The sequence below is a fragment of the Epilithonimonas sp. genome (assembly GCF_032055105.1).
Classification (GTDB): Bacteria; Bacteroidota; Bacteroidia; order Flavobacteriales; family Weeksellaceae; genus Epilithonimonas.
Genome location: NZ_DAMBRK010000003.1, coordinates 230,686 through 288,356, shown reverse-complemented (window position 1 = coordinate 288,356; position 57,671 = coordinate 230,686). Strand labels below are relative to the sequence as shown.

The 57,671-nt window shown below is 33.7% G+C and carries 48 protein-coding genes and 1 tRNA gene (1 of these 49 running past the window's edge); 31 read left to right on the top strand and 18 right to left on the bottom strand.

Annotation, left to right across the window (positions count from 1 at the left end):
• The first annotated feature begins 147 nt into the window (after positions 1–147).
• Positions 148–1,299 (top strand): MFS transporter, encoded by a 1,152-nt coding sequence (locus RTY06_RS04125; RefSeq protein ID WP_312823023.1) that lies wholly within the window; start codon positions 148–150, stop codon positions 1,297–1,299.
• Here RTY06_RS04125 and RTY06_RS04120 read toward each other — a convergent pair.
• Positions 1,292–1,906, bottom strand: a complete 615-nt coding sequence (locus RTY06_RS04120; protein WP_312823021.1) for an alpha-ketoglutarate-dependent dioxygenase AlkB — start codon at positions 1,904–1,906, stop codon at positions 1,292–1,294. The genes RTY06_RS04125 and RTY06_RS04120 overlap by 8 nt on opposite strands.
• Positions 1,907–2,017: 111 nt before the next feature.
• Between RTY06_RS04120 and hisS the strand changes: the two genes are divergently transcribed.
• Positions 2,018–3,367, top strand: coding sequence for a histidine--tRNA ligase (gene hisS, locus RTY06_RS04115; protein WP_312823020.1), 1,350 nt, complete (start codon positions 2,018–2,020; stop codon positions 3,365–3,367).
• Positions 3,368–3,372: 5 nt separating this feature from the next.
• Here hisS and RTY06_RS04110 read toward each other — a convergent pair whose 3' ends face one another.
• Positions 3,373–5,133: an AraC family transcriptional regulator gene (locus RTY06_RS04110; protein ID WP_312823018.1), complete on the bottom strand. Its 1,761-nt coding sequence runs from the start codon at positions 5,131–5,133 to the stop codon at positions 3,373–3,375.
• A 294-nt stretch (positions 5,134–5,427) separates the two neighbouring features.
• Here RTY06_RS04110 and RTY06_RS04105 point away from each other — a divergent pair, with 294 nt between their 5' ends.
• From RTY06_RS04105 to RTY06_RS04090, 4 genes are all read left to right on the top strand, one after another.
• Positions 5,428–5,655: a hypothetical protein gene (locus tag RTY06_RS04105; RefSeq protein WP_312823016.1), complete on the top strand. Its 228-nt coding sequence runs from the start codon at positions 5,428–5,430 to the stop codon at positions 5,653–5,655.
• Positions 5,656–5,851: 196 nt separating this feature from the next.
• On the top strand, positions 5,852–6,676 hold the full coding sequence (locus RTY06_RS04100; RefSeq protein ID WP_312823014.1) for a S1-like domain-containing RNA-binding protein: 825 nt from the start codon (positions 5,852–5,854) through the stop codon (positions 6,674–6,676).
• A 106-nt stretch (positions 6,677–6,782) separates the two neighbouring features.
• Positions 6,783–7,685, top strand: coding sequence for a TIGR01777 family oxidoreductase (locus tag RTY06_RS04095; RefSeq protein ID WP_312823012.1), 903 nt, complete (start codon positions 6,783–6,785; stop codon positions 7,683–7,685).
• A 50-nt stretch (positions 7,686–7,735) separates the two neighbouring features.
• Positions 7,736–8,281 (top strand): DUF1003 domain-containing protein, encoded by a 546-nt coding sequence (locus tag RTY06_RS04090; RefSeq protein ID WP_312823011.1) that lies wholly within the window; start codon positions 7,736–7,738, stop codon positions 8,279–8,281.
• 82 nt (positions 8,282–8,363) lie between these two features.
• On the opposite strand, the gene RTY06_RS04085 is transcribed toward RTY06_RS04090, so the two are convergent.
• The 3 genes from RTY06_RS04085 to RTY06_RS04075 form a co-directional block, all read right to left on the bottom strand.
• Positions 8,364–9,476, bottom strand: coding sequence for an FAD-dependent monooxygenase (locus tag RTY06_RS04085; protein WP_312823009.1), 1,113 nt, complete (start codon positions 9,474–9,476; stop codon positions 8,364–8,366).
• A gap of 210 nt (positions 9,477–9,686) precedes the next feature.
• Complete coding sequence (locus tag RTY06_RS04080) at positions 9,687–10,220, bottom strand: glutathione peroxidase (RefSeq protein ID WP_312823007.1); 534 nt, start codon at positions 10,218–10,220, stop codon at positions 9,687–9,689.
• A gap of 179 nt (positions 10,221–10,399) precedes the next feature.
• Positions 10,400–11,197 carry a LuxR C-terminal-related transcriptional regulator gene (locus RTY06_RS04075; protein WP_312823005.1) on the bottom strand — a complete coding sequence of 266 codons (798 nt, stop codon included), beginning with the start codon at positions 11,195–11,197 and terminating at the stop codon, positions 10,400–10,402.
• Between the two features lie 106 nt (positions 11,198–11,303).
• Between RTY06_RS04075 and RTY06_RS04070 the strand changes: the two genes are divergently transcribed.
• The 5 genes from RTY06_RS04070 (at position 11,304) to RTY06_RS04050 (ending at position 15,561) form a co-directional block, all read left to right on the top strand.
• A complete protein-coding gene (locus RTY06_RS04070; RefSeq protein ID WP_312823004.1) occupies positions 11,304–11,801 on the top strand; it encodes a hypothetical protein in 498 nt (165 codons plus the stop codon).
• 25 nt (positions 11,802–11,826) lie between these two features.
• A complete protein-coding gene (locus RTY06_RS04065) occupies positions 11,827–12,150 on the top strand; it encodes a hypothetical protein (protein WP_312823002.1) in 324 nt (107 codons plus the stop codon).
• Between the two features lie 124 nt (positions 12,151–12,274).
• The gene (locus RTY06_RS04060; protein ID WP_312823001.1) at positions 12,275–13,006 is read left to right on the top strand and encodes a DUF3575 domain-containing protein; all 732 of its coding nucleotides are present in this window, start codon (positions 12,275–12,277) and stop codon (positions 13,004–13,006) included.
• A gap of 194 nt (positions 13,007–13,200) precedes the next feature.
• Positions 13,201–14,001, top strand: a complete 801-nt coding sequence (locus tag RTY06_RS04055; protein WP_312823000.1) for an FkbM family methyltransferase — start codon at positions 13,201–13,203, stop codon at positions 13,999–14,001.
• Positions 14,002–14,082: 81 nt separating this feature from the next.
• Positions 14,083–15,561 (top strand): lipopolysaccharide biosynthesis protein, encoded by a 1,479-nt coding sequence (locus tag RTY06_RS04050; RefSeq protein WP_312822999.1) that lies wholly within the window; start codon positions 14,083–14,085, stop codon positions 15,559–15,561.
• A gap of 488 nt (positions 15,562–16,049) precedes the next feature.
• On the opposite strand, the gene RTY06_RS04045 is transcribed toward RTY06_RS04050, so the two are convergent.
• The 7 genes from RTY06_RS04045 to RTY06_RS04015 form a co-directional block, all read right to left on the bottom strand.
• Positions 16,050–16,670: a hypothetical protein gene (locus RTY06_RS04045; protein WP_312822998.1), complete on the bottom strand. Its 621-nt coding sequence runs from the start codon at positions 16,668–16,670 to the stop codon at positions 16,050–16,052.
• Positions 16,671–16,852: 182 nt separating this feature from the next.
• Entirely contained in the window at positions 16,853–17,461 is a 609-nt protein-coding gene (locus RTY06_RS04040; protein WP_312822997.1) for a DUF417 family protein, read from the bottom strand.
• A 90-nt stretch (positions 17,462–17,551) separates the two neighbouring features.
• On the bottom strand, positions 17,552–18,379 hold the full coding sequence (locus RTY06_RS04035; protein ID WP_312822996.1) for an AraC family transcriptional regulator: 828 nt from the start codon (positions 18,377–18,379) through the stop codon (positions 17,552–17,554).
• Between the two features lie 573 nt (positions 18,380–18,952).
• A complete protein-coding gene (locus RTY06_RS04030) occupies positions 18,953–20,722 on the bottom strand; it encodes a DUF2075 domain-containing protein (protein WP_312822995.1) in 1,770 nt (589 codons plus the stop codon).
• Positions 20,723–20,778: 56 nt separating this feature from the next.
• The gene (locus RTY06_RS04025; protein ID WP_312822993.1) at positions 20,779–20,922 is read right to left on the bottom strand and encodes a hypothetical protein; all 144 of its coding nucleotides are present in this window, start codon (positions 20,920–20,922) and stop codon (positions 20,779–20,781) included.
• Positions 20,923–21,440: 518 nt separating this feature from the next.
• On the bottom strand, positions 21,441–22,178 hold the full coding sequence (locus tag RTY06_RS04020; protein ID WP_312822991.1) for a hypothetical protein: 738 nt from the start codon (positions 22,176–22,178) through the stop codon (positions 21,441–21,443).
• Between the two features lie 217 nt (positions 22,179–22,395).
• A complete protein-coding gene (locus RTY06_RS04015) occupies positions 22,396–23,004 on the bottom strand; it encodes a hypothetical protein (protein WP_312822990.1) in 609 nt (202 codons plus the stop codon).
• Between the two features lie 941 nt (positions 23,005–23,945).
• Here RTY06_RS04015 and RTY06_RS04010 point away from each other — a divergent pair.
• The 13 genes from RTY06_RS04010 (at position 23,946) to RTY06_RS03950 (ending at position 41,911) form a co-directional block, all read left to right on the top strand.
• Complete coding sequence (locus tag RTY06_RS04010; RefSeq protein WP_312822988.1) at positions 23,946–26,915, top strand: tetratricopeptide repeat protein; 2,970 nt, start codon at positions 23,946–23,948, stop codon at positions 26,913–26,915.
• Between the two features lie 148 nt (positions 26,916–27,063).
• Positions 27,064–28,836, top strand: a complete 1,773-nt coding sequence (locus tag RTY06_RS04005; RefSeq protein WP_312822987.1) for a TonB-dependent receptor — start codon at positions 27,064–27,066, stop codon at positions 28,834–28,836.
• 73 nt (positions 28,837–28,909) lie between these two features.
• Positions 28,910–28,983, top strand: a tRNA-Arg gene (locus RTY06_RS04000).
• A 193-nt stretch (positions 28,984–29,176) separates the two neighbouring features.
• Positions 29,177–29,632, top strand: a complete 456-nt coding sequence (locus RTY06_RS03995) for a hypothetical protein (protein WP_312822986.1) — start codon at positions 29,177–29,179, stop codon at positions 29,630–29,632.
• Positions 29,633–29,764: 132 nt separating this feature from the next.
• Positions 29,765–30,820: an efflux RND transporter periplasmic adaptor subunit gene (locus RTY06_RS03990; RefSeq protein WP_312822985.1), complete on the top strand. Its 1,056-nt coding sequence runs from the start codon at positions 29,765–29,767 to the stop codon at positions 30,818–30,820.
• Positions 30,821–30,836: 16 nt separating this feature from the next.
• Positions 30,837–33,998: an efflux RND transporter permease subunit gene (locus RTY06_RS03985; protein WP_312822984.1), complete on the top strand. Its 3,162-nt coding sequence runs from the start codon at positions 30,837–30,839 to the stop codon at positions 33,996–33,998.
• The gene (locus tag RTY06_RS03980) at positions 33,991–35,460 is read left to right on the top strand and encodes a TolC family protein (RefSeq protein ID WP_312822982.1); all 1,470 of its coding nucleotides are present in this window, start codon (positions 33,991–33,993) and stop codon (positions 35,458–35,460) included. Before RTY06_RS03985 ends, RTY06_RS03980 begins: the two co-directional genes overlap by 8 nt.
• Positions 35,461–35,843: 383 nt before the next feature.
• Positions 35,844–36,851 (top strand): LacI family DNA-binding transcriptional regulator, encoded by a 1,008-nt coding sequence (locus RTY06_RS03975; protein ID WP_312822980.1) that lies wholly within the window; start codon positions 35,844–35,846, stop codon positions 36,849–36,851.
• Between the two features lie 36 nt (positions 36,852–36,887).
• On the top strand, positions 36,888–37,799 hold the full coding sequence (locus RTY06_RS03970; protein WP_312822978.1) for a carbohydrate kinase: 912 nt from the start codon (positions 36,888–36,890) through the stop codon (positions 37,797–37,799).
• Between the two features lie 10 nt (positions 37,800–37,809).
• On the top strand, positions 37,810–39,045 hold the full coding sequence (fucP, locus tag RTY06_RS03965) for an L-fucose:H+ symporter permease (protein ID WP_312822977.1): 1,236 nt from the start codon (positions 37,810–37,812) through the stop codon (positions 39,043–39,045).
• A 3-nt stretch (positions 39,046–39,048) separates the two neighbouring features.
• Positions 39,049–40,458, top strand: coding sequence for a carbohydrate porin (locus tag RTY06_RS03960; protein ID WP_312822976.1), 1,410 nt, complete (start codon positions 39,049–39,051; stop codon positions 40,456–40,458).
• 21 nt (positions 40,459–40,479) lie between these two features.
• Complete coding sequence (locus RTY06_RS03955) at positions 40,480–41,331, top strand: sugar phosphate isomerase/epimerase family protein (RefSeq protein ID WP_312822975.1); 852 nt, start codon at positions 40,480–40,482, stop codon at positions 41,329–41,331.
• Between the two features lie 397 nt (positions 41,332–41,728).
• Entirely contained in the window at positions 41,729–41,911 is a 183-nt protein-coding gene (locus tag RTY06_RS03950; protein ID WP_312822974.1) for a DUF6584 family protein, read from the top strand.
• Between the two features lie 221 nt (positions 41,912–42,132).
• Here RTY06_RS03950 and RTY06_RS03945 read toward each other — a convergent pair whose 3' ends face one another.
• The 3 genes from RTY06_RS03945 to ccoN form a co-directional block, all read right to left on the bottom strand.
• The gene (locus tag RTY06_RS03945; protein WP_312822973.1) at positions 42,133–43,914 is read right to left on the bottom strand and encodes a hypothetical protein; all 1,782 of its coding nucleotides are present in this window, start codon (positions 43,912–43,914) and stop codon (positions 42,133–42,135) included.
• 166 nt (positions 43,915–44,080) lie between these two features.
• The gene (locus tag RTY06_RS03940) at positions 44,081–44,956 is read right to left on the bottom strand and encodes a cbb3-type cytochrome c oxidase N-terminal domain-containing protein (RefSeq protein ID WP_312822972.1); all 876 of its coding nucleotides are present in this window, start codon (positions 44,954–44,956) and stop codon (positions 44,081–44,083) included.
• Positions 44,957–44,974: 18 nt separating this feature from the next.
• The gene (gene ccoN, locus RTY06_RS03935; protein ID WP_312822971.1) at positions 44,975–47,254 is read right to left on the bottom strand and encodes a cytochrome-c oxidase, cbb3-type subunit I; all 2,280 of its coding nucleotides are present in this window, start codon (positions 47,252–47,254) and stop codon (positions 44,975–44,977) included.
• Positions 47,255–47,429: 175 nt separating this feature from the next.
• Between ccoN and RTY06_RS03930 the strand changes: the two genes are divergently transcribed.
• Positions 47,430–47,723, top strand: a complete 294-nt coding sequence (locus tag RTY06_RS03930) for a helix-turn-helix transcriptional regulator (RefSeq protein WP_312822970.1) — start codon at positions 47,430–47,432, stop codon at positions 47,721–47,723.
• A 3-nt stretch (positions 47,724–47,726) separates the two neighbouring features.
• Here the strand turns inward: RTY06_RS03930 and RTY06_RS03925 are convergent, their stop codons facing one another.
• Positions 47,727–48,422: a DUF1826 domain-containing protein gene (locus RTY06_RS03925; RefSeq protein ID WP_312822969.1), complete on the bottom strand. Its 696-nt coding sequence runs from the start codon at positions 48,420–48,422 to the stop codon at positions 47,727–47,729.
• 764 nt (positions 48,423–49,186) lie between these two features.
• Positions 49,187–50,014 carry a twin-arginine translocase subunit TatC gene (gene tatC, locus RTY06_RS03920; protein ID WP_312822968.1) on the bottom strand — a complete coding sequence of 276 codons (828 nt, stop codon included), beginning with the start codon at positions 50,012–50,014 and terminating at the stop codon, positions 49,187–49,189.
• Between the two features lie 395 nt (positions 50,015–50,409).
• On the opposite strand from tatC, the gene RTY06_RS03915 reads away from it, so the two are divergent.
• From RTY06_RS03915 to RTY06_RS03905, 3 genes are read left to right on the top strand one after another with little or no spacing between them, the layout of a single operon-like run.
• Positions 50,410–51,306, top strand: coding sequence for a hypothetical protein (locus tag RTY06_RS03915; RefSeq protein ID WP_312822967.1), 897 nt, complete (start codon positions 50,410–50,412; stop codon positions 51,304–51,306).
• 13 nt (positions 51,307–51,319) lie between these two features.
• Complete coding sequence (locus tag RTY06_RS03910; RefSeq protein WP_312822965.1) at positions 51,320–52,201, top strand: hypothetical protein; 882 nt, start codon at positions 51,320–51,322, stop codon at positions 52,199–52,201.
• Positions 52,202–52,222: 21 nt separating this feature from the next.
• On the top strand, positions 52,223–53,080 hold the full coding sequence (locus RTY06_RS03905) for a hypothetical protein (RefSeq protein WP_312822963.1): 858 nt from the start codon (positions 52,223–52,225) through the stop codon (positions 53,078–53,080).
• Positions 53,081–53,095: 15 nt separating this feature from the next.
• Here the strand turns inward: RTY06_RS03905 and RTY06_RS03900 are convergent, their stop codons facing one another.
• Positions 53,096–54,055, bottom strand: a complete 960-nt coding sequence (locus RTY06_RS03900) for a KpsF/GutQ family sugar-phosphate isomerase (protein WP_312822961.1) — start codon at positions 54,053–54,055, stop codon at positions 53,096–53,098.
• Positions 54,056–54,235: 180 nt separating this feature from the next.
• Here RTY06_RS03900 and recQ point away from each other — a divergent pair, with 180 nt between their 5' ends.
• The 3 genes from recQ to RTY06_RS03885 all read left to right on the top strand — a co-directional run.
• The gene (recQ, locus tag RTY06_RS03895) at positions 54,236–56,446 is read left to right on the top strand and encodes a DNA helicase RecQ (protein WP_312822959.1); all 2,211 of its coding nucleotides are present in this window, start codon (positions 54,236–54,238) and stop codon (positions 56,444–56,446) included.
• Between the two features lie 75 nt (positions 56,447–56,521).
• Complete coding sequence (locus RTY06_RS03890; protein WP_312822958.1) at positions 56,522–57,592, top strand: glycosyltransferase; 1,071 nt, start codon at positions 56,522–56,524, stop codon at positions 57,590–57,592.
• A 1-nt stretch (position 57,593) separates the two neighbouring features.
• A protein-coding gene (locus tag RTY06_RS03885) for a hypothetical protein (RefSeq protein ID WP_312822957.1) crosses the window boundary here: on the top strand, positions 57,594–57,671 show its start. It continues 198 nt past the right edge of the window; 78 of the gene's 276 nt are visible here — the first part of the coding sequence; it begins with the start codon at positions 57,594–57,596; its stop codon lies beyond the right edge, outside the window.

The following is a 57,671-nucleotide window of genomic DNA, read 5'->3' as shown; positions in this document are numbered from 1 at the left end:
AATTAACTAACAATAACAGTTGCATATTGAAATGTTTTTATTTTTAATGTTAACCAAATTTAAACAATAGTTTAAATCAATGATATGATTATAGATTTTGCAACATCTAAATTTGAATTTAATTGATAAAATCTTGATTTTTGCAAAATGGATAAGAGAATACTTCCGTTAGCATTAGGCGGATTGGCAATTGGGACTACAGAATTCGTAATAATGGCACTTTTGCCAGATGTTGCCAAATCATTGAATGTTTCTATTCCGCAAGCTGGGCATTTCATCTCTTCTTATGCTGCTGGAGTGGTTGTTGGTGCTCCAATTTTGGTCGCTTATGCTGCAAAATTTCCACCTAAAAGAATACTTATTTTCTTGATGATTGCTTTTACAATCTTCAACGGATTGTCGGCTTTGTCAAATGATTATTACACGATGATGATTCTTAGATTTTTATCTGGGCTTCCTCACGGTGCTTTTTTCGGGGTTGGAATTGTTGTTTCTTCACGATTGGCAAAACCAGGAAAGCAGGCACAAAGTATTGCAATGATGTTTGCTGGGCTTACTTTGGCAAACCTTGCGATGGTTCCTTTCGTGACTTGGCTTGGGCATCAACTGTCTTGGCGATATGCTTTTGGTGTTGTTGCGCTCATTGGATTAATTACGATTATTGCGTTGAAATTTCTCCTTCCTTATATGAATAGCCTACGAACCGTAACTTTGAAAGACGAATTGGAGTTTTTCAAAACGATTAAAGCTTGGCATATTGTTTCGATTTCGGCTATTGGATTTGGAGGTTTGTTCGCTTGGTTCAGCTACATTACACCTTTGATGACCAATGTTTCTCAATTTCCAACAGAATCTATAGCTTATATTATGGTTTTGGCGGGTTCTGGAATGGTTGTTGGGAATTTTCTTGGTGGAATAATGTCTGACAAAATGAGACCAGCTTTGGCTGCTGCTATTCTTTTTACGGCAATGATTTTAGCTTTGGTTTGTGTATTTTTCTTCTCAGAAAACAAAATTATTTCTTTGATTCTTACCTTTATTTGTGGCGTTTTATCGATGGCTGTTGGAACTCCGATTAACATTATAATGTTGCGCACTGCAAAAAATTCTGAAATGATGGCTGCTGCAATTATGCAAGCTGCTTTCAATATCGCAAATTCTATAGGTGCATTTTTCGGTGGATTACCTTTAGAATATGGATTGACTTACAATTATCCGTCTTTGGTTGGTGCAGGATTATCTATTATAGGTTTGATGCTTTGTCTTGGTTTTATCAAGAAGTACAAGGCTGTCATTTAGATTTATCAATTGTTCTAAAAGTCAGACTGATTCTCGGCTTAATGATTCTTGTAGTCGTAGGCAATCTATGCAACCAGAATTTCTGAGTCGTATCTTTCATCATTAATAAACTTCCGTGTTCAAGAATTAGAGAAACCAATTCTTTCGTGGTTTTATGTTTGAAATTGAATTTCCTTTCAGCTCCAAAACTCACCGAACTGATAGCGCCATTATCTTTCAAATCCTTTTCGCCGTCACTGTGATAAGCCATTCCTTCGGAACCGTCTTGGTACAGATTCAGCAAGCAGGAATTGAAAGTTTCTCCACTTACATTTTCAATTTTTTCTTTAATTTCAAGAAGTGTTTTGTTCCAAGGTAAAGCCGTTTTGGTTCTTCCGGAATAGGTGTAACTAAATTCCTCATTCCCATACCAAGCGACTTTTCTTTTGGTTTCAATGAGTTTTCCGAAGATAACAGCTTCATCACTTTTCCATTCAACTTCGGTCATTAATTTTTGAAAATATTTGTTTGCTTCTTCTTCAGAAAATATTTTTCCATAATAAGAAGTTGTTCCGTCGTAAGGCAGAATGTTTTCTATGATTTCGAATTGGTCTTCAAATAAACTCATATTTCAAATTTATTATTTTTTGAATTAATGAAAGTCAAAAATTTAGCCTTCCGCTTATAATTCATATTTTTGCACTCGATTATCATTTATCAATCATCATTTATCAATATAATGAAGCCAAGCTTAGCAAAAGGAACAAGAGATTTTACTGCGAAAGAAGTTTCCAGAAGAAAATATATTATCAATACATTACAAAAGAATTTTGAATTATTTGGATTCCAGCCATTGGAAACGCCAAGTTTCGAAAACCTTTCTACTTTGACAGGAAAATATGGAGAAGAAGGCGATCGATTGATTTTTAAAATCCTTAATTCCGGAGATTATGCTTCGAAAACAAATGAAGAAGATTGGAATAATAAGAATTCTCAAAAACTGATTTCTCAGATTTCGGAAAAAGCACTTCGTTATGACCTGACAGTTCCGTTTGCACGTTTTGTAGCCATGAATCACGGACAACTGGCTTTTCCTTTCAAGCGTTATCAGATTCAACCGGTTTGGAGAGCGGATCGACCTCAAAAAGGTAGATTCAGAGAGTTTTATCAATGTGATGCAGATGTTGTAGGAAGTACGAGTCTTTGGCAGGAAGTGGAGTTATTGCAATTATATTTCAAATCGTTCAAAGATTTAAAATTATCCGTTTCGATTCATATTAATAATAGAAAAATTCTTTCCGGATTGGCTGACTATGCAGGAATTGCAGATAAATTAATTGATTTTACTGTAGCCCTTGATAAATTAGATAAAATCGGAAAAGATGGAGTAACTAAAGAAATGCTTGAAAAAGGAATTTCTGAAGAAGCAATCTCTAAATTGGATTTCCTTTTCAGTCAAACTAATGACGCTTTGGAAAATCTTCTTAATCTGAAAGAAAAATTCGCAGGAAATGAAATCGGATTGAAAGGTGTAGAAGAGTTAGAATTTGTGATTACTAATGCTTTAAACCTTGGAATCGATTCTCAAAACTTAGTTTTTGATATTACATTAGCAAGAGGTCTGGATTATTATACAGGTGCCATTTTCGAAGTGAAAGCAGATGAAGTTGCAATGGGTTCTATCGGTGGCGGTGGACGTTATGATAACTTGACAGAAGTTTTTGGTGTTAAAGATATTCCAGGGATTGGAATTTCTTTTGGCTTAGATAGAATTTATTTGGTGATGGAAGAATTGGGAGTTTTCCCAGAAGATTCTGATGTCAAAGTAAAATATCTTTTCGCTAATTACGGAGAAGCAGAATCTATTGAAGCTTTAAAATTAATTTCTGAGTTGAGAGATAGAAACATTTCTGCAGAACTTTATCCGGAAGCTTCAAAATTGAAAAAGCAATTCACTTACGCAGAGAAAAAAGTAATCGAGAATCTTGTTTTCTTTGGTGAACAGGAAATAAAAGAGCAAACAGTTACGGTTAAAAATCTTGTTTCTGGAGAACAGCAAACATTGAAAATAGAAGAGTTTTTACAATAAATATTCTAATTATCAGATACTAGACTTGTAGCGCTTTTTATTTTTGGATAATTGATATCTTCAATTTCTTGTTTTCTTTTTCGAATAAAATCTGTGGGTCTAATCCCATTGATTTCAAAAAACAAATCCGAGAAATTTTGTCGAGACGCAATGCCACACTCTTTTGCTAGGCTATCAATAGTATAATTGAGATAGATGTTTTTTTCGAATAATAAGTAGGTGATGTGTCTGATTCTTAAGTCACCAAGATATCTGTTGAAGTTCATTCCTTTTTGCTCATTGATCACATGAGAGAGATAATTGGAATTGGTTTCAAACTGAATTGCTAGCTTATGAATGGTAAGACCTTTTTGATTAAACTGTTTTTTTTCTTCAAATTTTCTCAGCTTTAGCAAAAGATCTTTTTTTATAGTTTCTGTAATCTGCGGCTTTTTATCTTCACTATTTTCTTGATTAGCAATAGGTGTAGGTTTTTCTAATCTAGCAATGTAGTTGTCAGTTAGTAGCTTTTCCTGTAAAATATGATATTTATCCAAGGTTTCTTTTCCTTTTTTGTGTCTTTTGAATAAAACATAAACCAATATTGTTGCCGTAATCAAAAGTCCAAAAATCATATAAATACCCCAAGTGTTTGCGGTTTCTAATCTTCCTTTTTCTTCTATCAAAGTATTAGTATCGTATTCTCTATGGATTTTAAGAGAAAGTGAAGCAAAATCTTTAGATATGATACTGTCAGCTTTTAGAAGTTGAGTGGTGTAGTAAAGCTGTTTCTCAGAATCTTTTTTCTTTTTGTAATGGTTGATAAGAAGCTCATAATTTTCCCTTAGTTCTGGAAGTAAAAACTCTTGTTTGTTGAAAATAGAATCTATTTTCTTAAAATTGGTAATTGCAAGATCTTCGTTATTAAGTGCTAAATAACTTTTGCCAATGTAAAAATAATCAACCGACATCCAAGCGAAATCATCTCTCATCAATTTGAGTGATTGATCAAGGTTTTCTATGGCAGCGAGATATTTGTTGTTATTAAATTCGCTAATCCCTCTTGATTTCAAAAAGTATCCTCTTTCTAATAAAAAATCTTTGTTGTTAAATGTTTTTAACAAACCAATATCTGTAAGAGAATCTACTTTCTTTGTGTTTTTCAAATGTCTGTAAGACACAATCATTTGATGAAGACTGTTCAGATATCCTTTTTGGTTGTTGTAGATTTCATTCGCAAATTTAGAATTAGTAGTATTAACTTCTGTCTCAAAATATCTGACACTGTTTTTAAACAGTTCTATAGCTTCTTCGTGATAACCAAGATAGTTTTTGATAACGCCTAAGTGGTATGCTATTTTATTTTTAAGATAGAGATCGCTGCTGTTTTTTGCATATTTGTATGCCATCAGATATTCATCCAATGCAGGTCTGTATTTTTTTAGCTTAGAATAATAAATACCTCCTCGCATCACATACGAAGCTGAGATTCTGTCATCGTGTTTTGATTTATATGCAGCATCTATGCAGCTATCTGCATATTGAAGTTTTCGATTGATAGACTTAGTGTAGAATACAGCATCTTTATAGGCTTGAAAAAGTTCATCAGGATTGTTTTCTTTTTTAGCTTTTTTTATATATGGATTGAGATATAAAAATGCGCGATCATCATTCTCCTTAAAAATTTCATATTTTGCTCGGTAATAATCATAAGATTTAGGATCCTTGTCTTTGGAAAAAACAAAACCAGTTACTAAAAAAAATATGAAAAAGAAGTAGCCTTTCATTGAGGAGCTTTATAGAAATTAATCATTTCTATCTGCAAAAGTACATAAATCTTAAATATTATTAATAACTATTTAGTAGAAAAAGAAGATGTATATGTATTCTCTTGTTTGCTGTTTATGTTGCTGACTTTCAATGTTTTAATTATGTTCTGATTTGTGAATTAGGACGTCATGATTTCCTAATAAAGACAAGAAAAGCTTTCAAATGTCAAAGTTAGAGTATAATTTCGTCACAGAATAAAAACAGAATTATTTTCTTGTAAACTCAATTTGAAATTTAAAATTATACCATAAATGAAAAAGATCTTTTCAATCTTAGCAATCGCATTTGTATCTCTCAGTTTTGTTTCGTGTAGACAAGATGATGATACCATTACAGAAACAGAGTTTAACAAGAGTTCTCAAGAGAATTTAGGAAATAGAAAAGTTACAATTGTCTCTGATTCTGCAAAGGTTAGTTCTAGACCCGAAATGACTTTAGACCCACCAAAAGATCCACCAAGAGATACTTCAAGCTGGTAGTCATTTATTTAAGACATTCATTCCTTAATACCTATAAAAAACCTCGACTCATATTTTTATGAATTGAGGTTTTTGGTTTTTATGAATTTGATATTAAGTTGAAAAATAGAAAGATCCTTTTATATTTATTTTAGGAATTTTGGGTAACAGATTAGATTAAAAAAAGTTTGTCTATTTTTGCCTCAAATTAAATCCTATGAACGCTGGTCAAACCCAAACTCTCACAATCGCAGAAAAAATTTCGTCAGGTTATATCCTTAAAGATGAACTTGGTGAAAAAGCATTCATCCAGAAAGTTTTTGCAGATGAATCATGGGAAATTGGGGCAGAAGTAGACGTTTTTGTATATCAAGACGACGGTAATCTGAAAGCTACTACAGAAAAAGCCAATGCAGAAGTTGGTGAGTTCGCTGTGATGACTTGTGTTCAGAGTCTTCCAACTGGGGCTTTTATGGATTGGGGAATTATAAAAGATCTTTTTATCCCGTACAAACAGCAAAAATCCAAAATTCTAGAAGGTAAACGTTATCTGGTTTATGTTTATACTGACGAGGCAACTGGACTAACCACTGGTACTACCAAGTTCAAACGTAACCCTCAATACGAAAATCTACCTTACAGAAATGGTGATAGGGTAGATCTAATTATGATGAACGAGTCAGAGATTGGCTGGAACGTTGTAATAGATAAAAAATATATCGGATTGGTCTATGCATCTGATGTTTTCAAAAAACTATATCCCCTTTCAGACGAGTCTGGTTACATCAAAACTATCCGGGAAGATGGTAAAATAGATGTCACTCTCCAAGCTCAAGGTTTTGAAAATGTTGACGAGTTCAAACAGAAAATCATCGATAAACTGAATGATAATTACGGGCTTCTTTATCTATCTGATAAATCTTCTCCCGAAGAAATTAAAGATGAATTGCAAATGAGCAAGAAAAATTTTAAAAAAGCTATTGGTAGTTTGTATAAAGATAAAGTGATTGATATACAAGAGGATAAGGTTAAGTTGCTTTAGTAGTGGTTATTAATTTAATTCAAACAATTATCATTTTTTTTTAAAAATATTAATATTCTTCTTATTTGGAATTGTTTTTGCTAGCCAAGAGGAAATTAAATAATTAATGAAGAAAATTCTCATAAGCGGCGCTACAGGATTAGTGGGTAAAAAGCTTTCTAGAAAATTATACGAGCGTGGCTATCAAGTTGAGATTTTGGTTCGTTCAAAAAAAGAAAAATCAGATTTCAAATCTTATGTTTGGGATTATGAGAATGGCTTTTTGGAAGAAGGAGCTCTTGACAATACTTATATTTTTATTCATCTGGCAGGTGCTCCAATCAGTAATCGCTGGACAGACTCTTACAAGAGAGAAATCTACGCAAGTAGGGTAAGTTCTGCACAATTCATCTATGAAGAGATGCAGAAGCAGAATATCCATCCGGAAGCAGTTATTTCTGCATCAGCTGTTGGGTTTTATGGTCAGGTTACTTCTGAACAGAATTTTTCGGAAGATGATGCTCCAGCAGAAGATTTTTTAGGTTGTGTTTGTACAGATTGGGAGCTGAAAGCCTTACAGTTCCAAAACCTTGGAAGCAGAGTTGTAAGAGTTCGAACAGCAACAGTTTTATCAGAAAAAGGAGGAGCTTTGGAAGTTTTCAAAAAACCAATAGATTTAGGCTTGGGTTCTGCTCTTGGTACAGGTAAACAATATTTTCCTTGGATTCATATCGATGATTTGATTAACATCTATTGCAAAGCGGTTGAAGATGCTACAATGAACGGGGCTTACAATGCTTCTGCTCCAGATTTTGTAACCAACGAAACACTTATAAATAAACTTGCTTCCTATCTCAACAAAAAAATATTTTTACCAAATATTCCCCAATTTATTATCAAAAGTATTATGGGTAATATGTCGGTTTTAGCTTTGGAAGGCAGTAAGATTTCTTCCAGAAAGATTGAAAATTCGGGGTTCAAATTTAAATATGATAATCTGGATAAAGCTTTTACGGACGTTATTAGTTAAGGGGTTTTGCAAATCGCCTTTTTAATCCTTACTTTTATCAAAATTTTCCAATGAGACTTACAGAAGAAAATCAAGAAAAACTGTCCTTTTTAGAAAAAATTGCCAATGGAATTATCTGGTGGGTAGGTTCTATTCAGTCGCTTGTTTTTCATACCATTTTTTTTATAGTCAGTTTTGCTTTACCAATTTTTAATATTGTAGAATTTGAACATATGTTGCTGGTTCTTACAACTATTGTTTCTTTGGAAGCTATTTATTTGGCAATTTTTATCCAGATGTCTGTCAACAAAAGTTCCGAACATATCGAGGATTTGAAGGAAGATGTTAACGAGATCCAAGAAGATATAGATGAGATTCAGGAAGATATTGAAGAGATTCAAGAAGACGTAGAAGAAATTCAGGAAGATATTGATGAAATCCAGGAAGATGTGGAGGAAATTAATGAAGACGAAGACGATGAAGATCATGGCGAACGCGCCAGAACTGTAATGCTGAAAAGCAAAGTTTCCAACAACAAAAATGATATCAAAAACCTGAAAGATAAAATAAAAGAACTAGAAAGCTTAATTGAGAAAATTAAAAAAGAAGAAGAGTAGTTCTCTATTTTTAACAATCTCAGTCTTTTTTTCAAATGTTATTAAACCTTGTCAGTCTGAGGTTCTCGAAGACTTTAAAAAACTAAATTTCTAATTTCAGAATTTTTTCCATCTGTTTTTGATTCACAGATTCTGGGATATTTCTAAAAATAAAATCCCTGATTCTTGTGAAATTTTCCCATTGTGCAATTTTCCCGATTTTAAAACTGGTTTTCACAATATGATGAACTTTGTCTTTTCTGATTTTTTCAAATTGAGAAAAAAGTTTGTTCCAATCTTTTTCAGTTTCTAATAATTTTCCAATTACATAAGCATCTTCAACTGCTTGACAACCGCCTTGTCCCATATTAGGCGTTGTTGCGTGGGCAGAATCTCCAATCAAACAAAGGTTTTCTGCTGACCAATGATTCATAGGTTTAAGGTCGATAATGTCATTCAGAATAATATTTTCTTTGGATGTTTTAGAAATCATTTTCAAAATGTCAGGATGAAAATCTCTGAATTCGTTTAACAAATCTATGTTGTCAGAATAAAATTTTTCGTTCACCAAAGCATACCAATACAATGTGTTTTCTCTGATTTTCACAAAGCCAAAACGTTTTCCTTTGCCCCACATTTCGTAGGCATTGTGGCTGTATTTTTCCGGAATTTCAGTTTTTAGAATTCCGCGCCAACATTTTTGTCCGGCACTTCGGATTTTTCCTGATTTTAGAATTTGATTTCTAACCAAAGATTTTACACCATCAGCACCAAAAACAATTTCGCTTTCAATTTTAGTTTTATCCAGAAAAGTCAAGTGGTAATTTTCTTTCTTTTCAATCGTCTCAAGACGTTTATTGAGAATGATGTTTTCGGTAATATTTTCACTTAGGATTTTCTGCAAATCAGCTCTGTGGATTGCGATATTGCAAACGTTATATTTGTGTTCAAGTTTCAGAACATCAGTTTTGGAAATAGTTTTGAGTTTTTTATCAGTAATGATTAAAGCGTGCATTTTGGTTCCTGCATTTTCGATTTTCTCTTTGAGTCCGAGTTTATCAAAAATCTGCATTGCGTTTCCTGCCATTGCAATTCCAGCTCCGACAGGTTTAATTTCCGATGCACTTTCATAGATTTTGAAATCGATGTTTTGTTGCTTTAGAAAATTGCCCAAAGTCAGTCCGCCAATTCCGCCACCTATGATTGAGATGCTCATATTATGAACTTATTACTAAATGAAAAAGATGTTTGTGTCTTTGAAGTATATGTTGAGATTTTTTTATAAGACAATTGTCCTCTTTTATCAATACCCGCAAATTAAAATAAAAAAGCAAGACCCAAAAGTCCTGCTTTAAAATCATTTGATGAATAGAAATCTTACTTAATCTAATATTGATTTTGTGTGGACCAATGGAGTTTCCAAACCCTATTTCAAATACTTTGTAATATTTTCGCTCATTGGCGTTATTTTACTTTCAAAACTATCGAGAATGTGACCTTTTTCATCTAATAAAATTTTAGTAAAATTCCATTTAACCTCTGTGTCTTTTACGCCATTTTCTTTTTTCTGAGTCAGGAATTTATAGATTGGCGCAATGTCACCACCTTTTACAGAGATTTTCGCCGCCATCGGGAAAGTAACGCCATAATTTTTCTGGCAAAATGTTGCAATCTCGTGATTCGCTCCAGGTTCTTGTCCACCAAAATTATTAGCAGGGAAACCCACTACAACCAATTTGGTTTTGTAAGCTTCGTATAGTTTTTCCAAATCTGCATATTGAGGCGTGAATCCGCATTCGGAAGCAGTATTGACAACCAATATTTTTTTGCCTTTGAACTTAGAAAAATCAATCGTAGAACCATCCAAAGCTTCTACTTTGAAACTGTGAATCGATTTTGCCTGCGCTTTATTTTTTGAAAACCCAAAAATTGATAGCATAATGATGAATAAATATTTCATATAAAGTTATTTAAATTTTTTTTAATGATTATATTCAATCGCCAGTTGGTATAATATCTTTTGAAGATTTGTAAAACGGCGATGTCATAAAGATAATTTAAAAATCAAATTTAAAACAAGTTTGGGAAACAATGGTTAATTATCAATTATCAATTATCAATTATCAATTATCAATTATCTCAAATAAGTCCCAATTCCAAAGTTATTTTTACAAGTTCAGATATTTTGGTGCATTTCAATTTGCTGAATATATTTTTGCGATGGGTTGTGGTTGTATGATAAGATATGTTCAAATATTCGGCAATCTTTTTTGCGGTGTAACCAGTTGCTAGTAAAGATAAAATCTCTATTTCTCTCTTTGTAAGATTGATTTCTGGTTGAGGGATTTGTATGGTTTTGCTGTTGTATTGCATTTGGTGGAAGTCTGTTCGTCCTCCAATGCCAGTGACTAGAACAGTATAAGGATTAATCTTAGTGATATGTTCTATATTGGTGTGGATATTGACCGCTTGTAGCAATCTTCCATTTTCATCCTTCAAAGAATGGAGCGCTTGATGATGAAACATTTCGTAATTACCTTTTGCAGTTCTCATACGGAAGCAGTAACTAGATTTTAAATTAAGTTGATGCTCAAAGCCTATTTCTTTTATTTGTTGTAAAGTCATATTCTCGGCTTGCATCACAAATTCTAAATCATCAGGATGAATGAGGTTGATAATCTCTTTAAGATGCTGAGGCTGCTTTTTTAGTCCGTGCATGTTCAGTAGTTCTGGATGATGGTTGCTTAGAGTACTGTTTGCCATATTAATCACATAATAATAGAATGGCCCCATTGCAAACATTTCGCCAATGATTTTTTCAACTGATGGAGGATCGGTAACTGCATTGTAGTTGTTGCTTAATGCATCTGGATGAGCATTCCAGATATCTGATAGTAGATGAGGTTTTGTAGGTTTTGCAATAGATTTTTCTTTCATCGTAATAGTTTTTATAAAATTAACAATATTTCTGATAAAAAATACCTTTTTTAAGGTATTTACTTGTATTTGATGTAGTATTTATATTTGCTTAAATCTCATCACTATGAAAGCTCATTTCTCAAGAAGCCTATTCTTGGCTTTTGTTTTCTTTTCTGCATCGGTGTTTTCACAAACTTCAGAGATTGTCAAGCTTCTTAATGGTCATCTAAAGAATGACTTAGGAATCAAAACAGAGTACAACCATTTTGGCGATATCATCAAAATCGTAAAACCTTATACTTTTCTTGGCAATATATTGAAAGTTGAACTAGAATATAAAGGCGAAAACGGACATTATATAGAACAACAGGAAGCCGCATTAAATAAAATCACAGGAATAGGAAAAGATATCAATGTCATCTTGGATACAGAAGAATCCGCTGTTAAGATTAATAGAAAATACATCGGGAAAAGTAATGCCGAACCAGAGTATAACGGAGTAAACAATATGTTCTTCACAGGCATCCGTTTCCAAAAACACAACAAACACTTTGGAGAACCCCTCCAAAAAGCGTTTGAAAAAGCAGGCTACGAAATAGAACTCGGCAGTTGGTATGATTGAGTTTTAGGGTTTGAGAGTTGAGGGAGTGGGTCCAGAAAACAAGATATTGGTGCGTAATCCGCTAGCCAAGAATTTTAGAGAGAGTTTGCAGTATGTTCTCTATGAGCAAGTGCTTTGCAAAGAATCCAAAGTTGCAGGTTGCTACAAGCCCAGATATCTGTTGGTTTTTTATAAAAAGAATGGCAATATCCTAGGTCTAATGGAGATTTGTGATACTTGCGCAGGTATCTATACCAGTTCGGGATTGCAAAAACCTGTGGTTTGTCATGCACTTACCAATGCTTTAAAATTCTATCTAGACCGCTCTCATCCTAATGATCTTACAAAATGGTACCTTAATGAAGATTAATAGAAGAAAAAGATAAATAGAATGTCCAACAGCTATCGTTTCCAAGACCAAAACAAAACTGCTTCAGATTTCCCCCAAGAAGTCTGGGTAGTTTGTTAAATTATAAAACTAAAAAAAATATATAATGAAAACTTTCAAAATTTTTCTAATCCTGGCTTCAGGTCTGCTTACAGCACAAGGTAAGAATATTATTAAAACCAATCTTACCGCTTATGCTTTTCGTAATCTAAATTTGACCTACGAAAGATCCTTAAACAAAACATTTTCAATCAGTCTTGGGCTGTCTTCTATTGCAAAAGGAGATGTTCCCTTAATCAAAAAATACTTTGAAGATGATGTGGATGATGAATTCAAAAATATAGAAATGTCCTTGATGTCTTTTACTATTGAGCCGAGAATATACTTGGGTGAAAACTATAATAGCGGTTTTTATTTTGCACCCTATTATCGCTACACAAAGTTTAAAATGGATAATATGGTTTACAACTTTTCCTATGTAGACTCTAATGATATGGAGAGAGATATTACACTTGATATGGCAGGTGATATATCTGCAAATAGTTTCGGTCTTATGATGGGTGCACAATGGTACTTTGGGAAAAAGAAAAACTGGGTGCTAGATTGGTGGATTGTAGGTGGACATTATGGTTTTTCGTCAGGTAATATAAATGGTAATACAAGATCGGGCGCTAATCTTTCTCCGGAAGATCAAAAAGCAATTCTAGATGATATTAATAGTTTTGAAATTCCTATTGTAAAATATGAAGTTGAAGTTGATTCAAAAGAGGTTCGTGTTAAGATTGATGGTCCTTGGGCTGGTCTACGTTCGGGTTTATCATTTGGGTATAGATTTTAAACTATTCCTAATTTTTTCTCACCCAAAACCTGCCATTTCTCGGCAGGTTTTATTTTACCAGTTGCTAAGCAAAGCGCCCTTGCGCAACTTAAAATATCTTCAATATTGATAAAAAAACATTCTCTTAACAAAACTTTATGATTTGTAAAATAAATGCCTTTTCTTTGTCGTTCTTTTCTTTATGACAAAAATCGATGAGAGTTTATAGTAAGCTGGCAGAGAATCTCCAGTACATTTCCCCGTCTTATTACAAAAGCAGATTTTTCAAAAAACTGAAAGGTCTTACTGCTCATAATCTTTTGCAAAGAAAAGTAGAGCCAGAGTTTCTTTGGATTAAAGATGTTTTGGCAAAAGATTCTGTTTTTGTGGATATTGGAGCCAATGTTGGCGCTTATCTTTACACTTTAGAAAATCATCTGAAACCAGAAAATATCTTCGCTTTCGAACCCAACCAACAATTATTCAAAAGACTGAAACGGATATTTCCAAAAGTCAATCTGTTTTCTGTGGCGTTGTCTGATATTTCCACGACAGCAGAATTCAAAATTCCTGTCATTAATGGAGAAAAAGTTCATACAAGAGGAACTTTGCAGACTTCGATTAAAGAAAAAAATGAAGAGAAAACCATTCTTCAGAAAGTTGAAGTTAAACCTTTGGATGATTTAAATCTAAATCTTAAAAAAATCGATTTCATTAAGATTGATGTCGAAGGAAATGAGATGCAAACCCTGGGAGGTGCCAAAAAAACAATCGAAAAATACCAACCAATTCTGATGGTTGAGATGGAACAGCGCCATCACAAAGAAAATCTTTGGACTTTGATTTCAAAAATTGCAGATTGGGGCTATTCGGTCAATTATCTGGATAGAGAAACTTTGAAACCGAAAATCTTGACAGAAGAATTCCTGAATCAACAGAATCCAGATAATGTGAAGAATTACAAAGATTACATTAATAATATCATTTTTCTTCCGAAGACTTCGATAGAGTTTTAAAGAAATTATGGAAATTTAATTTTAAAAGGCTTCGAGAGCCTCAGCCTAACAAACCAACAACAATCAACTAACAACCAATCTATGAGCGTCGTAGCAAGACAAGGTGTAAAATATTCGATAATCGGTTATCTTGGCTTTTTGCTGGGAACATTTTCTTCTATATTTATTTTTCCTTATGATATGGAGTTTTACGGAAAGCTCCGTTACATCTTGCCGACGGCCGAGATTATGGTGCCGATTGTAGTTTTCGGGCTCAGTTTTTCCAATGTCAAATTCTTCAGTAGAGTCAATGCAGATGGGAAACATCATAATATGTTGAGTCTTTCTTTACTGGCAGTTGTCATTAATTTTTTGATTTTCGTAGGCGCATATTTTTTGATTAATTTCCTATTCCCACAATTGCAGACTTCCAAACTATGGGAAATGAAACTCCTGATTTTGCCAATGGTTTTGGTTTTGGCTTTGTCATCGATTTTCAATAAGTTTTTGACCAATTATAAAAGAATCGTAGTTCCTAATATCTTCGAAAATTTCGTTCCTAAAATAGCCAATATTGGCGCATTCTGTCTGTTTTTCTTTTTGGGTTTTGCGGATAAAATGGCTTATGGATTTTTCTTTTTGATGTTTGTGATTTCGCTTGTTGGTTACGGCTATTACACAAACAGACTAGAGAAAATCAAACCAGATTTTGGTCTGGATTATTTCAAAAAAGATAACTTTTATCGTGAGATTTTCACTTACAGTTTATTCGGTTTTTTAGGAAATATCGGAAATTATATTGCGATTAATATTGACAACCTGATGATTGGCGAATTCATCAATTTCCACGAAAATGGGATTTATAGTAACATCTACGCCATTATTTCCTTGATAACAGTTCCTCAAATGGGGCTTTTCAATATTTCTGCTCCAATTATTAATAAAGAATTAGCTTCCGGAAGTCACAAAGAATTAGACAGATTTCATAAGAAAACATCGCTCAGTTTGTTCTTTCTCGGTTTGGTTTTGTTCTGTTGTATCGTTGTAGGATTTCCTTATTTGGCGGACTTTATGAAGAATGGAGAAGATTTGCGTTCTTCAGAACCTGTGGTTTGGGTTCTGGGATTTGCAATGTTGTTCGATTTGGCAACAGGTTTCAACGGACACATTATTTCGCTTTCCAAATATTACAAATTCAATATTGTGGTGATGTTGATTTTGGCAGTTTTGACAATCACAACCAATATGATTTTCCTGAAATATACAGATTTGGGAATCTTAGGAATTGCGATTGCTTATGCTATTTCTTTGTCTTTATTTAATCTCATCAAAATCATTTTCAATTATATCAAATTCAAGGTTTTTCCTTTGGGGATAGAGATGATTTACGCCATGATTTTGGGTTGTATTTCTATCAATGTTGCAATGTTTCTTCCAGATTTCAAACTCAATATCCTTAATCTATTCTACAAACCAGCGGTAGTTTTGGGGTTGCTTTTCATTGGGAATTATTTCCTGAAAATCTATCCGTTGGACAAGTATCTTAACAAGGCTTTTATCAAGAGTTTGTTCAAATTTTAAAGTTATATAAACAATTTAGTCACTTAAGATTAAACGAGACTAATATGATTCTAAGTTTACTGTAATTCAAAAATCGAAGATTTTCAAAACTAAGGTGTTCTTATGTGACTTTTGTGGTTTTAATTTTCCTTAAGTTTATCAATAGTTCAAATAAGGATAATGGTTTCAAAAGTTAGCTTTTTTGCTCTTTGAAAGATTTTCTTTTTTGATTTTTCTTATGTGACTTTGTGGTTTAAATTTTCCTTAAGATTATCAAAAGTTCAAATAAGGATAATGGCTTCAAAAGTTAGCTTTTTTGTTCTTTGAAAGATTTTTTTTTTGATTTTTCTTATGTGACTTTTGTGGTTTTAATTTTCCTTAAGATTATCAAAAGTTCAAATTAGGTTAATGGCTTCAAAAGTTAGCTTTTTTGCTCTTTGAAAGATTTTTTTTTTGATTTTTCTTATATGACTTTTTGGTTTTATATTTTTTAAAACAGGCTCTAAATTCTAATAATATCTCGGGGAAATAAGAATCTCTTGTTTCTCACCATTTTTATTAGAAATTCTAGTCTGTTTCAGGCAAGTTCCTATCTCGTCTTTTTCTATGCAATTAATTGACAATTCATCAATCGTTTTGTTGTCTTTTCCTGTAATCACAATCTTAGAAAGTTCATTATCAGAATAATGAAATTGTCTCGTATTGAAAGTCTCAAAGTTATCTGCGATTTTATCAATACTGCCATTTTTGTTGTAATGATAGATGCTTTCGTTCTGTTTATATTGCTTCTTGGTGTAACAGCTGATGCGTTCGCGCTGATTGGGTTTCCATCGTGTTTTGCAGTAATAAGAATCTTTGTCGGGATATCGTTCTACCGTAAACCACAATTTCTTTTCCGTTTCCTGCAAAAGTTTTCCATTAGAATCAAACGTTTTCGAATATTTGATACGACCATTCTTAGTAAAAGTCATTTCCTTTTTATGGAGAAGCTTTTTCTGGTTGTTGGACGTGTCGTAAACCTCTTCAGTTGCAGATTTTAGACCATCGGGTAGGAGGTTGGCTTTCGTGTACTTTTTTGTAGCACAAGATGCTAATAATAAAAATGTAAATGCAAAATACAAAACTCTCATAAGTATGATTTGCAAAAATTGGAGCAAATTTCTTTCCAATGCATCAAAATATTGGTTTTTTTATAACTAGTTTGTATTAATTTTAAGTATGAAAAACAAACAACCTCTCTTAAATTGTTTTAAAAGAGGTCATTTATTTTTAGTTTTTTCAGAAAAAGGGAGTTATGCAACGATTACCGATGTTAACTGTAGTTTTTTATTAATTTTCTTGAACTATCTGATGCAATGATTAATCCTCCAGCCAACATAATAATATCTTTCAATACTAATCGACCTGCTCCCGAAAGATATGGAAAACCAAATTGCGGAGTTGGAAAATCGCCTCCTAAGTTTGGAACATAAACTTCTGGAGTTGTTATAAGAAAGGACAGTGTTACTAAAGACATTCCAAAAGTTAATAAACCACCTATCAACCCAATTTTAGGAAACCAAATGCCTAAAAGAACAAGTAACCCAATTACACAAATTACAGTTCCTAATCCGTAAGAAAACAGGTAGGTTCCATTTTCTTTATGCCAATCTATATTCTTTTGCACAACTTTACCTTCTGGGTTTTTGTGTAAAGTATACTCAGCTACTTTTTCCCCCTTTTCGTTTAAAGTAACATTGCCTGAATTATTGTAAAAAAAGTTCATCAATGGACTATTCGTCACAAAAGGAACTATACCATCTGCTTCATATTGATAAACTTTTAACCCACCTATCCATGCCATAACAATGAAAATTGAGATGCGGATAAGGTTGATGAAATTTGATTGTTGTGAAGCTAAAAATAACGCTAGACTTTTCATTTTCTAAATTTTAAACTATTATTAAAGATTTTAGCAAATGTAAAAGCCTTTGGATGCAATTAGAATAGACAAATAAGGTAAATACATAGACTATTTAGCCACTATTGAAATTCCAACATTTTTACGATACAAACTTGGCGAAACACCTACAATTTTCTTGAAATATCTACTAAAATAGAATTCGTCTTCAAAATTCAATTCCTGTGCTATTTCTTTTATTGATTTATAAGTAAGATGAAGCAATTTTTTAGCTTCTAAAATAACACGTTCTTGAATAAGTTGCGAAGGGGTTTTTGAAAATTGCTTTTTGATTTTTTTACTAAAGGCATCTGTTGAAAGATAAAATGATGAAGCGTAAAATGCTACACTTCTTTCAGTTTTATAATGTTTTTCTAATAAACCTTGAAAAAGCACAAGATCTTCATTTGGAATTTCGTTAGGCTTTATGTTTGTAAGATATTTTGATTTTTCTTTACTGGAAATGGATAAGATTAATTGTAAATAGGATTTTATTATAGAATTTGTAAAAGGGCTTTCTATTTCATTTCTTGATTCTTTTTTCATTTTATCAATAATATCACATATTTCATCGAAATAAACTTTATCTATTTTGAAAAAAGGTTTTTCGTAAATGTTATTAAATAAAATACCATTGCATGAAATCAAGTTTTTATGATATTCTATGCAATAATAATCACCATGAAATTGTATCAGTTGTAATTCTGTTTTATTAGTGTCTAACCATTTAAATTGTTGATAAGGAGTTAGAAATAATATTGTATAACCAGTGAACTCATAATGAGTTAGATTTATTTCAAACTTACCACAACCATTAAATACTAAAATTTGGTAAAAAGGCTTGCTTACACTTTTCAAAAAATAGTCGCTATTAGTATTTTGTATGGAGATTTGATTCAAGCCTGATATTCTTTAAAAATTACAGCTAACGGAAAAAGGCTTTGCGAAGTGTGGGCGAAAGAAGAACTGAAAGTTCAATTTCGACAAATGTAAGCCGATATTTTTTCCATGAAACTAACTTACAAAAAATTAGTGAAATGGAAAAATAGCGGCGCAAAGAAGTAGAGTAGTTCAATCCAGACTTTAACCCCGCATTTCGCCAATACAATGCCCTTGTTGCACAACTCAAATATACGCAAAAAGCCTTTTCTCTCAGCCTATTATTTCGTGAATTTAAACATACAAATGCACAAGAATCTGAAGAAATACCTCAAGTTCCCAACGCGCAAAATCAAGATTCACTCCCAAATTTTAGAATTTCCAAAAGGGAATCTTTTGCTTTTTCCAAATCTTCCTTATACGACCACCATAATCTTAAATTAAGCCCCCCCCCCCCGAAATTCCAAAATTATAACTCAAACAAAAACAAATAACCTCTCTTAAATCGCTTTAAAAGAGGTCTTCTATTTTTAGTTTTTTTCAGAAAAAGAGGGTTGTGCAGCGGTTACCAATGTTAGCAGTTCGGGCATTTTTTTATATTGTTGTCAGTCCACATTTTATTAAATACTCAAACGTTGTATCATAAAACTCTTTTGGTCTTGTTGCATCAGTATCGTCAACATTAGGAACATAGATTATCATCCCTTGTCTTGCTCTTGTTAGCAAAACACGATAAGAATTTATAAGATAGCTTTTAGCAGAATCTTGATTGATGTTTTGCCATTTTGAACCTTTAAAATTCTGGTAATTCCATTCTCTTCCGTTGTGATACAAATTGATGTCCCAAGCAACACAAGTAAAGTCAATTTCTAAGCCTTGAATATCAAATTCGGTTGCAATGTCTTCTAAATAATATGAAGACCGAACGTCATCATTTCCGTTTAGAAACCAATTTGCAGGTTCAATTTCATTTTTTACGTCAATTCCGTCTGCACGCAACCTGCGTCCGCCAGAACTTGCAACAACTCCAATTCGTTCAGTTCCTTTCGCATTTTCTTTCAGCCATTTTTTTGCGTTGTTCAAGTTTCGTGTTAAGAAAATAGGATAATTGTTTTTGATTGAATTAAAAACATCTTTTGCTTTCTCACTTTCGTTTTCTAGAATATTTTGAATTAGCAAAGCAACTTTTTCGCTTCTAAAAGAACGAATGGAAACAGCCAAGTGCAAATCTGTTTCTTTATTTCCATTTGCTTGTAGCCAATTTAAAAGTGTTTCATTGTTCAAGTATGTTGACTTTTCACTTAGAATTTTATCTGAATAATAAACATTCCAATCTGAATATTTCTGTTTTAATGATTCTATCCATTCGGAAACACCGGCTTCGCCTGTGTTGATTTCTTGTCCGCCACCAATTAGGCAGACAATCGTACACCAATCTTCGTGGCGATTCATTACGCTAATCAAATATTCTGGTTCGGACATTTCAAAGTCTTCAATCCCTTTTTTGGTTTTCATAAACTTTGAAACTTGTTCTTTTTGCCAAGCCCTTTGGGCCTCGTCAAAAACGACAACTTTTTCTATTGGAGGTTTTTCTGTTTTTAAGTTGTCGTCTCGGAAATGGTGGATGTTTTGAATAAATGCTTTTGCTTCACGTTCTGCGTCTGTACGTTTTAGTTTTTCACCATTTTCTTTTGCAGTTGCAACAGAGTCGCGAGTCAAAGCTTCTCTTAGCACGTCAACTAAAGGACCATTTCCTGAAAGGAAAACAGAATGTTCAGATTCATCTGCTTTAAGTCGCTCGTTCGCAATGTTCAAACCGGCAAGCGTTTTTCCTGCGCCAGGAACACCAGTAAGAAAACAAATTGATTTCTGTTTTTTTGCTTTTGCAGTTTCAATAATTTCGTTGATTGCTTTTGCTGTTCGGGAAAGATTTATTGCTCCCGAGTCACTTCGTGAAATTTCTTGAACGTTATGTCCTTTATACAATGCTTGCGCAGCTTCAATAATTGTTGGTGTTGGTTTGTATGTACTATTTTCCCATTCAGAAACATTTATGTTTTGTGTCACTGTTTGAGTTCTTAAAATGTTTTTTAAAGTGCTTTCGAAGTTGTCTCCATTGCAAAGAATACAATTGTCTAGTTGAATTGCTTGTTGAATGTCATTTGTTTCGTTTGGTGCTTTAGTTGCAACCAAAATTGGAATAATTGTCTTATCGTGGCTGCCTTCGTGAAAATTCAATAAGTCAAGGCAATAATCTATTGTTTGGTAATATGCGTCTTTCGTATAATGATTGTCACCAATCTTAAATTCAATAACAAAAATGAAATTGTTAGTAATTAAAATATTGTCTACTCGTTTTCCCATTCGTGGAATGGAAAATTCAAAGTAAATGTTTCCTTGAATGTCTTTGAGCTAAGTTTTTAAGAAGTCAATTTGTTTGACCAAGCATTTTTTTGTTGGTCTTCAAGGTCGTGTTGGTGATTCTTTGCAAGCTGTCCGAAAATTGAATTTGCGTCTTCTGCTAAAAATATGTCTGTCGTGTTTTGGTAATAGCTTCTCTTCATTTTCGGTTTTAAATTCTTTCTCGGATTTATCTTTGCCTGACTGTTAACGGTTTTCGGCTTTGCGATGGTGGGTCAAACGAAGCAGAAACCTTGCTAAAATTACAAATTTCTCTGAGAAAACGAGTAGTTCTACTAAAAACATTCTGCCCGTTTTTGCAAAACCGTTGTCCTTGTTGCACAACTCAAATATATTTTCTCTCAGCCTATTATTTCGTGAATTTAAACATGCAAATGCACAAGAATCTGAAGAAATACCTCAAGTTCCCAACGCGCAAAATCAAAATTCAATCCCAAATTTTAAAACTTCCAAAAGGGAATCTTTTGCTTTTTCCCAAACCACCAAAATCGCCACAAAAAAAGAGACTCTTCTCGAAGCCTCTTGTATCTCTAAAAATCTTTTGTCGATAAACCCATAATATCTGAAAAGCCCAGCAAAAAGCTCCCGAAGCTTCCGTTCAACAGGGTTTTCATTGTTCGTGCTTCGCACGCAACGAAAACTTAGCTATTGTACGACGTTTTTATATAAATGCAGTTGCGCCAACCAATTCAATTTTTTCTAAAATGGTTTTATTAATAGGGATTTCTATATTTCCACAACTCTCAATTCTAATTTTCCTTAGCTTTTTTAGTTTTGATAACTCATTAATATCATTTATGTTTTTTGCATTGGCAATAATTAATTCTTCTAAGTTTTCACATGCAGAAATACCATCTAGCTTGCTTAATTTAGGGCAAAGAACAATGCACAATTTCTTTAAATTTGTAAGTTCGTTAATTCCATTTAAGGATTTTATTTGTGATTGAAAAATCCCTAAACTTTCAATTTTGTTCAATTTTGATAAATAAGTTAAATCCTTTTTCTTGAATTTGCCTATGGTTAAATACCTTAATGTTCTGACATTGTCTAGGTTTTCTTCCTTTAGTCTCCAATCAAATGAAAGTTTTTCAAGCTTAGGAAAGTTTGAGAAATCAATTTTCTGATTATCGTTAGCCAAAACATCAATGCTTAATGTATGTAAGTTTTGTAAACTATTGATAATTTGATAATCAATGTATTCGTAGACTGAGATATATAATTTTTCAATTTGCGGATAATCTATTAGGAAATTTATGTCCTTTAATTTATAATTGCCAATACGAGCAGAAATCAAGAAATTATCGAGTTTATTAACCTTAGCAAATCTTAAATTTTCTTCAATAAAGTCAGAATCTATCATAAGAAATTTAGAATTGTCAATTTGCTTTATTTCATTCATCTTTTTGCAGGAGATTGGTTAAAATGTCGTACAACGGGCCGCGTATTGGCGATAGTGGCGGATTAGAAAGCCTAAACTTTCAATCTTGCACTAAGCTAAGCAACAGCCTTTTATTATTTTCTAAATTTATGAAAAAAGGAAATATAAAAGGCTGTTGCGACAAAAAAAGGAGAAACTTTCAATTTCTCCCTTAAACCGCCATTTCGCCAATGCGATGTTATCTGCTGGCTTTATTTAATCCATTTTTTGTCCAAATTATGACAATACCATTTTTTGCATTTTGTCCAAACATTTCAGAAGACTGCGTTTCTTTTTTAATTGATATGTCTGCAATTTCTTGAATTTTGAGACTTGATAATTTCTTCTTTATTTCAGTGTGAAAGATTTTCTGGTTATCAATAAATAAAATTGGATCTTTTGCGTCTAAATGAATATGTTGTGAAGAACTTATATAATTATCACTAAATAATTTATTTAATTCATTTAGTTTTTCTTTGATGTAATTTTTAGGTTGTAAAATTGCATACTTTATAACAACAATATCTTTATCACCAATTCCTATTTGACCGCTATTTTTGATATATGTAAAGTCGGTTAATATTTGTTGGTTTATTGACTTTAATTTATCATTTAATTTTAGACTATCATTTTGACTATATGGTAGCCCATTAATTACAAAAACTGCATTTTCATTAAGTTTAAACTTATCAATAATAGTTTCTCGATTAAATATTTCTCGAGCTCTTACTTCGGCAACAGTTTCAACTTGCGCAAAAATTGTTTGAGAAAAGAATATCCCAAATATGATATGAAAAATGTAATTCATTTGTGCGTAATGTTTGGTAAGCTTGCAGATAACACCCAAATATACGAAAGTTTTGTAATATTCTAAAAAAAATAAAATGCTATTTTTCAGTGTATTACATTTTTATTATATTTAAATAGCCAGAATACGCAATACGTAGAATATTAAAAATACGCAACTCAAAAATGGAAAACTCATTCCTTGATTTTGACAAAGCACACTTCCATGCAGAGCCCAATCTTCATCGAGAAAAAAATGTAATCTGGATCAGATTTTAGAAAAATAAACAACTCAGATCTACACATTCACCGTCCGTTCACCGTCTAGACTATCATTTTCATCGTATAAAACACCACTTTCACCGTCCGTTCATCGTCTAGACTATCATTTTCAGCGTATAAAACACCACTTTCACCGTCCAATCACCGTCTGTTCACCGTCCATTCATCGTCCATTCATCGTCCAATCACCGTCCAATCATCGTCCAATCACCGTCCATTCACCTTCTACTAGCCGTTCACCAACCATCCAAGCCGCTTATTCGAAAAAAACTCAAAATCTTTCGCAAATAATTTTCAATATACTTTACCTCAAATAATAACTTTTCCCTATTTTCGTTGAAAAAGGAACAAACTTTGATGCAGCTCTCGCTTCGACAATTATTATAACAATATAAATTAAAAAGTGCGGTTAATGATTTAAGCATATATTTTTGAATCTTACAAACAATTAACTTTCGCCCCTTGCTGAGCTATGCGCCTTTGCGAACCTTAAAAATGTTTTCAATAAGATTAAATAAAAACTTGGCGCTCTTTGCGTTAAAATGATATAATTAATTATTTTTAAATATCTAAATTATAAGTCTAAGGCTTCAAAAGACAAAAACAACTGTCAGTCTGAGGCGGAGTTTATACTGAGCCAGACGAACAGAAGACAAACAAAAAAATTTAATTCAATTAAGAATGAATTCAAAAAAGATATTAATAGCTTCTGTATTATCGCTTTATGGGATTGCAGAGGCGCAACAATCTCAATATTTTACTCAAAAAGAAGACTACCATTTTGGTTTGGCAGAGAATCTCTACAATACCAAAGTCTACAATGCTTCCCATTACGAGTATTCCAACCAATATTTTTATAACAAAAGTCTTAGCAATTCCAGAAAAGAAGCGTCATTATTTTTCAGCAATGTGATTGGGGTGATTTTGCAGCAACAATATGCGGAAGAAGGCCTGAATGCTTTTATGAAAGAGTATCCAAAGTCGGCTTATTTTGCCCAGGCAAACGGTCCGTTGGCAGATTATTATTTAGCTAAAAAGGATTTTGAAAAAGCATTGGAAACTTTGCAGAACGTCAATCAATACCAATTGAGCAAAGAGGAAAATACACAGCATATTATGAAATTGGGTTACGCTAAGTTTATGACTGGAGATTCTGCCGGAGCGATCGAGGCGTTGGAAGAATCTTTCAAGAATGCAGACGATAACAGCAAACCTGCAATTTCATATATGTTAGGTCATCTTTATTACGCCGACAAGCAGAATGAAAATGCCTTTGTTTACTTCGACCAAATCAAGAATAATGAGGATTACGCACATCTGGTGAAACCTTATTATGTGCAGATGTATTACAATCAGAAGAATTATGATTTAGCAATCTCGGAAGGAAATGAAATTCTGAACAATGGAAAAACAACTGCGTACGACTCAGAAATTCACAAGATTGTAGGAGAGAGCTACTTTATGAAAGGCGATTATCAGTCGGCTTATCCGCATCTGAAATTATTCCTTGACAAAGAGCAAACGCCGTCAGAAACCGACCTTTATGAAATGGGATTTGTGTCTTCCCAAGTGGGGAAAAATGCCGAAGCGGTTGGTTATTACAATCAATTGATTAATAGCAATTCTCCGCTGGCGCAAAATGCCTATTTTCAGCTTGGGAATGCTTATTTGCAAAACAATCAAAAACAAGAAGCGCTTTCGGCTTATCGTAATGCGTCTCAGATGAATTATGATGCGAAAGTTCAGCAGTTGGCTTTGGAACAATACGCGAAATTGGGTTACGAATTAGGAAACCCATTCGAGAATTCTTCAAAAGTGATTCAAAGATATTTGGATAAATATCCTAATTCTAAAACTCAGGAAATGAGGTCGCTTTTGGTGAAGTCTTACTTATATTCCGGAGATTACAAAGCCACTTTGGATGCCCTTTCAAGATTGGATAAGAAAACCAATGAGACCAATAAGATAGAGCAGGAGGTTTCCTATCTTTTAGGTTCCGAGGAATTTAACAAAGGAAACCTTAACCAAGCTGAATCCTATTTCCTGAGAAGTCTTAAATTCAATTTAAACAAAGATTATTACAAGAAAGCCAAATATTGGTTAGGGCAAACTTACTATCAAAAAGGCGATTATAAATCTGCAATTGCGGTTTATAAAGAATTGGAAAATGAAACGGCAGAAGGTTTCCCGGAGCGCGAGCAGTTGGATTATGATCTGGGTTACGCCTATTTCAAGTCCAAGGATTTTGCTTCTGCTCAGGAATATTTTAAGGAATACTTGAGATTCCCGAAACAGGAGTTCAAAGCGGATGCAGAACTGCGTTTGGCGGATACGTATTATGCCAACAATCAGTTGAATGAAGCGCTTGATATTTATAACAAAACTGAAAATGCCAGCGATTATACATTATACCAAAAAGCATTGGCTTTAGGTTTCAAAGGTGATACAGTAGCGAAGATTTCGGAATTGAAAACTTTGATTTCAAAATATCCTAATTCCGAATATGTGGATGACGCGAGTTATGAGATTGGCTCTGCTTATGCTCAGAATGATGATTTTAGTAATTCTAATGCTTACTTTGATAAAGTCATTAAATCAAGTCCAGATAAAGACTTGGTAGCGAATTCTCAGATTTACAGAGCTCAGAATTTGATTGATTTGAATCAGAATGATAATGCTATTGCGGAATTCAAACAATTGGCAAATCAATATAAAAATACAGCTTATGCAGACAAAATTGTTGCGGCTGCAAAACCTGCTTTTGTGAAAAACGGCGATGTTGCAGGCTACGAACAATTTGCAAAAGGCCTTGATGTTAATGTTTCAGGAACAGAAATCAGCGAAATCAATCTGAATTTGGCTCAAGACAGTTTCTCGAAAAAAGATTACACAAAAGCGGTTTCTTACTACGAAAAATATCTTGACCAAAGTCCAGCTGGAGACAATCTTTTCAAAGCGCAATATGAATTGGGAGAAAGTTATTACCAATTGAAACAAACGGATAAAGCTTTATTGCCTTTACAAAACGTAGCTGACTTCCAAAACGATTATCAGCAGGAAGCTCAGGTAAGATTGGCTCAGATTTATTTAGCTCAAGATAAAGTGGCTGATGCTAAAAAATACCTAGAGCAAAACGCCAATTCTACCAACGTTACGATTAAAAACTTCGCTTCCGTTGAATTGATGAAAATCTATGCAGACGAAAAGAACTTCGCCGAAGCTGAAAAGTACGCCAATACTGTAATCTCAAATACCAAAAACTCAGCAGCAACTTTAGAACAGGCAAAAGTCATCAAAGCTAGAAGTCTGATGCAGCAAGGCAAAGACAAAGATGCACAAACAGCTTATAGCGCTCTTGAAAAGTCTTCTAATACAGAAGTTGCAGCAGAAGCACTTTACGCAAAAGCCTTCTATCAAAACAAAGGAAAAGCTTTTAAGTCTTCTAATGAAACCATCTTCAAATTGGCAAACAATTATGCATCAGAAGAATATTGGGGTGCAAAAGCTTTGGTTGTAATGGCGAAAAATTACTTAGCTCTCAAAGATAATTACCAGGCAAGTTATACGGTTGACGAAATCATCAATAACTACGGCGATTTCCCAGAGATTGTTGCAGAAGCAAAAGAAGTAAAAGCGCAGATCAAAAAGTAGTTTTAATGCATACGTCACTTCGAGTAGTCTGCCTTGGGCGAGACGTATCGAGAAGTTTTATACAAAGGTTCTCGATACAAAATTATTTTCCACTTCATTACAAATAATTTCACTCGAACTGACGAAGGTTTTAATTTAATAATAAGAAATGAACAAACTAAAATATATCGCCATTCTGGCATTTTTGGGAACAGTCGGAATCTCAGAATTAGGTGCTCAAATCAAAGAAGAGCAATTGATTCTTAACAGAAAACGTGAACCCGAAGTCAAGAAAATTGAGAAGAAGAAAACCTCTGTTATTCAGGAAAAAAACTATCCGCCGAATAATAAAAAGAAGGAAGATTCACTCAATCTGAAATATGACATCGTGAATGTCCCGCCGGTTTCGGACTTCAAAACAACCGAAATCCAAGGTGAAGATATCTCTCCAAAATTCTCCAATGATTATCAGTCTAATTATTTCAGATTAGGTTATGGGAATTATGGAAAGTTTTTGGCAGATGCTAATGTTTCAGGAAAAGTGCAGGAGAATGTAGAAGTAGGAGCGGATGTCCATTATTTGTCAACTTCGGGACTGAAAAAGGAATATGATTGGTCTTCAAAGCAAAATCAAGCAAAGATAGGTGGCTATGCTAATATCTATACAGAAAAAGGTAAGTTTAATATTGATGCCAATTATGCTTTCAATAATTATAATTATTACGGAATTTATGCTTTAACACCGCCAAATAATGATGTTGATTTAGAACAAAAAGTTAACAAATTCAGTGTGAATGGTTATTATGACCATTACTCGAATGATATTCTGAACAATGTTCGTGTGAAATCTTATTTCTTAAGCGACCATTTTGGAGCAAATGAAAATTACGCCAATGCAGAACTGAATTTGTCAAAACACGATTTTTCTGTTTATGATGATATTACAGCCAACGGAGATTTGGGAATCAACCTGGAAACGGTTAATTCTAAATTTGATATCCTGAATAAGAACACCAACAATCAGTTCAATTTTACATTGTCGCCAAAAGTGACTTTCTACAAAGGCGATTCTTACTTGTTGATTGGTTCTGATTTCAGTTTCCTTAATTCTAAAAATTCAAACAACATAACTGAAGAATCAAAGAATAATAAATTCTACTGGTTTCCAAAAGCGGAAGTTTTGGTTGCAGCAGCGGATGAATTCAAATTCTACGGAGGAATTGACGGCGGTTTAAAACTCAATACTTATGGAAATTTGTTAGATGAAAATCCGTTTTTGATTTCTGATTTGGTTTTAACGCCAACTGAAACTAAATATCATTTCTATTTCGGTTTGAAAGGAGATGTTGATCAGACTTTCAAATATGATGTGAACGCAGGTTTCAGCAAAGTGAATAACGCTCAATTCTTCTACAATAATAATTTGTTTGATTCTAATATTGCTGCTGACAGACAAAGTTACGATTACGCGAATACTTTCAGTTCTATTTATGACAATGGAACTTTGATGGAAGTAAAAGGTGATTTGCAGGTCTTTCCAATGGAAAATCTAACTGTGGATGCAGGTTTACATTTTATGAAATACAAATTGGATAATCTGGAAGAAGTTTATTACAAACCATTATTCCAGTTCAATCTTGGCGCAAAATATACAATGCTAGAGAAAAAACTAAACCTTGGTTTCAAAGCTTATTTCGTAACCGATATAACATCTAATTCTTATTCTGTCGTAACCACTTTTCCAGCCTTTAGTATGCAAGAGAATGTGAATGAGAAAGTTGGCGGTTATGCAGATATTAATCTTTCGGCAGAGTACAAGATTTACAAAAATTTCAGTATTTTCGCACTCGGAAATAATCTTCTTGGTGCCAAATATCAGAATTACTTGGGCTACAAAGTTTTGGGAGCACAGGTTGTAGGAGGTGTGAAGATTACGTTCTAAAAATAATTGATAGATGATAATTGATGAGAGATGTTGTATCATTTATAATTCATCAATTATCATTTATAGAAAAGGCCTCGTAGTTCAACTGGATAGAATATCGGATTTCGGCTCCGAGGGTTAGGGGTTCGAATCCCTTCGAGGTCACAAGTTATGTAGAAACCAGATAACAATTTTTGTTGTCTGGTTTTTTTTTGCGTCATTTTCTATATCACCAAGTCATGCTTAGAACAATTATAGAAAAATCTTATTATTTTGATGATTTGAAAGTTTATTTTAACAAAATTTAATTCTTAGGTTTCGTACTTGTACAAAAGTTTATCGTAATTTTGCTGTCACGATGAACCGAGGTTTTTTCCAATATTTATACAGTTTATTATTTGCGTTACTTACCATTTTAGGTTTGTATTATGGGCAGGTAGAACAGTATATGTCTACTGGTGATTCATCCGATTTAGATTTTGTAGCAGATATTCAGATTAAGGAAAATAGAACAGGAGATAACTCTTTTGATATTTTTACTCAGCAGGATAAAAGCACAACCTATGACCTTAGTCGGCCTTACTACAGCAAAATAAGAGCTTTATCTGAAATTGAAACTGAAACTGATGAGAAGGTAGAAACGTCTTCTTTTCCAGAATTGGCAATATTTTTTAGAGAAGACTTTTGGAGGCTGATGTCTGGCTTTGTCAATCGCTATCACGATAAGCAAAATGCTATTTCTTTGGCTCATTCTGAGCAATTAAGCCTTTCTGATGATGATCTATACATCCAGTATAGAGTCATTAGACTGTGATTTTATAATATTTTTTTTCGAAAGACTTTAGGTTTTCACGAGGTATTGTGGAAGCTTATATCCTTATTTTCAATTTAAAATTATTATAAAATATTATTTATCATGGTCAAGAAAAGTCTCATGTATATCAATATGTGCCTTATTTTTTGGTGCATAAGCTGCCAGCAGGAAAAGAAAGAAAAAGTTGAGGAGGCTTCCTTCAACGTATCAAGTCCTCTTGTAAAAGACACTTTAATTAATAAAGATTATGTTGCGCAGATTCGTTCGATTAATCATATTGAACTTCGTTCTCAGGAAAGAGGATATATTCAGTCGATTTTTGTGGACGAAGGTCAATTTGTTCAGAAAGGTCAGCTTTTATTTAAAATTCAGCCTAATTTGTATCAAGCTGATGTAAATAGCGCAAAAGCCGAAGCTAGATACGCAGAAATCGAATATCAAAACACAAAAAATCTTTCCGATAAAGACATTGTAGCGCCACAGGAAATGGCAATGGCGAAAGCAAGATACGACAAAGCGAAAGCTGAACTTGCTTCTACAAACACACACTTAGGTTTTACGGAAATCAGAGCTCCTTTTAGCGGAATTGTTGGGAAATTACATGTAAGAAAAGGAAGTCTTGTGGATGAAGGGGAGTTGATCACAGAACTTTCTGATAACAGTAGAATGTGGGTTTATTTTAATGTTCCCGAAGCAGAATATCTTAATCAAATGGATTCTCAAAAAGGAAAAGAACCTCTTCATGTGAAGTTGAGAATGGCAAACGGAAAAGAATTCAGCCAGGAAGGTCTTGTAGAAGTTATAGAATCTGACTTTAACAATGAAACAGGTAATATCGAGTATAGAGCTACTTTTCCCAACCCACAAGGCTTGCTTCGTTACGGACAAACGGGAAATATTGTCATCACTTCGCCTTACGCCAATGCTTTGATGATTCCACAAAAAGCAACTTTTGAAGTTTTAGAGAAAAAGTATGTATATGTTGTAGATAAAAATAACATTGCAAAGGCAAGAGAAATAAAAGTTGCAGCAGAATTACCACATATTTATGTTGTTGCATCTGGATTAAATAAAGAAGACAGAATAGTTTTAGAAGGACTTAGAAAGATTCAAAACAATCAAAAAATTAAGGTTAAATATCTTCAGCCTCAGCAGGTGATGTCCGATTTAGATTTGTATTCAGAATAATTAAAATTGCATAAATATGTTCAAGAAAATAATTCACCGACCAGTTTTTGCAATTGTAATTTCGGTTATTATCCTGTTTGTAGGAGGTCTAGCAATTAAACAACTACCGACAGAACAATTTCCACAGATTGCACCAACAACTGTTGCGGTAAGTATAGCATATCCGGGATCTAGCGCGGATGTATTGGTAAAGTCATCATTAATTACCATAGAAAATGCAGTAAACGGTGTTCAGGGAATGAGATATATGTCTACAGATGCTACCAGTGCCGGAGAAGCAACAGTAAATGTTGTCTTTGATCCCGGCACAGATCCCAATATCGCAACCGTTTTGGTAAAAACAAGAATCGATCAGGTAATGCCGTTGTTACCGGAGCTTGTACAAAAAGAAGGGGTTATTGTAAACCCTGTACAGCCAAGTATGTTGATGTACGTGAATCTTTATAGTAAAGATAAAAGTATGGATGAGAAGTTTCTATACAATTATTCTACTGTAAATGTTATTCCGGAAATTAACCGTATTCCGGGGATTGCAAGATCACAGATTTTAGGAAGTAGAAGATATGCGATGCGTATTTGGCTAAATCCTGAAAGAATGAGAGCTTATGATATTTCTGTAGATGAAGTTATGAAAGCTATTGGTGAGCAAAGTATCATCGGGCGTCCTGGTAGAATTGGACAAAGTTCCGGTATCGCTGCACAAACACTGGAATATGTATTGACCTACAAAGGACAATATAACAAGCCGGAGGAGTATGAGAATATCATTGTCAGAGCAAATTCTGATGGAGAAAATGTAAAATTAAAAGACATTGGTAAAGTAGAATTAGGAAGTGAGTTTTTTGATATTTATTCTAATTTAGACGGTCATCCTTCCGCTTCAATTGTATTAAAACAAAATTACGGAAGTAACGCAAGCGACGTAATTAAAGGAATTAAATCTAAAATGGAAGAATTGAAAAAGAATTTTCCTCCAGGTGTAGATTATAAAATCAGTTATGATGTTTCGAAATTTTTGGATGCTTCTATTGAGCAGGTTGTCGATACATTACGAGATGCCTTTGTATTGGTTGCCATTGTTGTTTTCATATTTTTAGGAGACTGGCGTTCAACATTAATTCCGATTATTGCTGTACCTGTTTCATTAATTGGAGCATTTTTCGTTATGCAGTTGTTTGGATTAACAATAAACCTTGTAACGTTATTCGCATTGGTATTGGCAATTGGTATTGTGGTCGATGATGCCATTGTTGTTGTGGAAGCTGTTCACGCTAAAATGGAAGAAAAAAATCAAAGTCCGTTTAAAGCTGTTCAAGAGGTAATGGGAGAGATTTCAGGTGCTATTATTGCGATTACTGCTGTTATGGTTTCTGTATTCTTGCCAATCTCATTTATGTCAGGTCCCGTGGGAACTTTCTTTAGACAATTCTCTATTACGATGGCAAGTTCTATTGTGATTTCGGCGTTAATCGCTCTTACCTTAACACCGGTTTTGTGTGCAATGTTGCTGAAAAATAATCATGGAAAACCTAAGAAAGTAAATCTATTTACAAAGTTTATTGATTCTTTTAATAGCTTATTTGATAAATTAACGGGCAGATACTCAGCATTATTAAAAAGAATTGTCACAAGAAGAACTCTAACTTGGGGAGTTTTAGCGGTTTTCAGTGCCGGAATTTTCTTCGTTAATAAAAACTTACCGGGAGGTTTCATTCCAACAGAAGATCAGGGAACGATCTACGCAATTATTCAGACACCGCCAGGATCAACATTAGAGCAAACAAACAAAATTTCCAGAGAATTACAAGGTATTGCAGAAAAAGTGGATGGTGTGGAATCTGTTTCTTCTTTAGCAGGTTACGAGATTATGACAGAAGGTAGAGGTTCAAACGCAGGTACGTGTTTAATTAACCTTAAACCTTGGTCAGACAGAGAACATTCTGTAAAAGAAGTAATGGAAGAATTAGAAGAAAAATCAAAAGATTTAGGAGCTACCATCGAGTTTTTCGAACCGCCAGCGGTTCCGGGATTTGGTTCTTCAGGAGGTTTCTCAATGAGATTATTAGACATCAACAGAGATACAAATTATCAGGAATTTGATAAAGTGAATAAAGATTTCATGGCAGAATTAAAAAAGCGTAAAGAACTTACAGGCGTATTTACATTTTTCGCTGCCAACTATCCGCAATACGAATTGGTATTTGATAATAATGCAGCCATGCAAAAAGGTGTTTCTATTGGTAAAGCAATGGATAATTTAAATATTCTAATTGGTAGTACCTATGAGCAGGGCTTCATTCGATTCGGACAATTCTTTAAAGTATATGTTCAGTCCGGTCCAGAGTTCAGAAGGTTACCAACAGATATTTTAAGTCTTTATGTTAAAAACGATAAAGACGAAATGGTTCCTTATTCTGCATTTATGACTATGAAGAAAACGCAGGGACCGAATGAAATTACACGTTATAATATGTACAATTCTGCTGCAATCAGAGGGCTTCCTGCTCCCGGATTTACCACCGCAGATGCAATTAAGGCAATCAACGAAACAGCTGTAGCTACGCTACCTCATGGTTACAAAGTAGCCTGGGAAGGTTTATCATATGACGAAGCAAATCGTGGTAACGAAGCCATTTATGTATTTCTGGTTGTTTTAATTTTCGTTTATCTGGTTTTAGCAGCGCAATACGAAAGTTTAATCTTACCGTTGGCTGTGATTACTTCTTTACCTGTCGGTCTTTTCGGATCTTTCTTTTTGTTGAAAGCAATGGGATTACAGAATGATATTTATGCGCAGGTTGGTCTTATCATGCTTGTCGGTTTATTAGGTAAAAACGCCGTTTTGATTGTTGAATTTGCCGTTCAGAAGCGCTTGGAAGGGATGTCGATTGCAGATGCAGCTATTGAAGGAGCAAAAGTTCGTTTCCGTCCGATTTTAATGACGTCGTTTGCATTTATTGCAGGGATGATTCCTTTGGTATTGGCTCACGGAGCAGGCGCGATCGGAAATCATACAATCGGAGCATCGGCGATGGGAGGAATGATATTCGGAACTGTTTTCGGAGTTGTCATCATCCCAGGACTCTATTACATATTTGCAAAATGGGCAGATGGTAAAAAAATGATTAAAGAAGAAGAAGAATCACCATTTAGCGAAGACATGATCCATTATGAATAAGAATACAATATATCAATATGCAGGTGTCGCTTTTTTACTATTAAGCCTTGCTGCCTGCAAACCTATAGAAATTGAACAAAGGGCTGAAAATAAAACAGTCCCCGAAAAATTTACAGGCGCAGAAAGTGACACTATCAACACAGGAAAACTGAAATGGAACGAATATTTCAGCGATCCGAATCTTCAAGGGTTAATTAACCAGGCTTTGCAGAACAATCAAGAATTGAATATTGTTCTTCAGGAAATTGAAATTTCTAAAAATGAAATCAAAGCCAAAAAAGGAGAATATCTACCATTTGTTGGTTTGAAAGCAGGTGCGGGTGTCGACAAAGTAAGCCGTTACACCAATATCGGAGCCATGGAAGCCAATACAGAAATGGAGCCGGGAAGAGAAATGCCGGATCCATTATTTGATTTCGGAGTAGGGGTTCAGGCGAAATGGGAAACGGATATCTGGGGTAAACTTCACAATGCTAAAAAAGCTCAGGTTCAGAGATATTTAGCAAGTGTTGAAGGAAAAAATTTCATGATCACGAATCTGATTTCAGAAATTGCAGAATCTTATTACGAGTTATTGGCTCTAGATAACGAATTGGTTATTTTAAATCAGAATATTAAAATTCAGAATGATGCGTTGAATATCATTAAAGATTTAAAAAAGAACGCCCGTTCCAATGAATTAGCCGTGAAGAGATTTCAGGCTCAGGTACTGAAAACGCAGGGAATGCAGTATGACATTCAGCAGAAAATCGTGGAAACGGAAAACAAGATTAATTATCTTGTCGGAAGATTTCCTCAACCTGTGGAAAGAAGCCAGAATGCATTCGATTCTATTATTCCGCAGACGGTTTATGCAGGAATTCCTTCAGAATTGTTGGAAAATCGTCCGGATATCAAACAGGCAGAATATGAGCTGGCTGCTTCAAAATTAGATATTAAATCGGCAAAAGCAAGATTTTATCCTTCTTTGGACATTGGTGCTGGAGTTGGATTACAAGCTTTTAATCCAACTTATATCATCAAACCAGAATCTTTCTTATTTTCTTTAGCAGGTGAACTGACAGCTCCGTTGATTAACAGAGCTGCAATTAAAGCAGCGTATTATAATGCCAATGCAAAACAGGTTCAGGCAGTTTATCATTATGAGCAGACGATTTTAGGTGCTTATATCGAAGTTGCCAATCAGTTGTCTAAAATTCATAATTTAGAAAACAGTCTGGATATCAAATCGAAAGAAGTTGATGCATTAACAAAATCAATAGATATTTCGAATGATTTGTTTAAATATGCCCGTGCAGATTATATGGAAGTTTTATTAACACAACGCGACGCTTTGGAATCCAAATTTGAGCTTGTGGAAAAGAAAGTGAATCAGCTTAAAGCAAGTGTTGCTGTTTACAGAGCGCTTGGAGGAGGTTGGGATCAAAACCCTTTGATTTCTCCTGATATCACAAAAAAATAATTATCATTGTTAAATTTTTTCTTGGAAAGAAGTCTGTCGTGAGATAGGCTTCTTTTTAATTTGAATAATTTAATTGAATGGTTTCTAAGAGAATGAAAATTGATGTAAATAAAAACTTTTAGACATGTTTAATTAATATAATTTTAAAATTTATTAACTTAAACGGTTAACCAAAAGTTAACTTGATACACAATAGTAGTAATGAAATATTAGATTTTTAATTACTTATTACTATTTAATTGTTTGATTATTAATCTGTTAAGTTATATTTATTGTTGAAATAAAAAACGTGCAATTTATACTTTTTTCTGACATTGAGAAAAAAAATAAGCTATTGTTTTTTTAATTTTTTATTAAATAATTTGCATAGTCAAAAAAGAACAATGAAGAAAGCATCCATCAAAGATATTGCTAGAATTGCAGGGGTTTCCGTTGCAACGGTTTCATATGTTCTGAATAAGAAAGAAGGGCAGAGAATCAGTGTAGAAACCAAGAAAAAAATTTTTGAAGTAGCTGAAACGATTAACTACACGCCAAACCGAATGGCTAGAAGTCTTAAGAATAACAGAACTAAATTGTTAGGTCTTATTGTAGCGGATATCTCCAATGAGTTCTATTCAACTATTGCAAGAAATCTAGAAGACAATGCGCTCAAACTTGGTTATACTTTGATTATTGGAAGTTCTGATGAAAATGCTGAAAAGTTTGAAAAACTGATTGAACTTTTTTCTCAGCAGCAGGTTGATGGGATGATTGTAGCTCCTGTTGCAGGATCTGAGGATTCACTTTTAAAGTTGCTCAACAAAAATTATCCAGTTGTTACAATTGACCGATACTTAAAAGGAGTCAACATTCCTGGAATTATTGTAAATAATAGAGAAATTGCGGAAAGCACAACGTCTATACTTTTAGAAAAAGATTTTGACAAAATCATTTATGTTGGTTATGATACTAAGTTGCAACATCTTTTGGATCGCCAGCAAGGTTTTGACGCAAGTATTGCAGAATCAAACAAAAATATCGCTGTTGAGAGAATTAAGGTGGGTTTAGATAATATTACAGAAGAGATTCACAATCAACTTGCGAATGCTTTAGGTGAAAATCCTAAAAATACGGCATTGTATCTTTCTAGTAACAAGCTTGCTGTTGCCGGTTTGTCTTATCTTATCAAAAATAATATTAAAGTCCCCCAAGATGTTTCTGTTTTGGCTTTTGATGAGACAGAAGCTTACAAATTATTTCCAACTGATATTACTTATGTTAAGCAACCTTTGGAACAAATGACTGATGAAGCGATTAAACTGCTTGATCTTCAAATTAATGAATATTCTAATACCTCAAAAAAAATAACATTATCAGGTGATTTAATCTTCAGAAAATCAATAAAATAATTTTTTTATCAATTAACTTAAACGTTTAATCTAAATATGAATAATAAAAAATCTTACGCAGTTTGTTTTGGAGAAGTTCTCTGGGATATTTTTCCGACCGGAAGTAGAGCTGGTGGTGCACCTTTCAATGTAGCTTACAATCTCGACAAAATGGGAGTTGAGGTTCAAATGATCAGCAAAGTTGGAAATGACGAACTTGGGAAAAATCTTTTGGAACAAATTGATAGTTGGGAAATTTCCACAAATCATATCCAAATTGACAATGAAAAACCGACTGGAACTGTTATCGCCAATTTTGACGAACACGGCGAAGCGCATTATGACATTGTAAATAATGTGGCTTGGGATAACATCCAGATTACGCCGGAGCAAAAAGAATTGATTCAGAATTCTGAGGCGTTTGTCTTCGGAAGTTTGATTGCCAGAAACGAAGAATCGAAAAATACACTTTTGGAACTGATAGAATTGTCAAAATTCCGAGTTTTTGATGTTAATTTCCGTCCGCCTTTCATAGATTTTGATTTAATCAAAACATTGCTTCACAAAGCCAATCTGGTGAAAATGAACAAAGCCGAATTAAGAACCATAATCGAGTTTCTTGGTGAAGAATATATCGATGAAGACACAAGTATCAAGCATATTCAAAATTATTTTGACTTAAATGAAATCGTTCTTACAAAAGGAAGCAAAGGCGCCAGATATTTTGTAGGAAACGAAAATTATACTTTTTCTGCAGTTTCAATAGACGTTCAGGATACAGTTGGAAGCGGAGATTCTTTTTTAGCAGGTTTTCTATCTAAAAGAATTCAAGGAAAAAATCCTCAAGAAATTATGAAACAAGGGGTTTCTTTGGGCGCATTTATCACTTCAAAATCTGGTGCTTGTCCAGATTATTCTTACGAAGAATTCAAATCTTTCCGAGAAGAACATTACAGTCAAACTATTTAAAATTACGAGTATGAATAATGCAAAATTTACAGAAAAGAAATACGTTGTTGTATTGGCATTCGTTATTTCATTATTTTTCTTTTGGGCAATTGCTTTGACGATGGGCGATGTTCTGAATAAGCATTTCCAGAATGTTCTGAATATCTCAAAATCAAAATCTGGACTGGTACAGCTTTCAATCTTCGGAGCCTATGCATTGATGGGAATTCCGGCCGGATTATTTATGAAAAAATTCGGGTATAAAATGGGTGTGATTTTAGGATTGTCACTTTTTACTTTAGGATCATTTCTTTTCATTCCGGCAGCCAACGACATGTCATTTAACTTTTTCCGAATTGCACTTTTCGTTTTGGCAATGGGAATGGCGACTTTGGAAACTGTAGCGCATCCTTTTGTCGCAGCATTAGGAAATGAAAAAACGAGCGATCAAAGGGTGAATTTCGCGCAGTCTTTCAATGGATTGGGAGCGATTATCGGTCCACTTTTAGGTGGTTATTTTATCTTCGGAAAGTCAGGATTGGATGACAATTCTTTGGATTCTGTCAAAAATCTTTATACTTGGATTGGCGTTGTTATTTTAACGATTACTATAGTTTTTTGTTTTATTAAAGTTCCAAGTTTGAAAGATCCTCACGCAGAAGATATTCAAATTTCAGAAGATGATTCTTCATCTATTTCAGATCCTCATGCACCACTTTACAAGCAGAGACATTTTATTTTTGCTGTTATTGCGCAGTTTTTCAATATCGCAGCACAAGGCGGAACTTGGGCTTATTTCATCAATTATGGTGTGGAAAAAATGCATCTTCCGGAATTACAAGCTTCCTATTATTTTTCATTAAGTATGGCTATGATGATGATCGGACGTTTTATAGGAACATTTCTGATGAAATTCATCGCTCCGAATAAACTTTTAGCAATTTTTACGGCTTGTAATATTGTGCTTTGTCTCATTATTTCTCAAAGTTTCGGTTGGGCATCTTTCATTAGTTTGATATTATTAAATCTATTCTTAAGTGTAATGTATCCAACGATTTTCAGTCTTGGATTGAAGAGATTGGGAAGCAAAGTTCCACAGGCTTCTTCTTTCCTAGTGATGGCAATGTTTGGAGGTGCTGTCTTCCCACCATTAATGGGTAAAATTGCCGAGAAAGATATTGCGCACGCTTATCTTTTGCCGATCATTTGTTATGTGATTATTCTATTATTTGCTTTGAAGTTCTACAAGCCAAAGACTCTTAAATAGACTATGAAAACTAATGTTTTTAAATATAGCTTTGGGATTTTACTTCTCATTGCTCAGATTTCTTTTGCTCAAATTGTAATCACAAACAAGGATTTTTCTTTCGGAACAACAGGAAGAATTGGCGCTGGATATTCTCCGAATGCGGATGGAAAAACAGGAAGACAACTGAATCTCAATAATCAAGGTTCTTTGGGCGGAAGAATGGATCAGGGCGATTATGTCGATTTTTTACCGGCTTTTCATTTCACACCAGTTGTGGATGGAGACAGTACAAAAAGCACCAAAATTGATATGCAGGCGAGATTGAGTTTCTATTCCGGCGGAACTTTCTTGGGAAATGTAGATTCAAAGTCAAATCAAGGGATGATTATCGCTTTGCCCGAAGCTTTTGTGGAAGCCAGAAATATTATGGGAAGTGATTGGGATGTTTGGGCAGGTTCAAGATGGTTGAGATATGACGATGTCCATATTGCTGACTATTTTTATTTTGATGACCACTCGGCGACGGGTTGGGGCGTTAGACATAAAAATACCAGATTTTCAATGTTTTTTCCTGCGGTGATAGATACGGCTTCAACTAATTCCACACCATATTCTTATACTAATGTTATCAGCGGAACAAAAAATCTGATTTACAGACAGAGAGAAGTTTTTATTTTGGAGCAGATTATTCCATTTAAAAATGATATTCATAAACTGAAACTTCTCGCAGAATTTCATAATGTGGAAAAATCCGGTGATAATTCTATGGAGCAGTATCCATCGGATAAGGGATGGGTTTTAGGTGCAAAACTGAATACGAATTTAAAAACAAAAATTACAGGTTCTTTCAACCAAATATCAATAAGATACGGAAACGGAATTGCCAACGGAGGAGATAGCGGAAATACCCAAACTTGGCGGACTTACGGTGCGCCTGAAGAAATTAATAAAACCTACAAAGGCGCCTATTCTTTAACGGCGGTTGAACATATTTTAATTAATCTTTCCAACAGATGGTCAGTCAACGCTTATGCAATTTATACCCAAAGCAAAGGCGGTTCGAACAGTAATAATAGAGCAATAGATTATTATCAAAGAGAGATTTTTAACAAAAAATCTGAATTCAACACAGGTCTTAGAGCAACTTATTATTTTAATAATTGGTTTCATATTCTCTACGAATTGCATTTTGCTACAAGGAAAGATGGTAATCAAAATCCAGCTTCGATGACAAAATTAGTTCTAGCTCCAACTATTGTTCCTACTGCGGAGAGAAGTGTTTGGGCAAGACCTCATATTCGTTTCATTGCAGAAGTTTCAAGATATAATGATCAGGCAATGAACACTCTTTATTCGCCATTTTTACAACAATCTGGTTCCAAAAGATTCGGGACTTATTTTGGAGTGAGGACAGAATGGTGGATTTTCTAATTAAATTTAAAATTAAATACAATGAACGTAAAATTTGGTGCTTCACTGCTATCTTGGATTACTCCAGTTTGGACACCGGAAGCAGGGAAATATGCGATAGAAAAAACAGCAAAAGCGGGTTTTGATTTGATAGAAATCTTGCTTCCAACTTCAATGGAATTCAATTCTAAAGAAGTAAAACAACAATTGAAAGATAACAATCTGGATGTAGTTTGCTCTCTGAATCTTCCCAAAGAAGCACATATTGCTTTTTATCCGGAGGTTGCAGAAAAACTGATAAAACAAGCAATTGATAAAACTTCAGAATTGGAAACCGATTTTTTGGGAGGTGTTCTTCACGGCGGAATCGGCGTTTTTTCAGGAAATCCTTTAACCGAAAATGAAGCTAAAACTATTGTAGAAGTTTGGAGTAAAGTTGCAGATTATGCTAAAGAAAAAGGCGTTAATATTGGAATTGAACCAATCAACCGTTACGAATCTTATGTTTGTAATACGGCAAAAAATGTGTTGGATTTAATTGAAAAAACAAAGAAAGACAATCTGTTTCTTCATCTCGATACTTTCCATTTGAATATTGAAGAGAACAATTTCTACGACCCGATTATTCTTGCAGGAAAAAAACTAAAACACGTCCACATCACAGAATCTCACCGCGGAATGCTCGGCGAAGGAACAGTTAATTGGGAAGAACTCTTCAAAGCTTTAAAAGAAATCAATTTTGAAGGAAATCTTGTTTTGGAAAACTTTTCATCTTCAATTTCTGGAATGCAGCAGATGGTTTCTCTTTGGCAGAAATCTCCTTATGATGCAGAGGAATTGGCTATAAGAAGCTTGGAGTTTTTGAAGGAAAATAGTTTTCAAAAGACGATGTAAAACTTTATTAATTTATTTTTGATTTTCTATTTACCACTTACTTGTCTAATTAGCTTTTAGCGACAATTATTAAAGTCATTTTCATAATGTTTATATTAAAAAGTTTTGTAATCAATTATCCCAATATAAAACGGTAAATTAAAATATTAAAAGAATAACATTTATCTTTGCGCCAGAAAATTTATGACAATACAAATAGCACATATCAATGTAAATCTGTGCGATAGCCCTTCATCAAAGGGACTATTAGGATGTGAACGGATGATATGGAATGAGGCGAAATGTGCTTGCTTTGAAAATTATTTACTGTAAACATGTAAAAATTTAATCAAAATACTACAGAAACGCCTCGATAATCGGGGCGTTTTTTGTGTTTTTAAGGTCAAAATTATTTAGAATGGAAAAAATAATCGATGCTTACTTGGTTTTAATTAAAAAAAATATAGGAAATATCTACAGAATAGACGAAGACCTGAAAGCAGGAAGAAAGAAAAAAGCCTGTGATAGGTTGAGAAATCTGATTAATGAATTTCCTGATGATATTTCTTTAAGAGAAAAGCTGGGACAAATTTATTTATGATTCGGGATTTAAAGATGAAGCTGGAAAGTTTTGGATTTTATCGGAACTTCAGAATTTTGAAATGAAAATTTTTAATCATTAACGAATTATTTGTTTAATCGATTGATGTTATTTTATCATGAAATATTTTATAAATAACAGTTGGCATTTGTACTCATAGATTCCTGATAGATAACCCAAACAATTGCAGTGTCAATTCAATAGAGGATTTATTTTAAGTCTTAACCTAATAATGTTAACTTAAATTCTTGAAGTTCCTTTTTTATCGTTTCCCTTTCAGGTTGAAAAAAAGATGTATTTTCTAGCAAATCTTCGTAGTAAGCAATTCCATTTAACAGATTTTGTTTGAATGTTTTCCATTTTTTCTGATTAAGAACATTCGAATCTCTGAGTGATTCCTGCATACCTTTTTTTAGATGGTCAACATACATTTTAAGTTCATTGATAAAAATATTAGGACGATACAAATCAGAAAGGATATTAGTATTTCCATAGATATGTTTTGTCATTTCAGAAAGAGACACTTCTTTGTCAAAATAGGCAAGATTGGGTCCTGGGCAAATAACAACGCCTTGCTTTTCACCTTTGATTTCTATGTCATTTTCTAAATAAGCAGAATTGGCAAGACCAACACATAAGCAGGCTTTCTCGGTAATTTTATTTTTTCGAATAGAGAATTGTTCTACACTGACTGTCGATTTTTCTTTTTCCAATGCTTCAAGTTTCAAAGTTTGATATTTTTTCGAAGCAGTGCAAATGCCTTCAGGAGTATATTCTTTACTTAGAGCCAAGAACTTTTTTGGGCAAGAGCTTCCCAGATTATTTTTAACTTCTTTTGATTTTCTCAGCAATTCATTAGAAGTGCCTTTGACCGTATTGAAAAGAACTCCCAAAGGTGAGAGATTACTGAGATAAAAATCATTTTCCTTGGCTTTAATAAGTAAACTTCTGGTTTCTTCATCTACCGAAGTCGCTTCTGGAACGAGCAAAAATGGTGAACCCCAGCCAACACTATCCAAATCATAATTGGACAATAGGAATTGATGCTCTTCTGCTGTTCCAACACCACCCTGAACTGTGATTTTTGTTTCCAATATTTCAGATGGAATGTTTCTGGATTTGGTTTTCAGAGCGTTTGTCAATAATGAATGGGCAGATTCGGTTAATTCATTTTTTCTTTGTTTGAATTCCTCCAAAATTGGTCCTAATAACAAACCTTCAGTAGCAAAAGCGTGACCGCCACAATTCAAGCCGGATTCTATTCTGTATTCGGAGACCCAAAGTCCTTTTTTTGCTAAAAAATTACCCTGAATCATCGCTGAGCGAAAATCACTTACCTTTAGAATAATTTTTTTCTTAAATTGATTATTAATATCTGGATAAAAATCTTCAAACTCTTCGATATAACTATACAATCTCGGATTAAGGCCTGCGGAAAGTACTACGGAAGAAGATAGTTTGCTGTGAGCGAATCCGCGTAAAGAAGCGTGTGCATCATTATAAATAACAGGCAACTGTTCTTTATTTTTAAAATTATCTTTATCCACTTTTGTCATAATATTGACATCTATAGAACCTGGTTTAAGATGCGTATCAATGAAGTTTTTTAAAGTTGAATTGAGATTGGTTTGACTTAAAAAGCTTTGAAGGTTTGATTTAATTATCGATGTATTGGGCAGAATATCAATGAAATTTTTCAGGGTTTCTTTTTTATGAATTAAATCTTCTTTGAAAGTTTTGAATTTTTCATTAACAATATCATCTACCATGTTGAGATACGCAGTAATTCTTTTAGCACGATGATCTTCGGATTTGATAGAGATATTTGAATAATCGAGGTTGAATTTTTGACTGTAGAAACTGCGCATCTTTTCTGTAATCTCGTCATCTATGATAGAAATTACTGAAGATATACCAAATTGGGCAATGCGAATCGGGCTGTCGATAGTGTAAGCTAGACCCATTACAGGAATATGAAAGCTGTGTAAAGGTTTGTTGAACATTTTTTTAGAAAAGAAATTAATTTTGAACTAATAGATTAGTCAGTAAGATATTTGTGAATTGTAAAAGAGGATGAGATTATCCAAATAATTTTAAAAAATGAACCCATATCAAATTTCAATTTAATATGAGTTCAAACGAGTAAAATAAGGCTTTATATTATCGTAATTATTCCTGCCAATGTGCTTCCTCTCCTTGTGGTGCTGCACCGCCTTGAGCTTCTGTAATTGGAGATTTTTCTTGATTGATGTGATAGATGTAAGCGGCAACTTTTTCTGCATCTCTTCCTGTAATAACGCCATCTTTGATGAAAGGTCGCATCGTAGGATTGTTAGGTGACCCGTTTTCTAACATCCAGAAAACATTTTTGAAAAGACTTTTCTGTTTGATATTAATCCACTTTTTGTCTGTAAGATTTGGACCAATTCCACCTTTTCCTGCATCTGAATGACAGGAAACACAATTCGTTTTAAATATTTGCTCACCTTCTGCGATATTTTCTGCATTGTAAGTCGCTGTTTCTAGATCTATTGCAGGTGCCGTTTTTTCATATTCTTTAATGGATGCCAATTGGAATTTAGCTTCATCTTGATATTCAATATCAGGATGTGCATAATCTGTAAAGGCAAAAGCAAATAAATAAACAACACAAGATGCAATGGTAAAATAAAATAATCCTAACCACCATTTTGGAAGCTGATTGTCAAGCTCTGTAATGCCATCAAAACCGTGATCGATTAGGATTTCTTTTTCTTCTTTAGCCGACTGTTTTTTGAAAGCCGAATCCCAAAGTTTTTTAAAATAAGGAATTGATTTCTCTTTTAGATATTCTTGTTTTTCTTCATCGGATAAAAGTTTGAAATTAGCATTTTCTACCAAATCTCCTATAGAATTCATAATGAATAGAAGAAGGATTACAACTACAATTAGTCCCCAAAATAATGGTGTCAATAGATAATTGGAGTCATCGGACATTTCAAAAACAATGAATATAGAAATTACAGCAGCAATGATGTATATGGAAATTGGAGTTCTAGTTTTCATTTCGATTAATTTTTCAGATTATTCTACGCTTGCAGTTTTGATTTCAGTAGTTTTGATGTCGGTTCCTAGTCTTTGCAAATAGGCGATCATAGCAACGATTTCTCTTTGTTCAAGCGGGATAAAAGCATTTCCTTTTGCTTGTTTTTCCTGTTCCATTTGGTCTTTTAAATCTGCAGCTTCAGAAAAGATTCTTTTAACAATTCCTTTGGCTTGATTGTCTGCCCATTGATTTGCAGAATCGATTTCAGCTTTTTTGTACGGAATGTCAAAACTATTTTTCATTAATAATAATTTATTTACCATTTGGGAACGATCCAATTTGTTAGTAATCAACCAAGGGAAACGAGGCATAATAGAACCCGCCGAAGTTATTCTTGGATTGTACATATGTTTGAAATGCCAAGAATCCGGATTTCTTTGACCTTCACGATGAAGATCTGGCCCTGTTCTTTTGGATCCCCATAAAAAAGGCCTGTCATAGACAAATTCTCCTGCTTTAGAATATTGTCCGTTTTTACCGTCAAACCGCATCACCTCATCACGGAAAGGTCTGATCATCTGGGAGTGGCAGGAGTTGCAGCCCTCGCGCACGTAGAGATCTCGACCTTCCAGTTCAAGAGGCGAATATGGTTTTACGGCTGATATTTGTGGGACATTACTTTGTAGAGTAAGAGTTGGAACAATTTCTACAATTCCACCAATCGCAATGGCAACAAATGCTAGAACAGATAAAATATGTGGCGTTCTTTCCAACCAAAGATGGAAGCCTTCTCCTTGTTTTCTGGATGTATTGACATTAGCCAAAGCTGGAGCTTCTGCGGGAACATTTTTTTGAAACGAACCAGCTTTAATTGTCTTATAAACATTGACAACCATCAATATTGCACCACCTAGATAAAATAATCCGCCTAAAAATCTCATTTTGAAATAGGGTAGAATAGCAGTAACAGTATCCAACCAGTTTTTGTAAACCAAAGTTCCATCCGGATTGAATTGTTTCCACATCAAACCTTGAGTAAATCCTGCTAAATACATTGGAACTGTGTAGAAAATTATTCCTAAAGTTCCCAACCAAAAATGCCAATTAGCGAGTTTTTTTGACCAGATTTCGGTTTTCCACATTACTGGAACTAGATAATATATTACTCCGAAAGCCATAAATCCGTTCCAGCCTAATGCGCCCAAATGAACGTGACCGATAACCCAATCTGTATAATGACCTATTTTATTTAAAGATTTTGTTGCCAAAAGTGGTCCTTCAAATGTTGCCATACCGTAACAAGTAACAGCGACAACAAAGAATTTAAGAATAGGTTCTTCTCTTACTTTATCCCAAGCGCCTCTTAATGTTAAAAGTCCGTTGAGCATTCCTCCCCAAGAAGGTGCAATCAGCATAATTGAGAATCCTGTTCCAACTGCTTGAGCCCAAGCCGGCAAAGCTGTATATTGTAAATGATGAGGTCCTGCCCAGAGATAAACAAATATTAAAGACCAAAAGTGAATAATTGATAATTTATAAGAAAATACAGGACGATCTGCTGCCTTAGGTAAGAAATAATACATCAATCCTAAAACTGGTGTCGTCAAAACAAATGCAACCGCATTATGACCGTACCACCATTGTACCAAAGCATCTTTTACGCCTGCGTAAGCTGAATAGGATTTCCAACTTGTGAATGATAATGGAACTTCTAAATTATTGAAAATATGAAGCATCGCAACAGCAATCCAAGTTCCAATGTAAAACCAAATGGCAACATACAAATGTCGAACTCTTCGTTTCAGAATTGTTCCAAACATATTGATTCCGAAAATTACCCACGAGATTGTAATCAGAATATCAATTGGCCACTCGTGTTCCGCGTATTCTTTTGACGTATTGATTCCCATTAAAAATGTGATGACTACAGCAATAATCATCAATTGCCAACTCCAGAAATGAATCCAAGACAATGTATCGCTGTACATTCTGGTTTTCAAAAGTCTTTGCATACTGTAATAAGCACCACAGAAAAAAGAATTACACACAAAAGCGAAAATCACAGCACTTGTATGCAGCATTCTGATTCTACCGAATCCCATTGCACCTTGAGAATTAATCAATCCTTGGATATTACCACTTCTCAAACTTTGAATCGTTGTATCATCTGTTCCAAAGAAAAACTCCGGCAATTCCGGATAAAACAACATCAGAGCTGCTGTAAGCCCCAAGATAAAACCAATGATTCCAAATGCTACGGTCGCATAGAGAAATGCTCTGACAATATTATTGTCATAATTAAACTTTTGTGTCTCCATATATACGTTTTGAGGTCGAAAATGATTTTATTTCGAAGAGCTTTTTAGGATGCTCTATTCATGGAAATAAATATCATAGTCCCGTTTTATATTTTGACAAAGGTATTTTGTAGCTTTGTGTACTGCTAATAGATTTACTTCTAAACTATACTGAAAACTACTAAAAATAAAAGCGATGAAATTGTGTGGGAAAAATATCAGAAAAATAAGAAGAGATAAAGATTTTACTCAAGAATATATGGCTTTTGAAATGGGAATTTCACAGAAAGCCTATTCGGATATTGAGAATTCTAAAGTCAAAATCAATCTTGATATTTTGACTAAAGTTTCAGCTATATTAGATATCAAGCCATCAGATATTTGCAGCATTTCAGACCAATGTGGAGGAGGTCATTATGAGACTAAATATAATGAGTTACTTGACTTTATGAAGAAAAATAATATCTCTGTTCCAGAAGAATTAATGTAGTTTTTAGCAGATTAAAAGCAGACGATATTCTCCATCATTTTCTTTAGGAGCTCGATGGATACACGGTAAGACTTCTTGTTGCGGATTATCAACTGCTAATCTCCAGAGATGTCCTAAACCTAGATTATTAGGCTTTGCATCTGGCATTGGTTGATAATGTAAGTCAAAATAATATTCCTCTAAAAAAGTATCAAATTCCTCTTCTGGACCATTATGTAATTCTTTAAGTTTTTCCCGAATCTCAGGAATCAGAATTTTTTGAATTGCCTGTTCGTTTGGTAAAATATCACTTGCAGCTCCGTAATAAGTGCATAAAAATGTGCTGGTAGGAATAGGCGAACGATCAACGTGATAAGAATAAACATCTGTTGAAATGAAATCGAGTTCTTCATCCCGATCATAGCTTTTAAGCAAATTGAGTGAAGGTGAAGCTCCAGAATCGGATAATAATTTTAAATCATTTAGAATAATTTCTCTAGCAGTTTGACCATTTTCTGATAATTGAAGAGACAGAAGATCTTCAATACTAACTTCCGTAATATTATCTTTTAATTGAAGTTTAGAAACAATCTCTTTAAAATCTCCTTCCAAATTTCTATCCCAACAAATGGCATTGGTTGACCCTTGAAAATTATTGTTCATAAGTTCGGGGAAAGTAGAAACTATTTTGATTTGGGTGTTGTCAGAAAAGTTATTCATAGGAACATGAAACGTCTAATTACTTAAATACAAAAATAAAGAATTCTTTTAAGTTGATTTTATCCAATTTTATGCTATTGTATTTCTAAGAAATAACATTTGCGTTATTTGAAAATTACTGGTTTTTATGAATGTAAATGTTTCAAATGATTTTCAACAGATTCAAAATGATGAGGTTGTAATTTTTTCTTGAGTCTCATTTTACACGTTCTTACACTTTTTTGGGAAATACCAAGTGTGCTTGCCATTTCGTTGCCGTTTAGTTTTAAAGTCATAAGAACCAGTACGCGGTGTAAATCGTCAGCAAAAAGTAGACATTATATAGTATAAAAGTTAAGGAGTGTTTTCAAAAAAAGAATTACATTTAATTATGGAAACATGTAAAAAAGATTTGTTAATATTTCAAATTATATTGATAAGGTTTTAGAAATATTTGAAGCTTCTGTTGTTTTCAAGATTGTTTTGACTTTTCGGATGGGTTTTGAATAGAATTATTAGTGAAAATACTAATGATGTAACGTCAAAAAAATAGTGGTAATAGAGATTTTGAGTGATGTATGATCACTTACTAAAGTGTATCAAAAAAAAACAGTAGAGGAAAATCCTACTACTGTTAAAATTAAAATGATTCGATTTTAAATCGTAACACATTATTTTTTATACTTTGAAGCCTTCTGAGTTTGGTTTTATAAAGCCAACTCTTGTTTTGCTATATAGCGAAATGTGACTCATGCTTTTTGATATCGTAAGTCATTAAAAGCTAATTATAGTTTCGTAATATCTTTATTTTGATTCTTTTTCTGCATTTTTTTATAAATAACGTTCGACATTATCACGCTTATTTCATATAAAAGGACTAATGGCAATGCCGCAGCCATCATACTTAGAACATCTGCAGGCGTGATGATTGCAGCAACCACCATAATCAAAACAATGGCGTGTCGTCTATAAGTGCGTAAAAACTGAGGTGTTAAAATCCCAATTGATGTCAAGATATAAACCGCAATTGGAAAAAGAAACACAACGCCCATTCCCATTGTTACTTGCAGGAAAAGAGTAGTGTAATCCGATAAATCAAATAGCTGAACAATATTATCTGAAACTTTGAATAACAATCCAAAATTAATAGCAAAAGGGAGAATCAGAAAATAACCTGTCAATACGCCTGTCATAAAAAGCATCCAAATGGCGTTGATGTAGAAAATAGAATTTTTCTTTTCATTAGGCATCAATGCTGGACTGATGAATTTCCAAATTTCCCAAACAATATAAGGAAAAGCTAGAACCAATCCAGAGAAAATAGAAACGGCCATCATTACATTGAACTGTTGAAACAGCTGCTTTTGTTGAACGCTGAACTGTGCTGGCAAAATAAAACTATCATTGCCTGTAAGTGCTCTTGAGTAATGATTTACAATTCTAAAAGTTAAAAAGTCATTTCTTGTAGGACCAAAAAAAATATGATCCATCACCCAATTGATATTGAAACCTACAATTACTGCTAAAATTACAATTGCTAAAATAGATCGTACTAGATGGGATCTTAGTTCTCCAATATGCCCAAGAAAGGACATTTCTTTTTCTTCATTCATATTTAGATTATAGAAAAAAATCAATGGCACAAATTTAAGCAATTTTTTTGCCTTAGAAGTACTTAAAAAAAATCAATTGTTTTATACAGTTCCCGATGCATTTTATCTGTATGTGTCCTTAATGTTAAATATTGTGTTAAATCAGTTTTTTTTAACATTCAACCATGTGGGTTTGGAATATATTTTGTTTCTTGATGTACGGAAACGCCACTCTTAACTAATAATAGTAAGCTTTTTTATATAACAATAAGGTTTCATTTTTTTTCAAAAAACTGACCAGAAATTTTTAAATTTGCGGTAGTGATTTCTTACTAGATAATCATTGTCAAAATTGCAATTTTATTTGGTTTTACGTAATTGTTTAATTATGTTAGTGGGATTTTTTATGTAACATTATGATTAGATATTTGATAAAGTATAGTTTTATATTCTTCTTTGGGTATTCTTCTGCTCAGGTGGGAATTCAAACCTCTCAGGTTGCACCATCTGCTATATTAGAAATTAATACTTCAGATTTAGCTGTTGGAAGCAAAAAAGGTTTTTTACCACCTAGGGTAGCTCTCTTAAGTAATACAGATGTCGTAACTATACCTTCTCCTGCGACTGGTCTGTTTGTTTATAATACTGCAGATGCAGGAACTTATCCTAATAATGTTGTAGCTAATAGGTATTACTTTTGGAATGGTAAAAATTGGTTGGATTTAAGTTTAACCTCTTCATTAGAAGGTTATCTTGCAAATAGAATTTTGAGTTTGAATTCTACATCTACGCAAACTTTTACTTATAATGCAATCAATACAACAAGTGCTGCAAATGGCGGGATTCCTGTAAGTTTTGCAGATGCAGACATTGTTTATAATACAGGTTCTATTGCGACGAAATCTGGGAATGACTTCAGGATCAATATTTCAGGTTTGTATGAAATTGCAGGATTTGTAAATTATAATCCCAACAGAGTATCTATAGGAACACCTCAAAGAGGATGTTTGCTTAATATTAAATTGCAACGTTCTAATGATGGGAATACCTGGACAGATATTATAGGGAATAGAGCGGCGTGGGGAGTTAAGGTAACAAATTTTTTGAAAACAACAATATTGAGTTCTACTCCGGTTTATTTAACAGCTGGTCAGAGAGTAAGAATGGTTATTCAAAACCCTTTTGATATAAGTGATGGTTCTGTTTTGCATGGTGAAAATGATACAACAAGTCCCTTACCGCAAATAACCACATCTAATAGAGTCCCAATTTCTAAAAGTCTAACACTGATATTGCTTGATTATGATTTTTAAAGAAAAAAGTTTGATGAAAATAATACTGCTGCTTTTTTTCTCTGGAGTTTCACTTTTTGGATTTTCTCAAGGAGTAGGAATTGGAACTTCTACACCTAATCAATCTGCATTATTAGATTTAGATGTAAGTTCTTTGGCTTCTAATGCAAAAAAAGGTGCTCTAATTCCGAGAGTAGCTCTTCAAAATAAAACTGATGTCTTAACAGTTGCTAATCCAGCTGTAGGGCTCTTAGTTTTCAATACTACGACCTCTACAACTGATTCAGATATTATCGCGAATACTTTTTATTTCTGGAATGGTACGAGATGGACAGATATCGCAACCTCAGAAACAGTGAAATCGAAACTTTTTACACAACTTTTTATTGTTGGAAATACTGGGAATCAAAACTTAGATAAAAATACTTTTAACAATAGCACACCAATTGTTGTTAATTTTTCTAGCACAGCTACCGGTGCAATGAATGTGGATGTTGGAGGCCGTGTATCTTTATCAAATAACAATTTTAAAATACTTTCATCAGGATATTATGAGATCGCAGGATATGTTGGTTACAATCCTTGGGTGGCTACTACCTGCACTACACAATCTACAGAAAGTAGTTGCGTTGCATCATTGGATTTTATTGTGCAGAGATCTACTGATAATGGCTCTACTTGGGTTCAGATTGCAAAATCAAGCGCAATCTGGGGAGTTGGCACAGGAGATAGAAACAGATCAGTAATTGTTGCTCCATTTACCTTTCAATTTGCCCTAAATGATTTGGTAAGAGCAGTAGTTGTCAAAGGATCTACAGCCAATCACGGTACAATATCTACAACAAGTAGCTTGAATATTGAAGCCGGTACAGGTTTACAATACTCACGATTATTAAGGTTTCAAAAACTTGATTAATTGCTTAATGATTTGAATTTTATGAAAAAACAATTTTTGATATTAATTTCATCTATTCTATTTGCAAACTATAATGCTCAAGTTGGAATTGGAACAACAACTCCAAATTCTTCGGCCATTCTAGATGTCAACTCTATCAACAAAGGATTTTTATTACCAAGATTAAATTTGAGTGGTAAGAATGATAATGCGACTGTAATAAGCCCTGCTAATGGTTTAATGGTTTTTAATCTTACATCATCTGGTGCAGGAACCAATGCGGTCTCTGCAAACTCTCTTTATTTCCGACAAAATTCTCTTTGGCAGAAATTTACAAATGCAACAGAAGTAGGAGTGTTTACTTTTTCAAATCAATTTGTATTAAGGTCTTATAATACTCAAGTTTTTAATCCAAGTCAACTTACAAGTGTAAATAATTCAGGAACTTCGGATATTCCGATTACTTGGACTACAGGAGATGTGTTTTTAGATAATTCAGACGAAGTAGAGCTGAATTCATCAGGTACAGATTTTAAAATCAACACTGCAGGACAATTTCGTATTTTCGCAAACTTTACCTTTAGCCCAAGGAGAAATGTAACTGCGAATAATTCTAATTTTACGACGGTTGCTTTTACAATTATGAAATCTCAAGATAACGGAACTAATTGGACAGCGGTCTTTGGGACAGTATTGCCATTCGATAATGGGATAACCAATGAAGTGCAAACCGTTATCATGCCAAGAGTAATTTTAAATTTTGCTGTTAATGATTTGATTAGAATCGTGATGAATAAACCAGGTGGAACTTCAACACCTAATTATGGTTCTAATTCTGGCGTAGTTTCTAAAGCTACTAATGATATTACAAAGCTCATAAGAATTAGAAGGATTAATTAGAAGTGTCTTGTTCTTCTAATTAATCCCCTCATCTAGCAATTTGTGGATATCTATAATACCATAATACTGATTTTTATCTGTAACAACTAATTGTCCGATATTATAATCTTTTAAAATTTGCATTGCTTCTTTTGCGAGTTTATTTTTATCAATAGTTTTAGGATTTTTACTAATGATGTCTGAAGCTTTGACTTGGGAGATATCATCTTGATTGAGAAGCATTCTTCTGATATCTCCATCGGTAATTACACCAAGGATTTTTCCATTTTCCACAACAACAGTAATGCCATGTTTTGAACCGCTCACGGAAATGATGACATCTCTAATTGAGCTTTCGGTACTGATTTCTGGCTTGTTTGTAGAAACAAATTGTTCCACTTTAGCAGTGAGGTTTTTTCCCAAGCTTCCACCTGGATGAAACTTAGCAAAATCAATATCTTTAAAATCTTTAAGCTCCATTAAGCAAACTGCTAAAGCATCGCCAAGAGCCATTTGGACTGTTGTAGAGCTAGTTGGGGCTAGTTTATTAGGGCATGCTTCTTTTTCAACATGGGTATTCAAAATAATATCTGCGGCTTTCCCTAGTTTACTTTCAGGATTTCCAGTCATAGCAATCAAGGCGGTAGAATATTCCTTCAAAAATGGTAAAAGATTTACAATTTCTGGTGAGTTTCCAGAGTAAGAAATGCATAGAACAACATCTTGTTTTTGGATGACTCCCAAATCGCCGTGAATAGCTTCTGCTGCATGAAGAAACTGAGATGGAGTGCCTGTAGAATTGAGAGTAGCGACTATTTTATTTGCAACGTGTGCAGACTTTCCAATTCCAACAACTATTAATTTTCCCTTGACTTCATTAATTGTAAGGACGGATTTTATGAAGCTGTCACTTAGTCTGTTACGCAGGTTTTTTAGTTCGTTTATTTCTATATCTAGCGCTTGGTGCGCATTAAACAGAATGTCTTTTGAATCCAAAACTTTAAAATGTTTAATTATTTTTTTTAATAGTATTAATTTTGTATCTTCACTTCAATAATTTGAAATCACAGAAATGAAGTTTTAGGCTTCATTTTTTTATCTAAAATAGTTAAAAAATTTATTCTCTAAATTTGCACAACTTTATTAAAGCGCAAATTTAGCAAACAATATCAAAGGATGGATACAAAAGACATCAACTTATCTGCCGAACTCAAAAAATATTTTGGATTTTCTAAATTCAAAGGGCAACAGGAACAGATCATAACAGAACTATTAGAAGAAAAAGATATCTTTGTTTTGATGCCTACTGGTGGAGGTAAATCCTTGTGTTACCAATTGCCGGCACTTATTTCGGAAGGAACAGCAATTGTTGTTTCTCCATTAATTGCTTTGATGAAAAATCAGGTTGATGCTGTAAATGGTTTGTCTTCCGATGAAGGTGTTGCTCATGTTCTTAATTCCTCTCTCAATAAGTCTCAGACCAAACAGGTGATGGATGACATTACTGCAGGAAAAACAAAATTGCTATATGTTGCTCCAGAATCTCTCATAAAAGAAGAATATCTCGAATTTTTAAAAGCAGTTAAAATTTCCTTTGTTGCAATAGATGAAGCACACTGTATCTCGGAATGGGGACATGATTTTCGCCCAGAGTATAGAAACTTAAAAGGGATTATAGATAAAATTGCGGACGTTCCTGTGATTGCACTTACCGCAACTGCAACGCCAAAAGTTCAGGATGATATTCAGAAAACTTTGGGAATGAATAATGCTTTGGTTTTCAAGGAAAGTTTCAATAGATCTAATTTGTTTTATGAAATCAGACCAAAAGTTAACGTTGATAAAGAAATAGTCAAATTCATCAACCAACATAAAGGAGAATCTGGAATTGTTTACTGTCTTAGTCGAAGAAAAGTAGAGGAGTTTGCTCAGCTTTTGCAGGTTAATGGAATTAATGCATTACCCTACCACGCAGGTTTAGATCAAAAAACCAGAGTGGCCAATCAGGATAAATTCTTGATGGAAGAGGTAGATGTTATCGTGGCAACTATTGCATTTGGGATGGGAATTGACAAACCAGATGTAAGATTCGTAATACATTATGATATTCCAAAATCTTTGGAAAGTTATTATCAAGAAACAGGAAGAGCTGGCAGAGATGGTGGAGAAGGCTATTGTTTGGCATTTTACGATCCTAAGGATATAGAAAAACTTGAAAAATTTCTGGCTCAAAAGCCGGTTTCCGAAAGAGAAATTGGGCTTCAACTTCTGAATGAAGTTGTTGGTTATGCAGAAACATCGATGAGTAGAAGACAATATCTACTTTATTACTTTGGAGAAATCTTTGATCCAATCAACGGAGAGGGTGCAAAAATGTGCGACAACTCTCAGAATCCTCCAACTTTGAAAGATGCTACTACAGACCTTAAAAAGGTTTTGGAAATGATAAAAGTTTTAGGCGAAAAATTCAAAACCAAAGATTTGATTTCTGTAATTGCAGGAAAAGAATCTGCTGTTACTAAGTCTTATAAATTAGAACAAACTGAGTATTTTGGATTTGGAAAATCTGAAAGTGACAATTATTGGAAATCTATAATCAGACAGGCGACTGTTCAGGATTATTTGAAAAAAGATATAGAAACTTATGGGGTTTTAAAAATTTCAGAAAAGGGACAAGCCGTAATTAATGGTAAATCTAAAGAACCTTTCCAAATAGCCGAAGACAGAGAATATGATCTTTCACAAATCAAATCAAAATCTGATAGCGATCAAGCTCAGGTGCAAGCTGGCGGCGGTTTGGATCAAGAATTATTCAATCAGTTAAAAGAGCTTCGTAAAACTGTGGCAAAAAAACACGGTATACCGCCTTACACTGTTTTTATGGATCCAAGTCTTGAGGATATGACTGTTCAGTATCCTATTTCTGTGGAGGAAGTGGCGAAGATTTATGGTGTAGGTGAAGGTAAGGCTAAAAAATATGGTAAAGAGTTTGCCGATTTCATCAAAAAATATGTTGAAGAAAACAACATAGAAAGGACTCAGGATATGGTAATAAAACAAGTGGCGAATAAATCTAGCCACAAGGTTTTTATTATTCAAAATACAGATAAAAAAATAGATCTTGAAGATATTGCAAAAGCGAAAAATCTATCCATGATAGAGCTTCTTTCAGAAATGGAAAGTATTATTTATCAAGGAACAAAACTTAATATCAATTATTATATTGAGGAAAACTTTGATGAAGACATCGTTGATGAGTTTATGGATTTTATGAAAAACTCCGAAAGTGATAGCATGAAAACACTTCTTGCAGAATATGGTGATGATTTGACTGATGAAGAAGTTAGAATTCTTAGGATTAAATTCATTAGTGACGTTGCTAATTAAAATATAAAAATGTTGGAAAAATTTCCAACATTTTTATTTATAGGATTTCCCATTTTGGTTTTGTAATTTTAACTTATGAAAAAATCAATCATTTTCATATTGCCCGATTTGGAAACCGGAGGAGCAGAACGCATTGTGACAACAATAGCCAATCATCTTCCAAGAGACCGATTTTCTCCGTCAATTCTTTTATTGAGAAAAGAAGGTGCTTATCTTGATTTTTTGAAATCTGATGTTGAGATTATTGATATTCAAACGCCTAGAATCAGAAATTCTCTTAAACCAATTCTTCTGGAAATCAAACGAAGAAAACCTGATATTATATTTTCTGGTTTCGGAGAAGTGAATGCTTATTTGTCATTGTTTATTAGACTATTCCCGAAAACTAAATTCATAGCAAGAGAAACCAATGTTGTTTCGCAACACGTTACCAGAAAGGAAATTCGTTTTTTCTACAAATTCTATAATGGTTATGACAGAATCATTGCTCAGAGTAATGATATGCAACACGACCTTATCAAAAATTTTGGTATCAAGAAAAAGAAACTCGTAAAAATCAATAATCCTGTTGATATCAGTTTCATCGAAGAAAAACTGAACGAATCAGAACGTCCAATCGAATTTTCTCATCAACACAAAAATGTAGTTGCAATTGGGAATCTGTCTGCAAGAAAAGGATTTGATAATCTTTTGAAAGTGTTTTCAAGACTTAAAAATCAAAATATTTTGCTCCACATTCTTGGTGACGGAAAAGAAAAGGAAATGCTTTTGCAGATGAAAGAAATGCTTGGATTGGAACATGTCGTTTTCCACGGCAAGAAAAGTAATCCTTATCAATATCTCAAATATGCCGATTTGTTTATTCTATCCTCGCGCTACGAAGGTTTTCCCAATGTTCTTCTGGAAGCAGGAGCTTGTGGGATCTATTCTTTAGCCAACAATTGTCCGGGTGGAATTGATGAAATCATCCTCGATCAAATCAATGGTGAAATAGCAAATGTTGAGGATTACGATGCGTTTGCTGAAAAAATAAAACACGCTGTTCATAAAAATAGTAACAAAGAGAATATCAAAGAATCTATCAAAAACAGGTTTTCCAAAGATATTATTCTGCAGAAATATGAAGACCTTCTTTGGGATTTATGATATGAAAGATATTACAATTAATATCCTACTTTCTTACTTGCATCTAAAACTTGATTTTGAAAAGATTCAAGCGGTTGAT

What these genes read in the sequence shown, in the direction of transcription:
- RTY06_RS03905 (WP_312822963.1), top strand. Translation starts at nt 52,223, where the DNA reads ATGAAAAAACAATTTTTGATATTAATTTCATCTATTCTATTTGCAAAC.
- RTY06_RS04120 (WP_312823021.1), bottom strand. Translation starts at nt 1,906, where the DNA reads ATGAGTTTATTTGAAGACCAATTCGAAATCATAGAAAACATTCTGCCT.
- RTY06_RS04015 (WP_312822990.1), bottom strand. Translation starts at nt 23,004, where the DNA reads ATGAATTACATTTTTCATATCATATTTGGGATATTCTTTTCTCAAACA.
- RTY06_RS04105 (WP_312823016.1), top strand. Translation starts at nt 5,428, where the DNA reads ATGAAAAAGATCTTTTCAATCTTAGCAATCGCATTTGTATCTCTCAGT.
- RTY06_RS03890 (WP_312822958.1), top strand. Translation starts at nt 56,522, where the DNA reads ATGAAAAAATCAATCATTTTCATATTGCCCGATTTGGAAACCGGAGGA.
- recQ (WP_312822959.1), top strand. Translation starts at nt 54,236, where the DNA reads ATGGATACAAAAGACATCAACTTATCTGCCGAACTCAAAAAATATTTT.
- RTY06_RS04020 (WP_312822991.1), bottom strand. Translation starts at nt 22,178, where the DNA reads ATGAATGAAATAAAGCAAATTGACAATTCTAAATTTCTTATGATAGAT.
- RTY06_RS04045 (WP_312822998.1), bottom strand. Translation starts at nt 16,670, where the DNA reads ATGAGAGTTTTGTATTTTGCATTTACATTTTTATTATTAGCATCTTGT.
- RTY06_RS03975 (WP_312822980.1), top strand. Translation starts at nt 35,844, where the DNA reads ATGAAGAAAGCATCCATCAAAGATATTGCTAGAATTGCAGGGGTTTCC.
- RTY06_RS03970 (WP_312822978.1), top strand. Translation starts at nt 36,888, where the DNA reads ATGAATAATAAAAAATCTTACGCAGTTTGTTTTGGAGAAGTTCTCTGG.
- RTY06_RS04100 (WP_312823014.1), top strand. Translation starts at nt 5,852, where the DNA reads ATGAACGCTGGTCAAACCCAAACTCTCACAATCGCAGAAAAAATTTCG.
- RTY06_RS03945 (WP_312822973.1), bottom strand. Translation starts at nt 43,914, where the DNA reads ATGTTCAACAAACCTTTACACAGCTTTCATATTCCTGTAATGGGTCTA.
- RTY06_RS04060 (WP_312823001.1), top strand. Translation starts at nt 12,275, where the DNA reads ATGAAAACTTTCAAAATTTTTCTAATCCTGGCTTCAGGTCTGCTTACA.
- RTY06_RS04085 (WP_312823009.1), bottom strand. Translation starts at nt 9,476, where the DNA reads ATGAGCATCTCAATCATAGGTGGCGGAATTGGCGGACTGACTTTGGGC.
- RTY06_RS04075 (WP_312823005.1), bottom strand. Translation starts at nt 11,197, where the DNA reads ATGAAAGAAAAATCTATTGCAAAACCTACAAAACCTCATCTACTATCA.
- RTY06_RS03925 (WP_312822969.1), bottom strand. Translation starts at nt 48,422, where the DNA reads ATGAATAACTTTTCTGACAACACCCAAATCAAAATAGTTTCTACTTTC.
- RTY06_RS03950 (WP_312822974.1), top strand. Translation starts at nt 41,729, where the DNA reads ATGGAAAAAATAATCGATGCTTACTTGGTTTTAATTAAAAAAAATATA.
- RTY06_RS04040 (WP_312822997.1), bottom strand. Translation starts at nt 17,461, where the DNA reads ATGAAAAGTCTAGCGTTATTTTTAGCTTCACAACAATCAAATTTCATC.
- RTY06_RS04005 (WP_312822987.1), top strand. Translation starts at nt 27,064, where the DNA reads ATGAACAAACTAAAATATATCGCCATTCTGGCATTTTTGGGAACAGTC.
- tatC (WP_312822968.1), bottom strand. Translation starts at nt 50,014, where the DNA reads ATGAATGAAGAAAAAGAAATGTCCTTTCTTGGGCATATTGGAGAACTA.
- RTY06_RS03910 (WP_312822965.1), top strand. Translation starts at nt 51,320, where the DNA reads ATGAAAATAATACTGCTGCTTTTTTTCTCTGGAGTTTCACTTTTTGGA.
- RTY06_RS03985 (WP_312822984.1), top strand. Translation starts at nt 30,837, where the DNA reads ATGTTCAAGAAAATAATTCACCGACCAGTTTTTGCAATTGTAATTTCG.
- RTY06_RS04080 (WP_312823007.1), bottom strand. Translation starts at nt 10,220, where the DNA reads ATGAAATATTTATTCATCATTATGCTATCAATTTTTGGGTTTTCAAAA.
- RTY06_RS03980 (WP_312822982.1), top strand. Translation starts at nt 33,991, where the DNA reads ATGAATAAGAATACAATATATCAATATGCAGGTGTCGCTTTTTTACTA.
- RTY06_RS04125 (WP_312823023.1), top strand. Translation starts at nt 148, where the DNA reads ATGGATAAGAGAATACTTCCGTTAGCATTAGGCGGATTGGCAATTGGG.
- hisS (WP_312823020.1), top strand. Translation starts at nt 2,018, where the DNA reads ATGAAGCCAAGCTTAGCAAAAGGAACAAGAGATTTTACTGCGAAAGAA.
- RTY06_RS04055 (WP_312823000.1), top strand. Translation starts at nt 13,201, where the DNA reads ATGAGAGTTTATAGTAAGCTGGCAGAGAATCTCCAGTACATTTCCCCG.
- RTY06_RS04010 (WP_312822988.1), top strand. Translation starts at nt 23,946, where the DNA reads ATGAATTCAAAAAAGATATTAATAGCTTCTGTATTATCGCTTTATGGG.
- fucP (WP_312822977.1), top strand. Translation starts at nt 37,810, where the DNA reads ATGAATAATGCAAAATTTACAGAAAAGAAATACGTTGTTGTATTGGCA.
- ccoN (WP_312822971.1), bottom strand. Translation starts at nt 47,254, where the DNA reads ATGGAGACACAAAAGTTTAATTATGACAATAATATTGTCAGAGCATTT.
- RTY06_RS03955 (WP_312822975.1), top strand. Translation starts at nt 40,480, where the DNA reads ATGAACGTAAAATTTGGTGCTTCACTGCTATCTTGGATTACTCCAGTT.
- RTY06_RS03960 (WP_312822976.1), top strand. Translation starts at nt 39,049, where the DNA reads ATGAAAACTAATGTTTTTAAATATAGCTTTGGGATTTTACTTCTCATT.
- RTY06_RS04025 (WP_312822993.1), bottom strand. Translation starts at nt 20,922, where the DNA reads ATGAAGAGAAGCTATTACCAAAACACGACAGACATATTTTTAGCAGAA.
- RTY06_RS03940 (WP_312822972.1), bottom strand. Translation starts at nt 44,956, where the DNA reads ATGAAAACTAGAACTCCAATTTCCATATACATCATTGCTGCTGTAATT.
- RTY06_RS04050 (WP_312822999.1), top strand. Translation starts at nt 14,083, where the DNA reads ATGAGCGTCGTAGCAAGACAAGGTGTAAAATATTCGATAATCGGTTAT.
- RTY06_RS03930 (WP_312822970.1), top strand. Translation starts at nt 47,430, where the DNA reads ATGAAATTGTGTGGGAAAAATATCAGAAAAATAAGAAGAGATAAAGAT.
- RTY06_RS03990 (WP_312822985.1), top strand. Translation starts at nt 29,765, where the DNA reads ATGTGCCTTATTTTTTGGTGCATAAGCTGCCAGCAGGAAAAGAAAGAA.
- RTY06_RS03995 (WP_312822986.1), top strand. Translation starts at nt 29,177, where the DNA reads ATGAACCGAGGTTTTTTCCAATATTTATACAGTTTATTATTTGCGTTA.
- RTY06_RS04095 (WP_312823012.1), top strand. Translation starts at nt 6,783, where the DNA reads ATGAAGAAAATTCTCATAAGCGGCGCTACAGGATTAGTGGGTAAAAAG.
- RTY06_RS04070 (WP_312823004.1), top strand. Translation starts at nt 11,304, where the DNA reads ATGAAAGCTCATTTCTCAAGAAGCCTATTCTTGGCTTTTGTTTTCTTT.
- RTY06_RS04090 (WP_312823011.1), top strand. Translation starts at nt 7,736, where the DNA reads ATGAGACTTACAGAAGAAAATCAAGAAAAACTGTCCTTTTTAGAAAAA.
- RTY06_RS03915 (WP_312822967.1), top strand. Translation starts at nt 50,410, where the DNA reads ATGATTAGATATTTGATAAAGTATAGTTTTATATTCTTCTTTGGGTAT.
- RTY06_RS04030 (WP_312822995.1), bottom strand. Translation starts at nt 20,722, where the DNA reads ATGGGAAAACGAGTAGACAATATTTTAATTACTAACAATTTCATTTTT.
- RTY06_RS04110 (WP_312823018.1), bottom strand. Translation starts at nt 5,133, where the DNA reads ATGAAAGGCTACTTCTTTTTCATATTTTTTTTAGTAACTGGTTTTGTT.